Below are 55,153 nucleotides of genomic sequence, written 5' to 3'. Positions count from 1 at the left end.
GCACCGTGGGCGGCGAACTGTGGCTGAACGTCCTCGATCTTCGCCTGCGCAGTCGCGACGAGCTGGATGTTCCCGTCGCCGATATCATCGACGTTCTCTGCGAGCGTCTGGAGCTCGGTGAGCCGCTCGAAGTTCGTACCGACGAAGAGACTCACTTCGTCGAGCAGGAGCACGAGCTTCACCGGTTTGTCGCGTTCCCTTTCCCGTTCCCTCCGAAGCCTCTCTAGGCGAGCGACGGCCGTCTCCGGGTCGATATCGGATGGCTGGAGGTCCGAATAGCCGTCCCGACTTCCGACGACGTTCTCGAAAAGCTCCGGCAGTACGACGTCCGAGAGGGCCTGATACTGTTGAACTGCCCGCCAGAGGCCGTCGTCCTCGCTCCGCTGTTCCCAGGCGTACGTCGAATCTTCCGGAGTGACCGCATCGACGACTGACTTCGCCCGTCGTTGACGGTCCGGCCACGGCGCTTCGTCCTTGTACCAGTACTCGAAGTACGCGACGGCTATTTGCGGCGACAGTCCCTCCGAGAACGCGTCATCGACACCGGTGAGGAGTGGGTTCCGATGAGCGTGCCGGAGGACGATCTCGCTGAAACTCCGCTGTTTTTGCCCTTGGTACTTCAGTAAGTTCATGGAGATCGGAACGACGTGGTACTCGTCGTGAACGGCCTCCCATCGTTCTCGAAGCGCATCGAGTTCCGCGTTAGCACCGCCAGTCGGAGTGAGTTCGCTCCATACGGTCTCCCGCCGCCCCGCTACCCACGCGGTATCCATGAGGCCGTCGAGAACGGTCAGGAGGTGGCTCTTTCCGCTTCCATAGTAGCCGTAGAGCCAGTAGTTGGATCCGGTTCGCATGTCGTCGGCACGCCCGAGCGTGCGGTTGACGAAATCGGTGAGAAACCGTGCCGAATCCTCCGTCACGTGATAGGACTGGATCGCCCGAAACCGGTGGTCGTCTTCGGCGCTGTCGATCCGGACGGACTCCTCGAATCCCTCCGGGAGATCGTTGAACCAATCGCGCCTCGACATTAGACGTCACCTCCGGTCACCCAGTCGTACGTCGTCCCCTCCGGGCGGAGCTGGAGGTCACCGTGGAGTTCGACGAACGTCCACGCGTCCGTCCGAACGGCGCGATCGAAGAACTCGTTCCAGCGACCTTCGGGCTGAAAAAGGTACAGGAGGCCTCTCGGGGAGTCCACCCATCCGTCGCTGCCGACCTCATACGAGTATCCCAGTGAGACGAGGAGCGGGATAATACCCGTAGCGGGTGGCGATCCCACGACGTCCTGCCGTCCTCCGAGCACGTCGATCTCCCGCATCACCGAGCGAAACCCGTCACACCATCGGCGAGTCGTCGAGTCCGCGTAGTCGAAGGTGGATCCGTCCGTGTATTCCAACGAACGGAGGATATCCGTGAGCGTCTCATCCGAGAGATCCAGTGGCTCGTGGTTACTGCTCTGGAGGCGAGACGCGTACTCGTGGATGGCGTACCGGACCAGGGCGTCGTCCTCGACGAGATAGAGGTAGAGGACCTGTGCTTTGTCGCGCGTTGTCGCACATTCCTCCAGGACGGCGGGGAGATCTCGCGGGTTCGGGAGGCTCGTCGGGGCGTTCTTCAGTCGGGACGTCAGGACCCGGAAGATCGCCTGCGAACTGCTCCGGGTGCTCCGGTTCGAGAGCCGCTCGTCGAACCAGACCCGCTTTACGTCGTTCCAGTTGCCGTGCTCCCGGTAGAGTCGCGCGAGTTCCTCGGCACGCTCGACGAGGAGTCCACAGCGGGTCAGATCCGCGTTCACCTCCCCGGGTGAGAGCTGACGAGAGAGCGAAGAAACCCACGAACACCCGCCGTCAGATGAGATATCCATATCGCGGTGTACTGGATCGGGTCACTTTACTGTTCACGAAGGAGTCGATGTCGGCCACGGGTTCTCCCCCGTCGCGGTCGCCCCGATCCGGGACCGAACCCCGAACCGCCCACTCCCGTCGTCGATCACGCCGCGACGTGTCGAAACGATAAACTCGATCCGAATTCCTCGACGTTTGCGAACGGCTATCACACACACGGCGAAACGGTCGGGCATGGAGTTCCAGCTAACGGACGAACAGAAGCAACTCCGCGAGGAGGTCCGGCGGTTCGCGGACGACGAGATCCGGCCGGTCGCGACCGAGTACGACGTCGCGGAGGAGTACCCCCACGAGGTGATGGAGAAGGCTGGCGACATGGGGCTACTCGCACCGCACGTCCCGGTCGAGTACGGCGGGGTCGGCTACTCCTCGCTGGAGAACGCGATCCTCACCGAGGAGCTGTTCGCGGCCGACCCCGGCATCGGCCTCTGCGTCTCCAGCGCCGGCTTCGGCGCCGAGGCGCTGATGCGGTTCGGCACCGAGGCCCAGAAGGAGCGCGTGCTCCCGGAGGTGACCGCGGGCGACGCGGTGATGGGATCGGCCATCTCGGAGCCGCAGGCGGGGTCGGACGTGACCTCGGTCGCGACACGCGCGGAGAAACGCGAGGCGCGGAGCGACGGCACCGCGGAGAAACGCGAGGCGCGGAGCGACGGCACCGCGGAGAAACGCGAGGCGCAGGGTGCCTCGGAGCGGAACGGCAGCACTGCGGAGAAGGACGGCGACGAGTGGGTGATCAACGGCTCGAAGATGTGGATCACCAACGGCACCGTCGCCGACTACTTCGTCGTCGTCTGCGAGACCGACCCCGAGATAGCGGACCGTTACTCCGGCTACTCGCAGATCCTCGTCGAGGGCGACCGCGACGGGCTCACCCGCGACAAGATCACCGGGAAGCTCGGTATCCGCGCGAGCGACACCGCCGAACTCCGGTTCGACGACGTCAGGGTACCGGAGGAGAACCTGATCGGCCAGCGCGGGATGGGGTTCCTCCAGCTCATGCAGTTCTTCGACGAAACGCGCACCGCGGTCGCCGCGCAGGGCGTCGGGATCGCCCGCGGCGCGGCCGAGCGCGCGCTGGCGTACGCCGAGGAGCGCGAGCAGTTCGGCCGCCCGATCAGCGACTTCCAGGCGATCAAACACAAGCTCGCGGAGATGCACACGAACACCGAGGCTGCCCGGTGGCTCACCTACCGCTCGGCGTGGGCGGTCGACAACGAGTCCGGCGACCTGACCGCGCTCGCGTCGATGGCCAAGGAGTTCGCCTCGCGGGTCGCCGTCGACGTCGCCGACGAGGCGGTCCAGGTCCACGGCGGCGCCGGCTTCGTCAACGACCACGACGTCGAGCGACTCTACCGCGACGCGAAGATCACCCAGATCTACGAGGGGACCACGGAGATCCAGAAGAACATCATCTCCCGGGAACTGCTCGACGAAGGGATCTGAGCCGCCCCTTCCCGTCGACGCCTCCCGGCGTGTCTCCCTTGATCCCGGTCCCGACGTCCCGCCGGTCCCGACGTCCTGTCGGTCTCGCCGAGCCGGTCCACGTCCCGCCGGACTCAGTACTTCGGCTCCGCGCCGGTCGTCTCGTAGATCCGGTCCATGATCGCGTCGCGCTCGCGCGTCCAGTTGGCCATCGCGGCGGGGCTCGTCGGATACGACTCGTAGTGAGAGAGCAGTTCGTCCGCCAGCGACTTGGTCTGATAGAAGTTCCGGATGGTCCCCCAGTAGCCGAAGCTCTTGACCGCGGCCTTCAGCTTCAGGCCGAACGACATCGACGTCGACCCCTCGTACAGCGCCTCCGCGAGCTTCTCGCCCGGAAGCGACGCGAGAAGCCCCATCAGGTCGTCGACGTCGATGGCGGTCGAGAGGACGTTGTACACGTCGAGGCCGGCGTACCGCCCGCCGAAGTGGTCCATCACGCGCGTGTTGTACCGCCAGAGGTTCTCCTCGCTCACGTCGCCGTCGGAGACGGCCTTGACCGCCTGCTCGCCCGCGTACTTCCCGGCGTAGGCCGCGCCGGCGATCCCCCCGCCGGTCGTCGGGTTCACGTGCCCGGCCGCGTCGCCGACGGCCATGTAGCCGGGCGCGACCGCCGAGTCGTACGGTCGCCGCGTCGGCAGCGCGGCCCCGAGCTTGTCGCGCACCTCCGCGCCCTCGAACTCCGGCCGGTCCCGGAGGTCGCGTTTCAGCGCCTCGACCAGCTTCATCGGCTCCTCGTTCATCTGGAAGCCGAGCCCGGCGTTGATCTCCGTCGCCGTCCGGGGGAAGTACCAGAGGTAGCCCGCGGCCCGCTCGGTCGGCTTGAACACGAGCGCGTCGTCCCAGTCGACGGGCTCCGGCACCTCGACGATCTCGCGGTAGGCCGAACAGAACTGCGAGTACCTGACGTTCGTATCGAAGGTGGTCCCCTCGAAGTCGGCCTTGTCCTGAAGCAGGGAGAGCGAGCCCGCGCCGTCGATGACGAGGTCGGCCTCGTAGGTCGCCCGGTCGCCGTGGCGTCTCGCGTCGATCCCGGTCACCCGGCCGTCCTCGGCCTGGCGGACGTCGTTGACGACGGTGTCGTAGTGAAAGTCGACGCCCGCGTCGGCCGACGCGCCGATGATCCGCCGACCGTACTCCCAGCGGTCGATGACGGCCAGCTCGCCGGGAACGGGGATATCGAGGACGGTGTCCTCTTTCGGGATCTCGAAGCGCCCGTGGTCGACGCCGGTGTTCGTGAACGCCGGCTCCAGCCGATCCTTCGGTATGGCCTCCGGGAACTCGTCGGCTCCCTTCAGGGCGTCACCGCAGGCGATGTGGCCAGCCTCCTCCTCGTCCTTCCGCTCGAGGACGACGACGTCGAGCCCCTCGTTCGCGATCGTCGTGGCAGCGTAACAGCCGGCGGTGCCCGCGCCAACCACGACGACGTCGTACTCGTCGATGCTCATTACCGTGTCGTGTCCCGCCGCCGGCAAAACTCTTTGTTCCCGTTTCGGTTGCGGCGGCGGCGACGGAATCGCTGACGGCGACCGGACTGCGGCCGACTCCGCGGCCTCGCGCTACTCTTCGGTCTCGTAGTGGTCCCCGGCGGCCGCGGGGAGCCGGGTCCGCCCGACCAGCGCGAGGACGACGATCACGACCACGTACGGGATCGTCTGGACCAGCGTGTCGGGGACCGCGTAGCCGAGCTGTTGGAGCCGGATCTGGGTCGCGTCGAGCCCCGCGAACAGCACGCCGGCCCCCAGCGTCCCGAGCGGGTTGTAGTTGCCGAACAGGTACGCCACGATGGCGATGAACCCCTTCCCCTGGACCATCGTCTCGCCGGAGCCGACGAACTGGCCGATCGAGAGCGCGAGCGCCGACCCTCCCACGCCGGAGAGGACGCCCGACAGCAACACCCCGGCGTACCGGACCCGCGAGACCGAGACGCCGACCGTGTCGAGCGCCTTCGGGTTCTCGCCGGACGCCTCGAGGTGTTTCCCGAAGGCGGTGTGGTTCAGTGCCCACCACGACGCCAGCGTCGCGACGGCGACCATGACGGCGGAGTACCGCCACCCCACGCTCGCGCCGAGGTTCGGCGTGTTGACGCCGCCGAAGAAGACGGTCGACATGAACGGCGCGAGCCCCAGGGCGATGAGCCACACCGCCAGCCCGGCGATGATCTGGTCCGCCTTGAATTCGATACAGACGACGCCGAAGACGCCAGCGAGAACCGTCGAGGCGGCGATCCCGGAGAGGAAGCCGATCCAGATCGCAGGGATCCCGAGGACCGCGTTCCCGATCCCGACGACCGACGCGATGTAGACGGACATGAACGCCGAGATGATCAACAGCCCCTCCAGGCCGATGTTGATCACGCCGCTCTTCTCGGCGAAGATCCCGCCGAGCCCGGCGAGGACGATCGGCGCTGCGAGCCGCGACGTCGACGCGGCCGTGCTCGTCGAGAAGACGATGCCCGCGAGGTCGCCGGCGACCGAGCCCGGAAACAGCAGGCCGAGCACTCCCAGCAGGCCGAGGATCCCGCCGACGCCGACGACGAGCGAGCGCACGTAGTCGTCGTCGATCAGGTCGTCGAGGACCGGGACGGTGACGTCCGCGAGCGGGTTACGCATCGGTCTCACCTCCCCCGATCCCGACAGCGTCGCCTCCGACGTCGTCTCCCCCGATCCCGACAGCGTCGTCTCCCCCGTTCCCGACAGCGTCGTCTCCCCCGTTCCCGACAGCGTCGCCTCCGCCCCCGGAACCGTCGTCGGGTTCGGCCGCTTCCGGCCCTCCTGGCCCGTCCGAGCCGAGTCCGACGTACCGTCCGGCCATCCGGAAGAACTCCGGCATGGCCACGAAGAGGATGATCAGCCCGCGCAGCACCCCGACGAGCTCGGTCGGCACGTCGGTCCGGAACCCGATCTCGAGTGCGCCGCCCTTCAGGAGGCCGAACAGGAACGCGGCCGGGAGCACGCCGAGCGGGTTGTTCCCCGCCAGGATCGAGACCGTGATCCCGTCGAAACCCAGGTCGGGGACCGACTCTATCCACCGCCCCTCGGACATCAGCACCCACACCGCGCCGCCGACGCCGCCGAGCGCGCCCGAGAGCGTCATCGCGCGCACGGTCGTCAGCTTCGCGTTCACGCCGCCGTACTCCGCGGCCGCCGCCTGAACCCCGCTCGTGCGCAGGTCGTAGCCGAACGTCGTGTGTTCGAGGAGGTAGTAGAGCCCGCCGATGAACCCGACGCCGACGAGCAGCGCGAGCAGTGCGAAGTCGCTGGAGGCCGGGAACAGCCAGGGCCGGAACTGCGCGTGGTCGGGGACGTACCGCGTCGCGACGACGGAGGAGCCCTCCGCGCGGAACACCTCCAACACCAGCACGTACGCGACGTTCGCGGCGACGAAGTTGAGCATGATCGTGGTGATGACCTCGTTGGCGTCGGTGTACGCCTTCAACGCGCCGGGGATCGCGCCCCAGAGGCCGCCGCCGACCGCCCCGGCGAGGGTGCCGACGGCGACGAGGGCGACGCCGGCGATCGGTCCTGCCGGGAGCAACGGGGCGAGCGCGAGCACCGTCAACGCGGTCGCGAGCGCGCCGACGACGAGCTGTCCCTGCGTCCCGATGTTGAAGAGCCCGGCGCGGAACGCCACCGCGACCGAGAGCCCGGTGAATATCAGGAGCGTCGTCTCCGAGAGGGTGAGCCCGAACGAGAGGTTGAACGGCGTCCACGCCGGGTTGAATACGGCGGGCTCGCCGACCGCGAACGGGTACCCGAGCGCGCCGTTGAACAACACGACGTACACCTGGACGGGGTCATAACAGAACCCGAGGCCGGTCACGGGCATCGTCCAGGCAGCGGTGCTACACTGCGCGACCCGTCCCGAGACGAGCACGATGACGAAGCCGACGCCGATCGACAACAGGATCGCGGCGATGCTGATGAGGACCCGCTCGGCCACGGTGCGGTCGACGAAGGGTTCGAGCACGCGGCGGACGGTCGACGGGAGTCGTCCGCCGTCACCTTCGCTCACGCGTCCACCCCCTCGTCCGCTGTGGTCTCACGGTCAGATCCGGTTCCGCGGGTCCCGTCCGTGTCGTCGGAACTGCCCTCGCCGAGGCCGTCGCCGACCGCGTCGTGGATCGCCGCCCCCGAGACGCCCTCGCCGTCGAGCGTCTCCCCGGCCATCAGCAGGCCGATCTCCTCTTCGGTCACCGTCGCCGGATCGACGACGCCGGAGAACTCGCCCTCGTGGATCACGGCGAGCCGGTCCGAGAGCCCCTGGACCTCGTCGAGCTTCGAGGAGATGAGGAGTACCGCCTTCCCCTCGGCACGCAACTCGAGCAGGCGGTCGTGGAGGAACTCCGTTGAGCCGATGTCGACGCCGCGGGTCGGGTGGGTCGCGACGACGAGGGTCGGGTCGCGCTCGAACTCGCGGCCGACGATGAACTTCTGCTGGTTCCCCCCCGAGAAGGACTCCGCGCTCGCGTCGGGGTTCGGCGGCCGCACGTCGTACGCCTCGATCACCGACTCGGCGTGGTCCGCGGACGCCTCCCAGTCGATCCGACCGCCCGAGGCGAACGGCGGGTCGTGCTGGCTCCCGAGGATCCCGTTCTGGATGAGGTCGTAGGACATCACCAGCCCCCGTTCGTGGCGGTCCTCCGGGACGAACGCCATCCCGCGGTCGATGTGCTCGCGGCGGCTCGCGCCGGCCATCGACTCGCCGAGGTAGACGATCGACCCCGACGACGGCTCGCGCATCCCCGTGACCGCCTCGGCGAGCTGGAGCTGGCCGTTGCCGTCGACGCCCGCGATCCCGAGCACTTCGCCCTCACGGAGCTCGAAGGAGACCCCCGAGACGGCCTCGACGCCGCGGTCGTCCTCGACGTGGAGGTCGGTCACCTCGAGCACGCGATCGCCGGGCTCCCGGGGCGTCGTCGCCGGCTCCATCAACACCTCGCGGCCGACCATCATCCTCGCGAGGTCCTCGCGGGTCACGTCGGCCGACGCGACGGTGCCGACGTTGACGCCGTCGCGCAGGACGGTGATCTCGTCGGCGGCCGAGAGCGCCTCGCCGAGCTTGTGCGAGATGAAGATTATCGTCTTCCCCTGGTCGGTCAGCTCCTCGAAGACGTCGTACAGCTCCTCGACCTCCTGGGGCGTGAGCACCGCGGTCGGCTCGTCCATGATGAGGACGTCCGCGCCGCGGTACAGCGCCTTCAGGATCTCGACGCGCTGTTGGACCCCCACGGAGGCGTCCGCGATCCGGGCGTCGGGGTCGACGTCGAAGCCGTAACGCTCGCTCAACTCGACCACCGCCTCGCGGGCGGCCGCCTCGTCGACGCGGAGCCCGCCCCACGTCCGCGGCTCGTTGCCGAGGACGACGTTCTCCCACACCGTCATGGGGTCGACGAGCATGAAGTGCTGGTGGATCATGCCGATCCCGGCGTCGATCGCGTCGCGCGGGGACGCGAACGAACGGGGTTCGCCGTCGACGACGACCGTCCCCTCGGTCGGCTGGTAGAGCCCGTACAACACGTTCATCAGCGTCGTCTTGCCGGCCCCGTTCTCGCCGAGCAGGGCGTGGACGCTTCCTCTGGCTATCTCGAGGTCCACGTCGTCGTTGGCGACGACCCCGGGGAACCGCTTCGTGATACCGTCAAGGTGGACCGCCGGGTTCATTCGTCCGTATCTCCGTGTGCGGGGCAAAAAGACCGCGGGTTCGTCGTCGAACCGATCGTCGCGGAACCGACCGCCGCGGAACCGATCGCCGCGGAACCGATCGCCGGTCGTCGTCCTGCCGGCCCCGTTCCCGTACACGTCCGGCCCGGCTCGCCGCCACACGTACGGTTATCCTCCCTGACCCTGTGGAGAGCGCATGGTCTCGCGGTTCTGGCGGATCGTGACCGCCGTGACCGTCTGGCACGTCGCCGCCAGCGTCTGCTACTACACGGTGTACGCCGGGACGCCGCTCTTCCGGGACGCGTTCGACCTGACGGGACTCGAGGTCGGGATCGTGATCGCCGCGTTGACGCTCGGGTACGCCGTCTCGCTGTTGCCGTTCGGTATCGCGACCGACCGGTTCGGGGAGAAACCCACGCTGACCGTCGGGCTCGTCGGCCTCTCGGTCGGCGTCCTCGGGGTTGCGATCGCCCCGACCTACCCGCTGCTTTTGTTCGCCGCCTTCCTCCTCGGGTCGATGTACGGGAGCGCCACGCCGGGGACGAACAAGGCGATCTTCGACCGGATCGAACCCGGGAAACACCACCGCGCGATCGGGATCAAACAGGTCGGCCCGACGGTCGGGAGCGCGGTCGGCGCGCTGTTGGTCACGGGAGCCGCCGGGACGTTCTTCTGGCAGTTCGGGTTCCTCGCCGCCGGGGCGGTCGGGCTCGTGACCGCCGCCGTCTTCTTCCGGGTGTACCGTCGCTCGAGTTCGGGCGAGGCGACCTCGCCCGACTTCCGCGCGCTGTCGTCGAACCGACCGTACCTCGTCCTCCTGCTCGCCGGCGTGTGTCTGGGGTCAGCGTTCTACACGACGACCGGCTACGTCACCCTCTTCGTGGGCGAGTCCGTCGGCACCTCGGTCGCGGTCGCCGGAGTCGTCCTGGCGTCCACGCAGGTCGCGGGGAGCATCGGAAAGGTCGCCGTGGGGACGCTCGCGGACGTCCTTCCCGGTCCGGCACGGGTCAGAACGGGGGGGATCCTCGCCGTCCAGGCGGCGGGCGGCGGCGCCCTCTACTTCCTCGTCCCGGCAGCGGAGACCGCCATCGCTGCCGGCGTCGTCTTCGCCGGTATCGGCGTGCTCGTGCTCGCCTCGACCGGCCTCTACTACTCGTGTCTCTCCACGCTCGTCGAGGAGGAGAAACTGGGGGCCGCCTCCGCTGCCGGTCAGTTGGCGGTCACCGTGAGCGGACTGTTCGCGCCGCCGGCGTTCGGGTACCTCGTCGACGTCAGCGGATACGCGGCCGCCTGGTCCTTCCTTGGCGCCCTCTCTATCGCCGGCGCCGGGTTCGCGTCCCTCGTCGTCGCCGACGTCGTGTGACCGGCCTCAGTCGTCGCCGGTCTCCGTCGGCACGTCGATGTCGCCGGCGATGATCGCGTCGCGGGCGTCGGACACCGCGCTCACGATGTCGTCGGGGACCTCGCCGCCGATCTCGTCGCCGTAGACACACTCGACGCCGTCGGAATCGAGCCCGAGCGCGACCGCCTCGCCGCCTCGGTGGTCGCCGTCGATCACGTTCGAGACGGACTCGTAGACGGCGGTGTCGACGCGTTTCACCATCGACGCGAGGATCACGTCGGAGAACTCCGACTCGGTGATCGACTGGTCGAGGTCGACACCGAAGGCGAACCGCTCCTCCTCCTGGGCAGCCTGGAACACGCCGACGCCGGTCGCGCCCGAGGCGTGGTAGACGATGTCCGTCTCGCCCTGGTACATCGAGAGGGCCGCCTCCTGCCCGCCGGAGGGGTCGGAGTAGCTACCGACGTAGCTCGTGGTGACGTCGATGTCGCTGGAGACGTGCTCCACGCCGGCCTCGTATCCGGCCTGGAACCGACGGATGACCGGGCTGTCGACGCCGCCGACGAACCCGACCTCGGCCGACTCGGGATCCGTCGAACCTGCCCCGGCAGAGAACTCGGTCTGCGTCAGTTGCGCGGCGAGCACGCCCATCAGGAACGATCCCTCGTGCTCGCGAAAGACGTAGCTCGCGACGTTGTCCTCCTCGACGACGGAGTCGACGATCATGAAGTCCTGGTCGGGGAACTCCGGCGCGTTCTCCGCGAGCGCGTCCGTCTGGTTGAACCCGATACACGACACCAGGTCGTAGTCGGGGTCAGTCGAGCTGGCGTACCGTTGCTGGAAGTCGTTGAACTCGCCGGTTCCCTCCGGTTGGGACTCGTCGTACGCGATGCCGAACTCCTCTTCGGCCTGGACGAGCCCCTGCTGGGCTGCGTCGTTGAACGAGTTGTCGCCGAGCCCGCCGTCGGAGTAGACGATACCCACGGTCGCCGGTACGTCGTCGTCGGAACCGTCATCGTCCGAGCCACCGTCGTCGTCCGACCCGTCGTCGCCCGAACCGTCACCGCTCGGTCCGCCGCTACATCCCGCGAGACCGACGAGCCCTGCCGCGCTCGCTGCCTTCAAGAACCGCCGCCGTTCGATGTCGGATGCCATATCACCTACATCCCCGGGCGAACGGGGCATAAACGCGTCGCTCTCTCCCTCACGCGTCGCTCTCTCCCTCACGCGTCGCTCCCGGCGACGGCCGCCTCGACGACCGATCCGACCGACTCGACGAGGTCGTCGACCTCGTCGCTCTCGGCGTACACCCGGACGTAGGGCTCGGTCCCCGAGGGACGCACGAGCGTCCACGACGCGTCGGGGAACTCCAGGCGGACGCCGTGGTCCGTGTTCACCGTAGCCTCCGGGAACACCTCGGGGAGGCGCTCGCGCAGGCGGTCCATCGCCGCTGCCTTCCGGTCGTCGGGACAGTCGACGCTGACCTTGCGGTACGGACGCTCCGTGACCGGTTCGCGGAGCGACTCGAGCCCCTGGGCTGCGACGAGTCGAGCGATCACTGCTGCCGAACAGACGCCGTCGATCCAGCCGCCGAAGGCGACGTGGACGTGTTTCCACGGCTCCGCGGCGAAGACGACCTCGGCGTCGTCCCCGCTCCCCCGGGCCTCCCCCCGCACCGCTGCGATCCCCTCGTGGAGCGCACCCAGCCGGACGCGCTCGACGCGACCTCCGGCTGTGCGGACGCGCTCGTCGATCCGTCCGGAGGCGTTCGGCGTCGTCACGACCACGGGATCGGCTGTGTCGCTCACTGCGACGTATCGCTCGGCGAGGATCGCGAGCACGGTGTCCTCGTGGACGACCTCGCCGTCGGCGTCGACGACGACGATCCGGTCGGCGTCGCCGTCGTGGCCGATCCCGAAGGCGAAGCCCTCGCCCTCGCGGCCGGGCGCGTCGATACCCTCGTTGGCGTCGGCCACGAACGCCCGGAGGTCACGCAGGCTCTCCGGGGTGGGTTTGCTCCCGCGGCCGGGGAAGTGGCCGTCGACGTTCCCGTTGACCGTGACGACCGTCGCGCCGAGCTCGCGGAGGACGGTCGGCGTCGCCGGCCCCGACATCCCGTTGCCGCAGTCGACCGCGATCCGGAGCCCGTCGAGGCCGACCGCCGACTCCTCGGCCCCGACGTCGAACGCCGTCGCGTACTCGCGCACGTCCTCGAGGTATCCGGCGAGCGTGTCGACCCGGTCGGGTTCCGTCCACGCGTCCCACGCCGTAGGCGGTTCCTCGGCCTCGACGCGCGCTTCGATGGCCAGCTCCAGATCGCGGTCGAACTCGACGCCGTCACAGAAGAGCTTGATCCCGTTGTCCGACGGCGGGTTGTGCGAGGCGGTGAGCATGACGCCGTATCGTCCCCGCGAGGCGTGTGCGAGCGCCGGGGTCGGGAGCGTTCCCGCCCGGAGCACCTTCGCGCCGCCGGAAGCGAGTCCGGCCTCGGTCGCGGCCGCGATCGCCGGGCCGCTCACCCGACCGTCGCGGGCGAGGACGACCGCCGGCGGGTCCTCTCCTCCGCGATCCCGGACTTCAGCCGCCACCGCGCGACCGACCGCGAGCGCGAGCTCGGGCGTCACCCGCTCCTCGACCCTGCCGCGCACCCCTGCCGTCCCGAACAGTTCCATGCCGGTCGATCGGCCGCCGGTCGTTAGTACCCGTCGGTCCGTGCTCCCGCGCTATGGGTCCAACAGCTTCGATTCGGCCTTCCGGAGGTGCTCGAGCATCGTCGTCTTCGAGACGCCCAGGTCGTCGGCGAGCTCGCGCGTGGACACCCCGCGGGGCCACTCGTAATACCCCCGTTCGCGGGCGTGTTCGTACACCTCCCGCTGGGTCGTGGTGAGCGTGTCGAGGCGATGCTCGCGGGCGCTCTTTTGCCCGTTCCCCGACGACGACATCGACTCGATGCTCACCTCGGCCCCCGTCGACTCGCGGACCGCGTCGAGCGACTCCCGGATCCCCGAGTGTTCGCCGACGAAACACACCTGCCACTCCTCGCGTCCGTCCTCGATCCGGACCGGGGCGCTGTGGACGAACCCGTTCTCGAGCAGGGTCGGACACATCATGTCGGCCGGGTCGTACTCCACGAAGAACTCGCGCACGACGTTGCCCGGGGCGTCGCGGGCGCGACCGAACCGCTGTTGGAGCTCCATGACGTCCCCCGAGAAGTCGGAGGCCCGGATCGCGTCGAGCAGCGCCTCCACCTCCGCGTTCGTGTCCCCGAACGCGGTGAAGAGCCCGTTCACCGTGTTGGGCGCCTCGCTCCCCGTCTTCGGCGAGTGATATATCGCGTGTGCGAGCACGCCGCCGTCGGTCCGGCTCGTCGCCTCGATGGCCCAGCAGTTCGGATGCCACAGGTCGAGCGTCAGGCGAGTCCCCGACCACCCGTCGGCCTCGTTCGCATCGAGCACAGACATGATACTCTACTTTGGTCACCCGGGGCTAAAGAATCTCCCGACCATGGTAGGGTGGGGAATTTGGGGTCCGGAGAGAGACGATTCGACCATGTCGGACGCGTATAAACACTACATCGACGGCGAGTGGGTCGACGGCGAGGGAACGGAGACGTTCGAGAGCGAGAACCCGGCGACCGGGGAGACGCTCGGCGAGTTCCGGAAGGGGACGCCGGCGGACGTCGACCGTGCGGTCGCGGCCGCGGACGAAGCGTTCGAGGAGTGGCGCGAGCTCTCGCGGATCGACCGCGCGGAGTACCTCTGGGACGTCTACCACGAGCTCCGGGAACGAACCGACGAGCTCGGCGAGATCGTCACCAAGGAGTGCGGCAAGGAGATAGGCGAGGGGAAAGCGGACGTGGTCGAGGCCGCCCACATGGTCGAGTGGGCCGCCGGCGACGCCCGCCACCCCAAGGGCGACATCGTCCCCTCGGAGATCCCCGCGAAGGACGCCTACATGCGCCGGAAACCCCGCGGCGTCACCGGCTGTATCACGCCGTGGAACTTCCCCGTCGCCATCCCGTACTGGCACATGGCCATCGCGCTGGTGGAGGGGAACACGGTCGTGTTCAAGCCCGCGGAGCAGACCCCGTGGTGTGCGCAGGTCATCGCGGAGATGTTCGAGGACGCGGGCATCCCGGACGGCGTCTTCAACATGGTCCAGGGCTACGGCGACGCGGGCAACGCGATCGTCGAGAACGACGACGTCGACACCGTGATCTTCACGGGGTCGGCCGAGGTCGGCCACCTGATCCAGGACAAACTCGGCGGCGTCGCCGGCAAGCGCGCGGCCTGTGAGATGGGCGGAAAGAACGCCATCGTGATCACCGAGGAGGCGGACCTCGACATCGCGGTCCACTCCGCGGTCATGTCCTCGTTCAAGACCACCGGCCAGCGCTGTGTCTCCTCCGAACGACTGATCGTCCACACGGACGTGTACGACGAGTTCAAGGAGCGCTTCGTCGAGGTCGCGGAGCGCGTCTCCGTCGGCGACCCGCTCGACGAGAACACCTTCATGGGGCCGCTCATCGAGGAGGAACACCGCGAGAAGGTCACCCGGAACAACGAGCAGGCCCGCGAGGAGGGCGTGAACGTGCTCGTCGACCGGACCGAACTCGACGACGAGGAGATCCCGGACGGCCACGAGGACGGCTATTGGGTCGGCCCGTTCGTCTACGAGGCGGACCCCTACGCGGACATCGATTGCATCAAAGAGGAGGTCTTCGGTCCGCACGTCGCGCTCTTGGAGTACGACGGCGACATCGAGGAGGCCGTCGAGATCCAGAACGACACCGACTACGGGCTCGCCGGCGCGATCGTCTCCGAGGACTACCGCCAGATCAACTACTACCGCGACCGCGCCGAGATCGGCTTGGCGTACGGGAACCTCCCGTGTATCGGCGCGGAGGTCCAGCTTCCGTTCGGTGGCGTCAAGAAGTCCGGCAACGGCTACCCGTCGGCTCGCGAGGCCATCGAGGCCGTCACCGACCGGACCGCCTGGACGCTGAACAACTCCAAGGAGATCGAGATGGCACAGGGTCTCTCGGCGGACATCAAGACCGACGACTGAGTCGGCTGGACACCCCTCGTTTCCGTTCGTCGCTCACTGGAGACCCGACGCCGTGGAGGGTTCCGCCCGATCGGCGTTCGGCGATTCCCGGCGGCGATGGTAGGTTCCCGACGGCGGTCTAGATGATACTCGGCGTGTACGGGTACTCGTACACCTCGCCGTTGTTGGCTTTGACCGTCGCGATGAGCACCAACACCAGGTCGATGATCGCGAATACCGGGATCAACAGGAGTCCGATGACCACGATCGTCAGGATCCCGGAGATCATGAACGCGACGAACATCACGATCTGGAAGTTCAACGAGTTCTTCGCGTTCTCTTTCACCAACCGGTCGTCGTCGTCCGCGAGCACCAGGAACAGGACCGGCCCGAGGACCGAGGCGACGAGCGCCGACGCGTGCGACAGCGCCGCCAGCGTCGTGTCGCCCTCGACCGTTCCGGACTCGCCGTCGTTAGATTCGGTTGACATGTGATCGGCGATCAACAACGACGTTTATAAATATTGTGTTGACACCGCCCTCGAACCGTCCGTACCGGGGACCGATCGCTCGATCCCCGGCGCTCAAGCGCCCTCACGCCCGGGGCGTCACGGCCCCGACCGTCGTCTTTACCGGCCCACGGGACAAACCCGGGAGCGTATGTCGTCACGAACGCGAGCGCACGTGTACGTCTCCGGACGCGTTCAGGGCGTCTTCTACCGCGCGACGACGCGGGACGCCGCCCGCGAGCGCGGCGTCGACGGCTGGGTTCGGAACCTCGAGGACGGACGCGTCGAGGCCGTGTTCGAGGGGCCCGAACCCGCCGTCGAGGGGATGGTCGAGTGGTGTCACACGGGGAGCCCGGCAGCCGAGGTCGACGACGTCGACGCGACCTACGGGGACCCGGAGGGGATCGACGGGTTCGAGGTCCGACGATGAGGGGCTTCCGCTTGTCTCCCCCGAGACGGGTCATACCCGCTCTTTGAGCTCGATCCGGTAGCCGAACGGGTCGCGAACGTACACGGCCGCGGCCTCGCCGGTCGCGCCGAGCGGCGACTCCAGCCGCCGTTCGACCTCGATCCCGGCCTCGTCGAGTTCGGTTTCGATCGCTTCGATCGACTCCTCGACGACGACGACGGCGACGTGGTCGTAGTTCGTCGCCTCCGGCGGTTCGAACTCCGCGGTCGGCCAGAGGTGGATCACCGCGGTTGCCGAGAGCCGCACGTCGAAGAAGGGCTTCTCTCCCGCCTCGAACGGGGTGTCCTCGATGCCGAACCCGAGCCGGTCGCCGTAGAACTCGCGGGCGTCGTCGACGCCGCCCTCCGGGATCCGGAGGTTGACGTGGTCGATGTGGCGTGCTTTCATGAGCGGGGCTTCGAGCGCGGAACGCAAAACCGTGCGGGAATGGCACTCGGCGTCGGAGGGGAAACGCGGTTCGTCCGACCCGGAGGAAGTTTCAAGAAGGCTCGTATACGACGTATACGCATGAGTACGCGCAACGTCCGGCTCGACGAGGACGTGTACGAGCGCATCAAGAGCGAGAAGCGACCGGACGAGACGTTTTCGGAAGCCGTCGGGCGACTCATCGGTGGGTCCTCCCTGCTGGATCTGGCCGGGATCTTGAGCGACGAGGAGGCGGCCGAGTTCCGGCGTGCCATCGACGAGTCCGACGAAGCCGGCACGCGGGAGATCGACGAGTTGATCGACCGCTTCGACGGTGACGATGATCCTTGATTCGTCGTTTCTCATCGATCTGATGAAGGGCGACGACGCGGCGATCGAGGCCGCACGCGAGATCGAGGACGCCAACGTTCCCCAAAAGGTCCCCACACAGGTCGTCTACGAGCTGTACGTCGGCGTCGGCTACTCCGAAAACGCGTCTCGAGAAGTCGAGAAGATCCGGTCCGTGTTACGATCACGCCCAGTCATCGATCTCACCGAGGACGTCGCGAAACACGCCGGCCGGATCGACGGACAGCTCCGTGACGAGGGGAGTCGCATCGGACAGGGCGACGTCAGGATCGCGGCGACCGCGATACGTCACGACGAACCGGTCATCACCGGGAATCCGACGGATTTCGATCGGATCCCCGATGTGGAAGTTCGGGAGTACTGAGGCGGCGAGACGCCGTGTGATCGACGTGCGGCTCAGGCGAACGCCCGGAGGATCCCCGCGCCGTCGGTGCTCGTCGCCACGTCCGGTAGCGTCGCGCGCTCGGGGTGGGGCATCAACACCGCGACCGTCTCGCGCTCGCCGAGGACGCCGGCGACGTTGTCGGTCGATCCGTTCGGGTTCGCCTCGTCGGTGACGGCTCCGGCCTCGTCGCAGTACCGGAAGAGCACCCGCCCCTCGTCGACGAGCTCGTCGTGTGCGTCCGCTTCGATCTCGAAGCGTCCCTCGCCGTGAGCGATCGGGACCTCGATCACGTCGCCCTCGTCGTAGGCGGCGGTCCAGGGGGTGTCCGCGCGCTCGACGCGGAGGTGGACCGGCTCACACTGGAACCGCGCGGAGGCGTTGGTCGTGAACGCGCCGGGCGTGAGCCCGGACTCGGAGCCGATCTGTGCGCCGTTGCAGACGCCGAGGACGGGTACGCCCGCCTCGGCGGCCTCGCGGACCTCCGCCATGACCGGCGCGCGCGCGGCCATCGCGCCAGCCCGGAGGTAATCGCCGTAGGAGAACCCTCCCGGGAGGACGATCCCGTCGGGCTCGGCGGGGAGGCCGTCCTCGTGCCAGCGTCGCTCGGCGTCGATCCCGAGGTGTCGGAGCGCGCGGACCGCGTCGCGGTCGCAGTTGGACCCGCCGAACTGGACGACGGAAACCGTCATCGCTCCGCGACCGCGACGTCGTAGTCGTGGATCGTGGGGTTCGCGAGCAGCCGCTCCGCCATCTCGTCGGCCCGCGTCTCGGCCGCCTCGGCGTCCTCGGCCTCGAGGTCGAGTTCGAACCGGTCCGCCGAGCGGAGCGCGGAGAGCTCGAACCCGAGGCGTTCGAGGGCCTTCTTCGTCGTCTCGGCCTCCGGGTCGAGCACCCCCCGCTTCAGCCGGACCGTCACGGTCGCGGTGAATTCGGTCATCGCGTGAGAGTGCGGGGTCGTGTGTAAAAACCGTTTTGGAACGCCCCGTCTATACACGTGCGTGGATCTATTCCGGTCGATCGTCCGGGATCAGCCGACATCGGAACGAAAGGGGCAAACCCCTCCGAGGCCTGGTGGCGGTGTATGCCACCGTTCGAACCGGCGGAGGTGATCGGCGCATGACCCGCGAACTGACCGAGATCACGGTCGTCGGAGGAGACGAGACGGGACTCATCGCCCGGGTCACCTCCCTGCTGTTCGAGCGGGGGATCAACATCGAGGACCTCGACCAGGCGGTCCGCGAGGGGGTCTTTCGGATGACCACGCGGGTCGACACCGCGGAGATGACGACCTCCCGCGGCGAGCTCCGCCGCGCGCTCGCCGAACTCGGCCGCGAGCTCGACGTCGACATCCAGGTGCGGTTCCCGAGCGACCGGGACGCGAGGCGGGTCGCCCTGCTCGTCACGAAGGAGACGCACGTCCCCGAGGCGATGCTGGAGGCGGAGGCGAACGGCGACCTCGCTGTGGACGGCGAGGCCGAGATCCCTGTCGTGATCGGCAACCGCGGCGACCTGCGGTCGCTCGCGGAGCGCTACGGCAAGCCCTTCTACGACGTCGGCGACGGGAGCGGCAACACCGACGAGGGTCGGTTGCTCGACCTGTTGGCCGAGTACGACGTGGACCTGATCGCGTTGGCCCGCTACATGCGGATCCTCTCGCCGGAGGTCGTCTTCCGCTACGAGGGCCGGATCGTCAACGTCCATCCCTCGCTTCTGCCCGCCTTCCCCGGCGCGGAGGCGTACCGGCAGGCGAAGGACGCGGGCGTCCGGATCGCCGGGGTCACCTCCCACTACGTGACGACCGACCTCGACCAGGGACCGGTCATCGCCCAGCGCGCCTTCGACGTGCCCGACGGCGCGACCGTCGAGGAGATCAAACGCCGCGGACAACCCCTCGAGGCCGAGGTGTTGCTTGAGGCGGTCCGGCTCCACCTGGCGGACGCGATCGCGGTCCACCGCGGCACGGTTCACGTACGCGAGGAGACCGACGCGGAGCCGGAACTCGGGCTCTCCACAGCCGCGACCGAGGCGAACCCGGACGAGCCGGTCGACGGCGAGCCGCTGACCGGATCGGAGCTCCCGACGCCCGGCTCGGATTGAGGGGCCGACCCGGTGCTTCGGACCGCCGTCGTCGCGACCGACCGCCCGGTTTTTATAGATATTCGCGACCAAGACGTTCGAATGAGCCGACGTGACGACCGACCGTTCGGGGACGACGTTCGGGCTGCCGTCCGGCCCGACGACCGCGTGATCGTGGTCCTCGTACTGCTCCTGTCGGTGGTCATCCTCGCCGTCCTGGTCTACTACGCCGTGATGATCCTGGAGGGGCTTCCGGAGGTTCTCCCCGGACTCGTCCGATCCGCGTGAACAGTGTCCGCGACGGTCAGCCGTCGAACGTTCCAGTTTCGTCGAGGTCGCTCACGCGGGTGTCGACGGCGGCGTTCCCGTCGATCGCCGCCGTCACGTGGGCGTGGTACTCCCGGAGCGCCGTCGACTCGTCGTCCGCGATCACGGCGTCGGAGTCGACGAGCGTCGCCAGCCCGAACGACAGCGGCGACGGCGACTCCGTCGTGTGGTGGACGACCCGGACCCGCCCGCTCTCGATCCCCTCCAGGACCTCGCGGATCCCCGCCGCGTCGAGGTCGTCCTCGAGGAGTTCGCGATAGGTCTCCTCGAGGACGGCGAAGTCGTCGAGGCCGGTCACGAACGGGAGCAGCATCTCCGCCGACGTCTGCTGTTGGGCGGCGGTCTTCTCGCGGCCTTTGTAGCGTTTCAGGACCATGAGCGCCCGGCCGGCGACGATCCGGAAGGTCCGTTTCAGGCGGTCGGTCCCTTTGAGGGCGCGACGCAGGTCCCGTCGGACGGTGTCGGCGTCGAGCCCGCGGAGGACGCCCGCCACGTCGACCTTGCGGTTCAGCGGGACGGCGAGGCTGAAGCCGCCGTCGTCGACCGCGCGGACGACGTCGGCGTCGATCCGGTTCGAACACTCGGCGGCGACCAGCCGAGAGAGCCCCTCGTTGAACCGTCGCCCGTACAGCGTGTGGACGTAGAACCGCCGCTTGTACGCCTCCCGGTCGAGCTCCTCCTCGACGACGACCCGCGAGGGCGTCGAGACGCTCTCGACCCCGGCGTACCGCACCTGCTCGTCGTAGGTCCGCGCGATCGCTCTGACCGCGTTCCCGTCGATGGAGCGCTCGCGGAGCCACGCCCGAACCGCCGGCGGGCCGCCGTCCTCGAGCCGGTCGAGGAGCTCCGCTCGGAACGCGAGCACCTCTCGGGCGAGGTCGGACGACAGCGGGAGACGTTCGGCGTACCAGGTGGGGACCGTCGCCCGCTCGTCCGTCCGGTCGACGTACACCTTCGAGCCGCGGCGGTAGCGGAAGGCGAACCGCTCGCCGCCGAGCGCGAACACGTCGCCGGGGCCGAGCGTGTCGAGGTACGTCCCGTCGAGGGCCCCGACCCGCTCGTCGTCGCGTGTGTACACGGCGCAGCTGAACGCGTCGGGGATGGTCCCGACGTTGGTCATGTAGATGACCCGGGCGAGCCGCCCACGCTTGCCGACGAGCGTCTCGCCGACAGGGAACGCCTCGTGGTGGTGCTCGCAGTCGGGCGGGTCGTTCGCGTCCCGCCACACCTTCGGGTAGACGTTCCGCTCGAGCAGTCCCTCGTCGTCCGCGGTGAGGTAGGACAAAAGCGACTCGTAGCGTTCCGCGTCGAAGTCCCGGTACGGCCACGCCCGACGGAGGACCTCCCTGACCTCCCGATCGGGACGGACTCGGTTTATCGCCATCCCGTACACGTGTTGGGCGGCGACGTCCGCGGCGTTCTCGGGGACGGCTATCCGGTCGACGAAGCCCGCCTCCGCGCGGGCGACCGTGACCGCACACTCCACCAGCTCGTCGCGATCGAGCGCGAACACCCGCCCCTCGACGGTCTCGCCGGGGCTGTGGCCCGCCCTGCCCACCCGCTGGAGGAGCGCAGCGACCGACTTCGGCGAGCCGACCTGGACGACGAGGTCGAGGTGGGGCATGTCGATGCCGAGTTCGAGGCTGGTCGAGGTCGTGACCACGTCGAGGTCGCCGGACTTCAGCCCCTCCTCGATCCGGACCCGCTGGGCTTCCCCGATGCTCCCGTGATGACAGCCGGAGTTCGACTCGTCGTAGTCGAACCGCTCCCTGAGCTCCTTGAGGACGCGTTCCGCCCCCGAGCGGGAGTTCGTGAACACCAGCGTGTTCTCGTGGCTCTCGATGAGCTCCCGGAGGTCCCCGTAGAACCCGTCCATCACGACCGAACGCGGGGTGTTGACGAGGTCCGGGGTCGGCGTCCGGAGTTCGAGGTCGAACTCCCGGCCGAACCGTGCGTCGACGACCTCGTACTCGCGGGGCGCGAACCCGTCCGGGTCGCCGACCTCCCCGTCGGCCCGCTCGCGACCGACCAGGAACTCCGCGATCCCCTCGAGCGGGTCCACCGTCGCCGAGCAACCGATCCGGGTCGGCGAGCCGTCGGCGAGTTCCTCCAGGCGCTCGAGCGAGACCGAGAGGTGGGTCCCGCGTTTGTTCGCCGCCAGCGAGTGGATCTCGTCGACGATCACGTACTCCACGGTCCGCAGTTTCTCCCTGAACTTCGGCGCGTTGAGCAGGATGGCGAGGGTCTCCGGCGTCGTGTTGAGGACGTGCGGCGTCTCCTCGAGCATCGCCCGCCGGTCCGCGTCGTCGGTGTCGCCGTGGCGGATCGCCTGGCGGACGTTCGGACCGCCGTCGTGATCACCGGGATCCTCACGGGTGTTCTCGTCGTCGCTCGCCGGGATCCGCTCTGCCAGCTCCGCGAGCGGCGTCTCGAGGTTACGCTCGATGTCGTTCGCGAGCGATTTGAGCGGCGAGACGTACAGACAGTACACCGAGTTCCCCAGGTTGCCGGCGCGGTCGCGCGCGAAGAGGTCGTCGAGGACGGCGGTGAACGACGCCAGCGTCTTCCCGCTACCCGTCGGCGCGGCCACGAGACAGTTGCGCCCGTCGGCGACGTGCGGGATCGACCCGCGCTGTGGCGGCGTGAAGAGGCCGCCGTTCTCCGCGACGTACTCGCCGAACGTCTCGACCCACCACCTGCGGACCGTCGGCGAGAGGTGATCGAGAACCGCTGCATCGCGGATCGGGACCGTCTCGGGATCGAACGGCCAGTCACGGTCGGCCCCGACCTCCCGGAGGAGGCGCCTCGCTGTCGTCTCGTCCGCTGATTCTCCTGTCTCGTCCGCGGCTCCCGCCGTCCCGTCCGCGGTGTCCGTCACGACCCGAACGTGGGGCTACGGGGCCAAAGCGGTTGTGTCGAGTACGGCCGGATCCCCCTCGCCACCCTACTCCGAGAAGTCGGTCAACGAGCCGTCCGGGCCGGTATCGCCGTCGTCGTCTTCGTCCCCGCGGATCGCTTCGGGCTCCGCCCACGGGTCGTCGGGGTCAACCGGCGCGACGGCGTGATCCAGTTCGGCCGTCGAGTAGGCGACGTCGTCGTCGAGCGTCATCGCGAGCCGTTGCCAGCGGGCGCTCGTCCCGTCTTCGCCCTCTGGGCCGACGCGTGCGCCGTGGGTCTTGAAAAAGCGCGTCCCGCGGTCGCGTTTGGCCCCCTCGCCGGTGTGGCCGTCGAGGGCGACGTCGAACTCGCCGCCGGCCTCGAGGTCGCCGACGGGGAAGTCGTGGTCGGGTTCCTCGCCGCGTTCGTGGGCGTCGGCGCGCTCCTCGGCGACCGCGGAGAAGTAGGCGTCGGCGTTGGCCGCCTCGCGGGTCGAGCGGGCGCGGGCGGCCGCGAGCGCCGCATGGACCGCACACAGTCGGCCGCGCCACTCGCCCGGTTCCCAGCGTTCGGTGGCGAGTTCCTCGTAGCGTTCGACGAGCAGTGCGACGTCGCTTCCGGCGCGGAGGTCCTCCACGACGTAGAGGTTCAGCCGGTCCCAGAGGTTCCAGGCGTACCCCGAGCGGGCGAGCTCCCAGGCAGCCCACGCCGCGACCTCCTCGTCCGAGCGGCGGACCGCCTTCTGGAGCAGGCTGGAGACGGCGTAGCGGCTGTACCCCCCGTCGGTCTCGTTTTCGGCCTTTCGATCGCCGAAGTCGTTCTCGCCGGTCGCCTCCGGCGTGGTGTCGGTCTCGAGGCTACCGTCGGTCCCGAAGGTGGCCTGCCGCTCCGGTCCGTCGTCGCTCATACACGGCACTCCCACTGCGACCGACTTAACGGCGGCGTGCCGCGATCGATCGCCACGTGCCGGTTCCGGCGTGCGATATTCCGGACCGACCCGCCATCGAAAGGGAACCCTTAAGTCGGATCCAGCGGGTAGAATTCAGTGACCGCCCTTAGCTCAGCCTGGTAGAGCAGCCGACTGTAGATCGGCTTGTCCCCCGTTCAATTCGGGGAGGGCGGACTGAACCTCAGCAACCGTGAGCGACAGCGAACGGTTGGTGTCCGTGAGGGACAACTGACCCGAATTGAGCAGACGAGTCACAGCCCGGACCGGCGAGCGAAGCGAGCCGCACGCCCGGACTGTCTCGGTGAGTTCAATTCGGGGAGGGCGGACTCGTTTTTCAGTTGAACCGGAGTCGAGATACTCAACGGACAGCGTGGAGTTTCTCGTACAATCACTGTCACTGTCCCTGCCATGACCACGCCGGCAGCATATCCGTACCATGTCGTCACCGTTTCAAGCAGTGCCACGTACAACATCGACCGGGCCTGACCGGAGGTTGACGTCCGTAGATCCGGCCATTTTTCGATATATCGGTTTTTGAGATCAGCCGTCTCGACGCCTCTACTGCCCGCCGAGAATCTGACCCACACGCGCTGGGAGGTGAGGGGGAGGAGGGTGAGCACCTGGTAACACGCGAAACGTTTACCTATGAACGCTCTAGAATTATGAATAATGAGTAAGACAGAGAATTTAAACAATTCTGAAAAAGAGGTGGTCGCCGTCACCAAGCACGGTCAGGCGACCATTCCGAAACGTTTCCGCGAGAAGCTCGGGATCGAGGCCCCTGGAAAGGTGCTGTTCCGAGAGACTGAGGACGGAGAAGTGATCGTCGAACACGTCCGCTCGCCGAGCGAGATGCGCGGGTTCGCCGCCCGAAGCGAGGCGAGCACGGATCGGCCGGCGACCGAGATCCTCACGGAAAAGCGCGAGCAGGACCGCGAAGAGCGCGACGCGGATCCCTCGACGGAGAAGTGATGGCGTTGCCCGACCGCGTCGTTTTCGACGCCGAGCCGCTGATCGCGCACGCCGACGCCGAGCCCGGGAGCGAGGTCGTCGAGGAGTATCTCGACGCGGTCGCCGTCGAGGGGGCCATCGGCTACGCCAGTTACGTGAACCTCGCCGAAGTGCGGTACACGCTCGCTCGGAAGTACGACCGCGAGACGGTCGACGAGTATCTCGATTGGCTGGTCGACCTCGGCATCGAGACGGTGGACGTCGCCGACGCGTGGCTGGAGGCGTCGGAGTACGTCCTCGGCTACAACCCGGCTCTCGGCGACTCGTTCGCGCTGGCGACCGCCGAACACGTCGAGGGGACGCTTCTGGTCGGTGGTGACGACGACTACGACGAGATCTCCGACGTGCCGATCGATCGGTTCCGCGATGGATCCGCGTAGCCGTAGGGAGCGTTCGAATCGGTCACGAGCCACCAACCGGCTCTTCACCCGTGGTGAGGCGTTTATGGGAACCGGATGGGTGTTTTTGACTCCGTTGAATCCTCAACCGGTGATAGAATCGGTGTGCGAGAGACGGGGGATGAATCTCGCGTTCCTCCGTGTATATTCTCGCTGTCTCTGTAGTACGCTTACGGGAAAACGCAACCCTCTGTCCTGTCTTTCGTAGCGCAGTTCCGTTTGCGATGGGAGGGCACTGTGCGCCGCATTCCGAGGGTTCCGTTAGGCTTGCTGGTTCGGGAAAACCATCACCGGAACATCTGCCTCTCGTATGAGCGTACCACCTGGGTCGCCGGCGATCGTCCGCTCCCACGTGTCCATATCTCGAGGTGTGAAGGCGACGAGCGTCGCCTCCACCATCTCGATCGCATCGACGAGTGCCTCCGCGACCTCGCGCCCTTCGAGCGTCGCCCATTCGAACTGGAGATCATCACGATATAGAATGTCTACGAACCTCTCGTAAGTCGCTCCTGCGAACTGATCTCTGCCCGTTTTCATCGTCGTCTCAGCGGCCGTTCCCTGGGTTACGTGTGTTACAATAAGCGTTGTATCCGAGTCCAAGTGCGGCCGAACCGCACGCGCCGTCTCTTCAGCGTCGTCGGGACTCGCTATCGGTACTAGAATACGTTCGAATAAGGCGTCGTCCATGGATGTACCGTGTCTGACGCTAGACAAAAGCGTACGGGTTACTTACTCGCAGGCCCGATCCGAGTGGCACTTCTCAACCACTGATTAAAACCTCGAACCGCAAGAGACGTAACTGAGCGTCTTCGGCTCCTTCACCCGTGTCGCCTCGACGTCGTGCGATTCGGTCCGCGTCCGTGCGAGTGGATCTGGGTCCCTGCCTCGGATCGACGCCGTCCCTCGATCCCTGCCTCGGTTTGTCGATGGACTGCCGTCGATGTAGTGGCGGTCTGCCGGACACACGTCTGTAACTCGCCCGTTCCTCCTACGTGGAACCGTACTCCCGGATCACCGTCGAAAGCGTGTCGGTCCCGAACTCGACGGCCTCGACGGGAACTCGCTCGTTCGCGGCGTGGACGAGCGCCTCGAACTCGAACGACGGGGGGAGCTTCAGCGGGGTGTACCCGTAGGGCTGGATACCAAGCTGCTCGAAGAACCGCCCGTCGGTCGCTCCAGTGAGCAGGAACGGGACCGGGACGGCCTCGGGGTGGTTCTCGGTCAGGGCGTCGCTCAGTAGATCGAACAGCCCCATGTCGACGGGGTTGCTCTCGCCGCCATCGAACTGCACGACTTCGAACTCGACACCCTCGACGTCGCCGACGACCTCCCGGATCTCCTCGAGGAACTCCTCGGGCGTCACGTCCGGGAGCAGTCGTCCGTCGAGTTTTAGCTCGACTTCCGCCGGATGGACGTTCACCTTCCCGCCGCCGTCGACGACCGTCGGGCTCACCGTGTTGTGCAGTATCGGATCCAACCGCTCGGCGAGGGGACCGAGTTCGTCCAAGATATCGTCGGTACGGTCGGGATCGAGCAGTCCCCGCAACTGCTCGGCCCGCTCGGGTTCGGCTTCGGCGGCGAGCGCTTCGACGAACTCTCGGGCGGGCGGCGTGATGCGCACGGGCAGGCGTTGCTCGGTCAGTCGAGTGAGTAGCTCCCCGAGCGCGTGCATCGTTCCGTCACGTTGCGGACGCGACGCGTGGCCGCCGCGACCGGTTACCGTCGCCTCGAGCCAGCAGACCTGCTTTTCGGCCACCTGGATCGGATAGAACTCCGTCCCGTCGATGCGCAGTGGGAAGCCGCCGAACTCGCCGATGGCGTACTCCACGTCCGCGAAGCGCTCGGGGTGGTTTTCGACCAGATACTTCGCGCCGACATCGCCGCCCATCTCTTCGTCGGAGAGCACGACCAACAGCACGTCGCCCGCCGGTTCGACTCCCTCCTCGGCGGCCCGAAGCATCGCTGTGACCATCATCGCGACACCCCCCTTCATATCCAGGGCACCGCGGCCCCAGACGAACCCGTCCTCCCGTGTCCCCGAAAACGGCGGCTCATCCCACTCCTGTCCGTCCGTAGGGACTACGTCGACGTGCCCCTGCAGCAGCAACGGTGGCGCGTCGCCGCCCGGCAGGCGCGCGAGAAGGTTCGGTCGCTCGGGCTCGAGGGCCAACGTCTCGGTCGCTAGCCCCGCCTCGGTCAGCAGGCCGTCGATGTACTCGATACAGGCACGCTCATTCCCCGGCGGGTTCACGGTTTCAAACCGAATGAGTTCCGAAAGCAGGTCGCCAGGTCGCTCGTGAATCGGGGTGGTCATGGTTGACGATATCCGTCGGGGAATATAGCGCCATGGGTTGAGCCGATCGATGCTGACACGACTGAACAGGCGTTTCCGTACGGCCCGTCTACCGCTGATTACACACCTGAAACGGGGTTCGCTCGGTACAGGTGACGCAGGGATCGGTCAGTACAGGTGAAGGAACGAACGATTATGCGGTGGCGTGCCGGTGAGCGCCCGGAGGGCGCGAACCGACCGCGAGGGAGTCGGTGGTCCGACGCGAAGCGGAGGACCACCGACGAGGCTGGGGAGGTGTGAGGTGCGGTGCTGTGCGGTTCGGGTGGGATTCAAAGGGGTAGCCGCGAGGACGAAGCACGGCGACGTAAGGACCGCAGGAGCGAACGCAGTGAGCGACGAGGACCACAGCGAGCCGCGCGAGTCCTCGCGGCTGGGGCTTTGGACGTGTTCACCGCGCCGGCAACGATCCTGTTCTGCTCACTCTGCTCCCTACCAAAACAACCGTCGTATAAGCAATGGCGTTCTGATGGATAGTTCCGTTATACTTCACCGAAATAACCCGTCTCGGTGAGAGTTCTACGACACCCTCGACAACTTAATGACCCTACTGTGATTCGGGGTGACCATACCGGATCATGGCAGGGGAGTCTCCCTCTCGACGGACGGCCCAACTCGACAAGCCGGACCGTGAACGTCTCGAGGACGTCGTCGAGGACCTACGGGAGCGTGCGGAAGCGAACGTGGCGTACCAGCTCCGTCAGCGCGGCCTCGAGACCGAACCCGAGGACGCCGACGCGTTCGACGAGGATGACCGGAAGATAGTCGAGGCGATCGAACTGGAACGCTTGGAGGAGCACACGTGGGGGGAGGCCTACGAACGGTACGTCACCGGCGTCGGCTACACCGTCGTGAACCGCCTCGCTGGGCTGCGCTGTATGGAAGTTAGGGGGTTCCTCGACGAGGAGGTCACCGTGTTCATGGAGAGCGGACTGACGCCTGCGGGGGACACCGTCATGATGCGGGAGTTCCTCGAGGAGGACGAGGCCATCCTCGAAGCCTACCGCGAGGAGTGTGACCGGCTGGCCGACGAGATCGAGATCCTCTTCGACCGTACCTCCGCCTACAGCCTCGTCGACCCGGACGCCGACACCTACGAGGACCTCTGTCGACTTCTCGACGAGGTCCCGGACGAGGTCTGGCGGGCCGACGACGTCCTCGGGTGGGTCTACGAGTACTACAACGTCGAACTCCTCGACGATCTGCGCCGTAAGGGAGACCGCGAGGGGCTCGACCCCGAGGACGTCCCCCCAGCGAACCAGTTCTACACACCCCACTGGGTCGTCCGGATGCTCACCGACAACTCGCTCGGGAAACTCTACCTCGAACACACCGGCGAGTTACAGGAGGTCGTTGAACGGCAGGAGACGTTCTCCCCCGACGAGCGGAAGAACCGCCCGCTTTCGCCGGAGGGATCGCCCGGCATCGCCGATCTCTGTACGTATCTCGTCCCGAGCGAAGGGGAGGGCGAGCCGACCGACTTCGACCACCCCGAAGAACTTCGAGTCATCGATCCTGCCTGTGGGAGCGGACACTTCCTCCTCTACGCCTTCGACGTACTCGAACGGATCTGGCGGGTCGAAACGAACGTCGACCACGCCGAGATCCCCCGAGAGGTCCTGCGGAACAACCTCCACGGCGTCGACCTGGACATGCGGGCCTGTCAGCTAACGGCGTTCAACCTCTATTTGAAAGCGCGCACGCGGACGGAGGCCGAGGGCGCGGACGGCTTCGACATGCCGCAGGTCGGGATCGTCTGTGCGGACGCGTCGGTCGCCGATATCGACGGCGTTGAGGCGGTGTTCGAGGAGGTCGCCGGCAGCGACGAGAACGTCGAACGGGCCCTACAGCGCGTTCTCGACGCCTTCGAGGAGGTCCGCGGGATCGGGAGTCTGCTGGACGTGCGCGGGACGTTGGGTGACCTGTTCGAGGACGACGCCGACGTCGGCGGGATGCAACTCACCCTCGGCGACGACCCGCGACGGAGCCACACGCTCGGGCAGGTGTTGAGCAGTTTGCGCGAGTCGGTCGAGGATCACCGACACGGGGACTCCCTCGTAACACGGGACCTCCGGAGTTTCGTCCGACTGCTGGACGTTCTGGCACAGGAGTACGACGTGGCCCTGATGAACCCGCCGTACGGCGCCGAGGGGAGAATGCCCGACTCGGTACAGGAATACGTCGAGGAGCGGTATACGTACTCCCCCGAGTTCTACGTCAACTTCGTCGAGGTTTGTAACACCCTCTGTGCTTCGAACGGGAGGATCGGGATGCTCATCCCCCGATCGTTTATGTTCAAACGGAGTTTCGAGGACTTCAGGAAGGACTTTCAAGGGGAGATCGGCTCGTTCGACTTCCTCGCGGAGTTCGGACTGGGGATATTGGACAACGCGACCGTTCGGACGGTCGGAACCGTGCTCCGATCCGGAACACGGACACGGGAACACGGGACGTTTATTCGTCTGGCGGACCCGGACACGGGGTCGAAAGAGCGCGTCTTCACTGCCGAGGTCCTCGGTGACACCTCCGGGGGGATCCGGAGACGATACCGCGTCGAGCTCTCCGAGTTCGGTCGTCTCCCGAAATCGCCGATGAGCTACTGGACGACCGACGAAGCGAGGGCGCTGTTCGAGGGGTCGTCGTTCGTCGACGCGGACGTCGCACAGATCGAGGGCGATTCCGTCGCGGACGTGAAAACGGGCCTCCAAACGGGGAACAACCCACGGCTGGTTCGGAACCACTGGGAGGTCTCGTTCGAGAAGCCGTTTTACCCCTTCGCCAAGGGGGGAACGGACGCCTGGACGCTTCCGCGCACCGTCAAAACGGTTTGGTGGGGCGACGACGGGGCCGAAATCAAACGTCTCCCCTCGTCTCGACCACAGAACACCGACTACTACTTCCGTGAGGGACTGACGTGGACCTACATCAAGGAGACCGGGAGACGGTTCGGCTACTATCCGGCCGGTGGCATCTTCGATCAGAAGGGACCGATGGTGTTCCCCCACACCTGCTCCGCGTGGGCGATGCAAGTCGTCCTCAACTCCACGCTCTATCACGGACTGTTCCTCTCGTTGACCCCGGATCGGGAGTGGAATCCGGGGGACGTCGGACGGATCCCGTACGATCCGTCGAGCATCGAGAGCGAACGGGTAGAAGCGCAGGCGAAAGCCCAGTACGAACTGTTCGTCTCACAACGGCGGGGAGACCCGACCAGCCCGTACTACGCCGGCCCACACGTCCTCCCGGACGAGCGGAAACGGTCCTTCGTATACACGAACCATCCGCATACCGCCCACGCACCGGCCGGCCGGACGGATATCGATGGCGGATCGATCACGGCCGAGACGCCGATCCCGCGGGCTGTCGAGACCGCCAACGAGCGGACCAGCTCCCGGGAGGCAGCGATCCGATCGGTTGCCGAGCGATCCGACGAGCTCGTCTACGACCTGTTCGACGTCACCGAGGAAACGAGACGCGCGATCGAGACGGAGATCCGACTACGGGGCGCTGACCAGCCCGATAACTTGTTCGCCGAAGACGATCGTTACGGACACTGTGTCGCCCTCGTCCATCACTTCGCGATGGAGGCCGTCCGTGAGGAACCCGACGGCATCGTCCCGCTCTACGCCACCGACGACCAGCCGGCCATGCTCGATCGGATCGTCGAGCGCTTCGAGGACGCCTACGGCGAGCACGCCGAAGCCCGTCTCGCCGAGGTCGACGGGACCCTCGGCGCTGCGTCGGCAGCCGACGAAGCGTATCCCAACCTCCGGGCGTTCCTCGCCGAGGACCTGTTCGACTACCACGTCGACACGATGGAGAACGCCCCGATCGTCTGGCGGTTCACCACCGAACGCCTCGTCGCGGACTCGACCGGCGAGGGGTTCGCGTGCTTCGTCGACTACCACGGCGTCGATACCGGGCTGTTCGACCGTCTCTCGAACCGATACCTCGAACCGCGGAAGGCCGAACTGCGCGAGCGACGGAGCACGGCAGCCCGTCGGCGTGACGACGACTCGCTCTCCGCGAGCGAACGGGCCGAGGCAGTCGAGGCGTACGAACACAGCACGAGCGGACTCGATCAGATCGGCGTCTTCGAGGACGTGATTCAGGAACTCAGTAGCCCCGACGAACGCGAGTTCGACGTCGACGATCGCCGGCGAGTGGCGGAGCTGGCACCGAAGGTGACTGCCTTCCGCGAGGAGACCCGAAAACGCGTGGAGACGCTGTCGAGGCTACGCGACCGTACGGGCGAGACGTGGTTTCAGGACACGTTTTCGGACACGTTCTGGGAGCACGTCGACGAGCGGCGCGAGGAGTGGCTCGACACGCTCGGGGAACTCGAAGCGGCCTGCGAGGCCTACGCCGAACCCGCGGACGAGCCCGTCGAGGCTCACCTGGCCGACCTCTTCGACTACTTCAACTGGCGGCTCAAGGGCTCGGACCACTACGCCAGTTCGGGGGTCCTGTTCATGACGTACTACTTCGAACGCGAGGGGGCCGACCTACTCGACGACGACGGGGGCCCCCGGGACCACCTCTCGGCGGACGAGCGCCTCCTCGCCTCGCTCGCGACCGGGCTCGACGACGCGTCCGTCGTCGACGAGGCGTACCTCGAGTCAGCCACAGCGGACGTGGGGGTCGACGGTGTGGCCGACCTCCCGCCGCTCGCCGAGTACAAAGCGCTGGCCGAGGAGATCGGCGATCGTTGCGAGACGGTCGCTTCGCGGGTCCCCTCGAACTGGGCCGATCGTGCGCGCTCGGAGGTCACGGCCGCCGGCTACCGGCCGAACCGGAAACACGGCGTCGCGATCAACCTCACGCCGCTCGCGGAGGCCGAGATCGTGCCGAAGACCGTCGACGAGAAGGTGATCTGAACGCGGGCACACGTCTTCGAAGAGACACCGGGGACGACGCGGGACACCCGCCGTCTCACGCCGGGGAGGCGTCCGCGATCTCCTCGACGACCTCCCAGTGGTTTCTGGTCCCCTCCGTGGGGTAGTACACCGTTCCGTAGCCGTCGCCGGTGCGCTCGATCACGTCGTGGTCGCGCAACACGTCGAGGTGGTGGCGGACCGTCGTGTAGTCCAGATCGAGCCGTTCGGCCAGCTGGTTGGCGTTCCGCGGACGCTCCGCTATCGCTCGCAGGATCCGAACGCGATTCGGGCCGCCTCGGGTCCCGGTGAGAACGTACCAGAGGACCGCCTCCATACCGAATACCACGGGGCCTGGCCGCCTAAACCTACCGTCGGGCGACGTCCCTGCCGGCGTTCGGACGGTCGAAGACGACGCTTCAGCCCGCCTCAGGGTCGCGTCTCGGCGACCCGCCGGATCGCCGTCGAGATCACGTCGATCCCGATCCCAATGTCGTCCTCGACGACGTCGAACGTCGAGGTGTGGTGGCCGCCGGGGTGGTCGGTCCCGACGCCGACGTAGCAGGCGAGCCCCCCGCGTTCCTGCACGCGATTCATCATGAACGTCGCGTCCTCGCTCCCGCCGAGGTCGGCGCTTTCGACGACGCTCGTCACGCCCTCGATCCCGCTGGCGACCTCGGCGATGGCGTCCGAGAGCGCGTCGTCGCTCGTCGCGCTCGGCGCGGCGCCCATCGTGGTCACGTCGACCGTACAGTCGTGCATCTCCGCGGCGGAGTGGAGGACCCGGTCCGCGTGAGCGAACATGTAGTCCGCGAGGGCCGTGCTCTCGCCGCGGACCTCGCCCTCGATGTAGGACTCCTCGGGGATGATGTTCGTCGCCGTCCCGCCGCCGACGAGCCCGGCGTTCACGCGGGTCGCGCCGTCGGCGTGTCGGGGGATCGCGTAGAGGTTCTGTATCGCCGCCGCCATCGCCTGGACCGTGTTCCGACCCTGTTCGGGACGCGCCCCGGCGTGGGAGGGCTCACCGTCGAACTCCGCGAGGAAGTGTTTGACCGCGAGGAAGCCGTCGATCCCGCTCACGACCTCGCCCGAGGGGTGGTCGAGCCCGATGTGGACCGCGTAGAAGTAGTCGACGTCGTCGAGGAGGCCCGACTCCGCCATCGGCTTCCCGCCCACGATCTTCTCCTCGCCGGGCTGGAAGAACACCTTGAGCGTTCCCGAGAAGTCGGAGTCGAGGACCGCGTCGAGCACGCCGAGGCCGATGGTCGCGTGCGAGTCGTGCCCGCAGGCGTGCATGTACCCCTCGTTCTCGGAGCGGAAGCCTTCCGCAGCCGGAACGTGCTCGCCGTCCTCGGCTTCGAGGATCGGCAGGCCGTCGATGTCGACCCTGAGGCCGACGACGGGCCCCTCGCCGCGCTCCGCGACCGCGACACAGCCGGTGTATCCCCCCTCGAGCCGGTCGAGGACCTCGGGGTCCGCGCCGGCCTCGCGGGCGCGGTCGAGCCACGCCTCGAGCTCGTCGTCGTCGGGGACGTTCCGCCGGGAGTCCTCCGCGAGCGCGTCGGGGCCGACGTGGACCGCGTCGAGGTCGCGCTCGCGGAGCGCCTCGACGATCCGGGCGGTGGTGTAGAACTCACACCATGCCGGTTCGGGATGGCGGTGGAGGTCGCGTCTGAACGCTGCGTACTCCTCGTCGGTTTGGACGCTCATACGCTCCGATTACCGTCGGGTGGCTTAAAAGGTCGAGTGGCGGTCGGCGTCTCCGCCTCCGGCGGGAGGCGCGTTCGGGTCCCACCCCCGAGCCGGCGGCTCAGTCGCGCCGGTGCCCGAGCGGCTTCTTCCGGTCGACCTCGACCTCGACGTGGATCGAGTCCGGGAAGTCGCGGCCGACGACGTCGCGGGCGACGTCGTCCGCGCCGTGGATCTCCATCGACCGCTTGTAGACGTCGTACCGCCACGGGGAGAACTCGTCGCCGACACGGAGGCGTTTGTACTGGGGGACCGTGACGGTCTCGGGCGGGGAGGCGTGTGGGCCCTTACACTCCGCCCCCTTCCGCTCGAGGGTGTCTTTGAGCTCCTGGACGGTCTCGGCGAGCACGTCGCGGTCGCCGGAGGCGAAGGAGAGTTTCGTGACGAAGGTCATGGCTGGGGGTTGTGGGTGAATGGTTCCCCGAGGCGTAAAAACACGTCTACTGGGCGACGGCGCTCGCGTCGCCGAGCGACGGTTTCGACGGAACCGCACAGATCGGTCGAGAGCGCTCCAAACGGTCTCGGAACCGGCAGTTCCGACACCCTCTTTACTGGTGGTTGCTTACCCGAGGCTAATGACGGTCGAAGCGACCAGTTCCGGAGCCATCCTCTTCCGCGATACCCGCGGCGAACGGGAGTACCTGCTCCTGAAGAGCCGACCGGGGGACTGGGAGTTCCCCAAAGGCGGGATCGAAGGCGACGAGGAGCTCCAGCAGACGGCGATACGGGAGGTGTCCGAGGAGGCCGGGATCGACGATTTCCGCCTCATCGACGGCTTCCGTCGGGAGTACGACTACGTGTTCGAGGCCGGTGGGAAGACGATACACAAGACGGTCCACCTGTTCATCGCCCGCTCGTTCGAGGCGAGCGCGGAGCTCTCGAAGGAGCACCGCGACCTCCAGTGGCGCGACTACGAACAGGCGATCAACACGATCACCCAGGACGGCCCCCGAGAGATCCTCGAGGAGGCCCACGAGTACCTCGACGAGCTCCAAGAGGAGGCCGACGACGGCTACGTCTGAGGCTACGGTGACCCCGCCTCGCCCCGGACGTCCGCGCCGCCCACCGCGCCGCCGACCGCGACGTCGACGCCCGTGATCCCCGACTCGGAGTTCGGCTACGAGCTGCTCGTCTGCCGGTACGCCGAGTTGGCGTGGCACCCCGACGGGGACGCCCGTCCCGCGATCGTCTCCCGACAGCTCGGGACGCAGCGGCGCCGCTGGGACACCGTCGTGATCGAGGTCGACCCGGAGGCGTTCGCCCTACGGCGGGCCTTCGGCGATCGGAGCCTCGACTCCGACCTCCTCCACGTCGTCCGCAGCGCGCCGGAAGCGTGGGAGTGGTACCGCGACGCGCTCCCCGACCCCGGATACCCGTGGCGCTACGTCCGGCAGGCGGTCCATCGCGTTGCGGGACGGGACCTGATCGAGAAGCGACGGCGGGGAAACCGGATCGAGATCCGCCGGGTCAGGCCGTATCCCGACTGGGTCGAGCGGGTCGTCGCGATCGAGAACAAGCCCGACCTCGACCGGTCGGCGGCGGACGCGCTCGCCGACCAGCTCGCACACGACGTCGAGACCGCCCTCGCGGACGAGGTGTGGCTCGCGACGGAGGCGACCGGCGACCGGGTCGAGCCCGCGCTGTTGCGGTCGATGCCGGTCGAGGCGGGCGTCCTGACCACGGGGTTCGCCGAGGCGGATACCGGACCGGGCGGGTTCGCCGTCGACGCGGCCGCCGCGACCGTGGACTGGCTGCCGAGCGACCTCGCACCGAGCGGGCCGGCCGGCCGCGACCCGGAAACGGCCACCCGTCGGCTGGAGATCGCGGAGCGGGCCTACGGGAAGGGCTGGCGCTCCTACCGCGACACGATGCGTCCGGACTGCCGGCACTTCGAACTCCGGCGGGCCGGACGGGCGCTCGTTCCGCGCTGTGCGGCCAAGGGTCGATGCCCCACCGCCCGTGAGTGTTCGGGCTCGTGCCCGGAGTTCTCGCCGGAGCCGCCGGCGTGGCGAACGAACGGCTGGCCGATCGAGGGCGGCCCGGGGAAGGGGCTCCGGGCGCTGTTGGAGCGGCGTCGAGAACGGGTCCGCGACCGGATCGGCCCCGATCCGGACGGGTCCTGACGGCCCTGGTTCGGACACGATCCGGACGGCCCTGGTTCGGACACGATCCGGACCGGTCCCGATCGAGGTTCGAACGGGTCCCGATCCCCATCCGACCGGGTCCCGACTACGCCAGCGCCGCCGCCAGCTTCTCGACCGGATGGGGCGGCTCTTCGGCGGTGTCGTCCCGCTCCTTGAGTTGCGTGCTACAGGACGCGCCGGGCGCGACGACGGCGTCGGCGTCGCTCCCGTCGACCTGCTCGAAGAGCCCCTCGGCGATCGCCTTGCTCATGGAGTAGTGTTCCGCCTCGTAGCCGAACGAGCCGGCCATCCCACAGCAGGTGGTGTCGAGGGGGTCGACGCCGTAGCCGGCCCGCCGGAGCACGCCCACGGCGTGGTGGTCCTTCTTCGTCGCCTTCTGGTGACAGTGGCCGTGGTAGGCGAGCCGCTCTCCGGGCGCGTCGAAGGAGAGGTCCTCGTCGAGCCGGAAGGCGTCGAGGTACTCCATGACGCCGAAGGTCCCCCCGGCGACCGCGGCGACGTCGTCGTCGGACAGGTCGCTGGCGTCGCCGCCGAGCAGGTCGGCGTAGTCGGACTGGAGCATGACGGCGTCGGTCGGCTCGACGACCACCACGTCCCACCCGGCCTCGACGTCGGGCGCGAGCGTCTCGACGGTGTCGCGGGCGGTCGCCCGGGACTCGTCTATCAGCCCCTTCGAGTGGGGCGGCCGCCCGCTCCCTTTCACCTCGGGGATCCGCACGTGGCAGTTCGCCGCCTCGAGCACGCGAACCGCGGCCTTCCCCGCGCCCGGGTTCGTGTAGGTGGTGTACACGTCGGGGAAGAGCAGCACGTCGCGGTCGGCGGCTTCGCGCGGGACGCCCGCGCCGCCGCGGGCGTCGAACCAGTCCACCAGGCTCTCCGAGCGGAACGTCGGGAGGTCCCGCTCGCTCGCGATGCCGAGCGTCTTCTCCATGATGAGCCCCGCGCCGGGGAGCTTGCCGGGGAGGTTCGAGAGGGGGGCGAACCGGGAGCCCAGCGGCGCGAGGTCCTCGAACTTCCCGAGCAGCCGCGTCCGCAGGCTCGCGCCGTGTTCCCGGTGGTGGGCGTGTTCGACCTCGGCTTTCAGCTTCGCCATGTCGACGCCGCTGGGGCAGTCCACCTTACAGCCCTTACACCCGACACAGAGGTCCATCACCTCGGTGACGAACTCGTCTCCGGTGGGGTCGTCGGGGAGTTCCCCGTTCATCGCGCCGCGGAGCATGTTGGCCCGCCCCCGGGTCGACTGGATCTCCTCCTCGGCGGCGCGATAGGTCGGACACATCACCCCGCCCGTCGTCTCCTGGGGACCGCGACAGCCGCCACAGCCGTGACAGAGCTCGACCATCCCCTGCATCCCGTTCTCGATGTCCCACTGCATCGCGGGGTCGAAGCCGGCCTCGAACTCGTAGTCGGGGTCGAACCGGAGGTTCTCGCCCATGTCGAAGTCGCCACAGACGTTCCCGGGGTTGAGCAGCCAGTCGGGGTCGAAGGCGGTCTTGAGGTCGCGGAACGCCTCCCAGAGGTCGTCGCCGTACAGCTTCCGGTTCCACTGGGTCCGCGCGCGGCCGTCCCCGTGTTCGCCCGAGACGGACCCGCCGAGCCGGACGACCGCGTCGGTCACGCGGTCGGCGATCTCGACCATCGCGTCCACGTCGTCGACGTCCTTCGTGTCGATCAGCGGCCGGATGTGGAGGACGCCCGGGCCGGCGTGGGCGTAGAACGTCGCGAACGTGCCGGCGTCCTCGAGGATCTCCTGGAACTCCCGGGTGTACTCGGGGAGGTGTTCGGGCGGGATCGCACAGTCCTCGATGAAGGAGATGTGTTTGGCGTCGGAGGTCCGCGACAGCAGGATCGGGAGCCCCGATTTACGCATCTTCCAGAAACGGGCGCGGTCGTCGTCGTCGTGTGCCTCCATGGCGTGGCGGGCCCGCGTGGGCTGGGCGGTCGTCTCCGCTGCCCCCGGACGCGGGTCGGCGACGGTCTCCGCGCCGTCGACGCGGTCGGCGACGAGGTCCGCGACCTTCCGCCGTCCGGTCTCGTCGTCCTCGGCGTAGAACTCGACGAGGAGGACGGAGTCCGTTCCCTCGGGGAGCATGCCGACGACCTCCGCGAACTCGGGCGTGTCGGCCGCCAACCCCAGGAGGACGTCGTCCATCACCTCGACGGCGGCGGGGTCGTGTTCGAGGATCGGCGCGACGTCCTCCATCGCGTCGAGGAGGTCGTCGTAGGTGAGAAGCGCGACCGCCTTCGTCTCCGGGATCTCCACGAGCGAGACGGTCGCCTCCGTCACCGTCGCGAGCGTCCCCTCGCTGCCGGCGAGCAGTCGGCCGAGGTTGACGACGCCCGCCTCGCCGTACTCGCCGCGGTACTCCGCGAGCAGGCGGTCGAGGTTGTAGCCCGAGACGTTGCGTTTCATCTCCGGGAACCGCTCGTCGATCGCGTCGGCCTCCTCGTCGATGACGCGGACGATCTCGGCGTGGATCCGTGAGAGGAGGTCGTCGCCCTCGGGGTCGGCGGACTCGCGGAGCTCCTCGACGGCGACCTCCCCGAAGGTCGTGACGGTTCCGTCCGCGAGCACGACCTCCAGTTCCTCGACGTAGTGGTCCGTCTTCCCGTACTTCAGCGAGTGTGAGCCGGTGGAGTTGTTGCCGATCGCGCCGCCGACCGCGGATTTGTCCCGCCAGGCGGGGTCGGGCGCGAACTTCAGGCCGTAGGGCTCGACCGCAGTGTTGAGGTCTCCGACGTACGCGCCGGCCTCCACGCGGGCGGTCCGCGCCTCGGGGTCGACGTCGATCACCGAGTCCATCGCCTTCGAGAAGTCGAGGACGACCGCCTCGTTCACGGTCTGGCCGGCGAGCGAGGTGCCGCCGCCGCGCGGCAACACCGGGATCCCCTCCTCGAAACAGTACTCGTGGACCGCGGCCACGTCCGCGGTCGACTCCGGGAGGACGACCCCGATCGGCGTCACCTCGAAGGCGGACGCGTCGGTCGCGTACAGCCGTCGGGAGTAGTCGTCGAACCGCACGTCGCCCTCGACCCGACGGTCGAGCGCGTCGACGAGGTCGGGTCGTTCGACCTCCCCGCCGGTGTACTCGAAGTTCCCCCCCTCCCGCGGGTCGCGTTCCGACCCGCTCGCGTGTGTTGCCATGTGCGTCCCTCGCGCTCGGATCGACAAAAGTCCCCCGGGGTCGGCGAACGCCTCGACCTGACGACCGAGTGACGGGACGCCGACACCGGTGGTTTCATCCGCTCGCCCGTGGATCGCCCCGGAGACGATGGCCCTCGGAGGCGTCCTTCCCGACACCACGGCCGTGAACGTCCTCGTGGTCGTCGCTGCGAGCGGGCTGATCTGGCTCGGCAGCGGATGGCTCGAGGAGGCCGCGGAGGGGCTCTCGACGCACTACGGGCTCCCGCCGATCGTTCAGGGGACGGTCGTCGTCGCGGTCGGGTCGAGCTTCCCCGAGTTCGCGAGCGTGGTCGTCACCGCGCTCGCCGGCGTCTTCGACATGGGGGTCGGGGCGATCGTCGGATCCGCGATCTTCAACGTCCTCGTCGTCCCCGCGCTCTCGTCGCTCGCGACCGACGACGACCTCGACTCGAGCCGAGCGATCGTGTACAAGGAGGCGCAGTTCTACATGCTCGCGGTCTCCGTGCTCGTCATCACCTTCGCGCTCGCGGTCATCTACGAGCCGGTCGCAGCCGGAGCGGGCGGAACGGGCGGCGCGGACGGCGGGACCCTGACGGGGTCGATCACCCGTCCGCTCGCGGTGATCCCGCTTTCCGTCTACGGGCTCTATCTGTTCATCCAGTGGCAGGACACCGGCGACTACGAGGCCGAGGAGGGGCCGACGGACGTCCCCGTCCTCCGCGAGTGGGGGATGCTGGTTGCCGGGCTCCTCCTCATCCTCGTGAGCGTCGAGGCGATGGTGTCGGCCATCGAGTCGCTCGGACACACGTTCGGGATCCCCGAGTTCCTCGCCGGGATAACGATCGTCGCGGCGGCGACGAGCCTCCCCGACACGCTCGTCAGCGTGCGGTCCGCCCGCGACGACAACAGCGCGACGAGCCTGGGGAACGTCCTCGGGTCGAACACCTTCGACCTGCTCGTGGTCATCCCCGTCGGCGTGCTCATCGTCGGCGCGGTCCCGGTGAACTTCTCGACGGCCGTGCCGATGTTCGCCGTCCTCACGCTCGCGACGGTCCTGCTCTTCGGGACGCTCCGGACGGACCTGTCGCTGACGACCCTCGAAGCGTACTCCCTGCTCGTCACGTACGGGCTCTTCGTGGCGTGGGTCGTCGCCGAGACGGCCGGCGTGACGCACGTCCTCCCAGCGTGACGCACGTCCTCCCGGCGTGACGCACGTCCTCCCGGCGTGACACTCTCCCGCCTGAGTTGTCGCGACCCCTCCGCGTCAGACGGGCGTCGTTCGACAACGAACCCTTAATAGGCGCGCTCGCAACCGTATCGGACATGAACGCTGCTCCCGAGGAGATCACGTCGCTGGTCGGCAGAGAGGTATACTCCAACAACGGTGTCTTCGTCGGCGAAGTGGAGGACGTCCGCCTCGATCTCGACACGCAGTCGGTGACCGGACTGGCGCTGGCCGAGCTCAACGGCGAGCTGTTCGCCGGGCGCGTCGACGGGAACACCGGCGTGATCGTCCCCTACCGCTGGGTCCGCGCGGTCGGCGACGTGATCCTCATCAACGACATCATCGAACGGCTCGAGACCGGCACCGACGAGCCGGACGTCGAGACGGAGCAGCAGACGACCTAGCTCGGGTCCTCTACGACCCAGGCTCAGAAGGGAAGGGCGTTTCGGAGCCCGTCGAGGAACCCGCCGCCGCCCCGCCGTGCCTCGTCGAAGACGGGATACAGCGCGTCGAGTAGCTCCGTCTCGTTCTCGAACTCCGACTGCGGGACCTCCTCCAGCGCCGACGCCAGTTCGAGCGTTCGTCCCTTCGAGTCGTAGGGTATCTCCGGGTAGTCGAGCGCGCGGACGATCTCCCGGCTCGTCGCGGGAAAGGTGAGGTCCGACTCCCCGAGCCGAGCGTCGAGCGCGGCGATGCCGAACTCGATCGCCTCCGGTTCCGTGGACCCGCCGCCGCCTGGTGGGCGTGCTGCCATCGCCGTCCAGTAGCCGCTCGGCCGTCTTTAAACTCGGGTTCACGGGGAAGGGCGAATCGGGGAGGTCTACAACTCACTCCGGAACCGACTCCTCCGGCGGGGTCGCGTCGAGGACGACCAGCTCGAGCCCGTCGCCGGCGCGGTCGAAGGCGGCCACGCTGTCGTCGTCGTACGGCGGGACCGCGACGAGGACGACCGCGGCGAGGTCGTCGGTCTTCGACAGCTCGAGCCGGCCGGTCGGGTGCGAGAGGAACCGTGCTCCGCCCCGGCCCGCCGGCGTTCCGAGGTCGACGCCGAACACCGCGTTCACCGAACCACCGACGCCCTCGAGCGTGAAATGCGTCAACACGGGCGTCTCCGGGTCCATCCCGAGGTCTGCGTCGAACTCCCCCGCCCGGGTCGCCGACAGCCGGAGGTTCACCGCGGTCGGGTCGCGCTCGGCGGCGTGGTGGAGGAGCACCGTCAGCAGGTCGCGGGTGACGTGGATCACGGGCCGTTCAGATCCCGAGTGCGGACCGGAGCGTCTTCGCGTAGAGTCCGGGAGCCTTCCGTCGGGACCCCGCGAGCGCGTCCTCGACCGCTGAGCCGGCATTCTCGAGGACGCCCACGCCGTGGCCGACGAGGACGCGGTCGGGATCGAGACCCGAGAGGGCGGTCCGCGGCGGGGTGAACCGGAGCATTGGGTGAACGCCGAGGCGCTCGCGGTCCCCCCGGAAGTACGACGCCGATCCCAGCGATTCGGGGACGACGAGGGTCTCCCCGTCGAAGAGGCCGACCTCCTGCCAGGGCGGCACCATCGAGTCGCGGATCCGGATCGACTCGAAGCCGGAGTCGGCCAGGCGGCGGCCGAACCGGCGCACCGTGGCGTCCGTTCCCTCGACGACGCCCGTCATCCACTCGGGGACGTAGACGGGCGCGTCGTGGCGGGTCGCGATCGTCTCGGCGTCGCGCTCGTGCCGGTCCAACCCGACGACGACGCCCGCGACCGAGCCGAACTCCGCGAGCAGGTCGTCGACGCCCGGCGCGTCGACCGGGTCGATCACCCACACGTCGTCGTCGCCCTCCTCGTTCGGCACCGCGAGCGCGTGGCTCGCACGCTCCATCGCCTCGTTCGGATACGCGATCCAGCCCACGCCGCGGTCGAAGCGGTCGATCTCGTGGAGTTCCGGCTCGCCGACCTCCTTCATGTTCATGTGCTTCCTTCGGGCGGAACCCATTTCAACCCACGCCGGGACGCTCGGACTCCACCCAGAGTCCGACCCCGCTCGGGAGCCGACCGACCTCACTCGCCGGGCCACTTGATCGAACAGCCGCGCGACGGCCGGTCGGGGTGTGCGACCTCCTCGCCGGCGAGGACCGCGTCGACCGCGTCCCTGACGTAGAACTCCGTCGGCTCGTCGTCGGGGTTCAACGCGTCGTCGAGCCGGCCGTGATACCGGAGCCGCCACTCGCCGTCCTCCCGGCCGAACAGGAACGGGTCGGGGGTACACACCGCGCCGTAGGCCCGGGCGACCTCGGCGGTCTCGTCGCGGAGGTACGCGTCGTAGGCGATCGTCCCGTCCGCGACGCGTTCGCGCATGGCCTCGAAGGAGTCGTCGGGGTACTCCTCGGCGTCGTTCGGGTTGATCCCGACCACCGCGAGGTCGTCGTACTCGGCGGCCAGGTCGTTGAGCAGGTCGAACTTCGCCTTCGCGTACGGACAGTGGTTACAGGTGAACACCACGAGCAGGGCGTCCGTCCCGAAGTCGTCGAGCGCGTGCGTCTCGCCGTCGGTTCCGGGTAGCTCGAAGTCGGGAGCTGTATCGTCGCGTTCGAGTTCGGAGTCGGATTCCATCGCGACCATGTCCGGTCGTTGCCCCGCCGGATCCAAAGCCGTTCCGGGAGCCCCCGACTACCGCGTCGCGCTCGTTGCGAGACGAACGGTCGCCGACAGGACCAGCCATCCGATCGCACAGGCGACACCGATGGCGAGGAGAACGGAGAGCCCGTGGACCGTCCCCGCGACCGCCGAGAGGATCCCGGCGTCGACGCCGACCGGGACGCCGTCGAGACGCGCCGCGACCTCGGGGGCGAAGCGCCGACCGGCCGACCCGACCCGGATCCCGACGGCCGCGACCATCGCTGCCGGCGTAACCGACGAGAGGACGCGTGCCCAGCGCTCGGAGCCGTCCGTTTCCCGCCCCGACGGGACGCGGGAGTCGTTTCGGGCCGTCCCGAGCCCGACGGCGTCCGCGACGCCACCGGCATCGACCGCACCGACCGTATCAACCGGCCCCGTCACGTCGTCGGAACCCGTCGAACGACCGCCGATCCCGTCGCAGTCGGACCGTTCCGCTCCGTCCATCTCCTTTGGAGACCCCGCACCGTGTCGGTTCGATGGCATACGCTCGGTGGCCGCGATATCATATATAAACGTACGACCCCGAACGGCTGTAGCGTCGCTCGTCGCCGACGTCGAGGCTCCCGTTGTCGATGTCGAGGCTCTCGTTGTTGATGTCGAGGCTCCCGTTGTCGACGTCGAGGCTCTCGTTGCCGACGTCGAGAGTGTCGCGGCCAATATCGAGGCACACGCTGTCTGCGCCGGTGCGGGGTTTATGTCCATGTCGGCCGTTCCAGCCGATATGTCGAGCGTCGAGCCGAGTTACCGGATCTTACGGCTCCTGTGTGCCAACACAGTCGGGATGGTGAGCTTCCTCGCAGCGTACGCCATCGCCCGCGAGCCCGGCGTCGCCGTGATCGCCGGCGTCGTCCTCGGCGTCGTCGGCTACGCCGCCTCGGGTATCCTCGTCGACTACGCGTCGAGCGGGCCGAACGTGTAACGAGGAGTGCCTCCGGAAGAGTACGGACCGTTCGCTGGGGGGACGGTATCGAAAAAATTCGAGCGGGTGATCGCGGAGCGTCGAGCCTCAGAACGCGCCCGAGTGGACGTTGATCTCGGCCTGGAGGTCCGCTTTCAGCGCCGAGTGGACGTGACAGATGTCCTCCCCGCGGGCGACGATCTCCTCGGCGGTCTCGTCGTCGAGGTCGGCCTCGACGTGGAGGTCGAAGACGATCGACTCGAGGTCGTCTTCGTCGTCCAGCGTGGCGCTCGCGTCGATCTGGAGCTTGCCGAGGTCGTCCTCGCCGCGCTGGCCGCCGCCGACGCGGAACGCGGGGATGTAACAGGAGGCGTACGTCGCGACGAGCGCGGCGTTCGGGTTCGGGCCGGTCTCGTCGGTGGCGTCGATCTGGAGATCGAAGTCGCCGACCTGGCTCGTGCACGCGTAGCCCTCCTCACAGACGGTGGTGGTCTCGATGTCGGACATGTCGTCTCCGAAGTGGGCTCCCGCGGGGGTAAAGCTTCCTATACGGGTCGTTTCGAGGGCGGATTCGCCCCGTCTCAGGACTCGAGCGTGTACGTCTCGTCGCCCTCCAGGATCACGGGTTCGGCGGCCGCCCCGGCCGCTTTCACCTCGTTGACGAACTCCCGGGTGTCGATCTCGATCGGCGGGAAGGTGTCGTAGTGCATCGGGAACACCACGTCCGCACCCACCCAGTCGGCGGCGATGCCGGCCCCGGCGGGCCCCATCGTGAAGTGGTCGCCGACGGGCAACGCGGCCGCGTCGGGCTCGAGGTACGGCGCGATGACGTCGACCATCTCGGACATGAGGCCGGTGTCGCCGGCGTGGTAGAACGTGGTGCAGTCGGGGTCCGACTCCTGGGTCGGCTTCTTGTCGCCGATCACGAAGCCGGCGGGCATCCCCGCGGAGGTGCCGTAGCCCGTGTCGATCCCGTTCGAGTGGTCCGCGCGTACCATCGTCACCCACGCGTCGCCGCACTCGACGGTGCCGCCGATGTTCATCCCCATGCCGCCGACGGCCTCGTCGTGGCCGAAGGTGTCCTGGACGTACCCCGTCAGTTCCGGGGTGGCGACCACCGTCGCGCCCTCGTACCGGTCGGCGTCGGCGATGTGGTCCGTGTGCCCGTGCGTTAAGAGGAGGTAGTCCGGGTCGAGTTCCTCGGGGTCGACGTCCGTCTTCGGGTTGTCGAAGAAGGGGTCGATCAGTAGTTCGGTCTCGTCGACGACGACGTGCCACGTCGAGTGGCCGTGCCAAGTGAGGTCCATGGTCCGGTCGGTACATCTCGACGGAGGCTAATAAACTTCGACGACGCGGATCCGTCTTCCGCGGTCGACGACGCTCCGTAGCGGATCGGGAGACGCTCCGTAGCGGATCGGGGGACGCTCCGTGGCAGATCGGGAGTCGACGCTCCGTAGCGGATCGGGAGTCGACGCTCCGGTTGTTCGAGAGCGGTGAGAACGGCCGGTTCCTCCGGCGTGCCGTTCCGCCGGCAACAAGGGGGCCATTCCGGGAGGTTATAACTATCACATTCGATGGCACAGTATGCACTACGCACGGTTCCGCGACCCGGCCGGCTCGATCCGCAAAGGCCGCTACGACCCCGAGACCGAGACGGTCGCGTTCGGCGACGACGTGTACGACTTCGACGACCCCGACATCGACGTCCTCCCTCCGGTAGATCCCTCGAAGATCGTCTGTATCGGCCGCAACTACGCCGAACACGCCGCCGAACTCGGAAACGACGTGCCGGATCGGCCGTTGCTGTTCTTGAAGGGACCGAACGCGCTCGCGGGCCACGGCGACACGGTCACCGTCCCCGAGGGGAAAGACCGGATCGACTGGGAGGCGGAGTTCGTCGTCGTGATCGGCGAGTCGTGTAAGGACGTCGCTGCCGAGGACGCGATGGACGTCGTCGAGGGGTTCACCTGTATGAACGACGTCTCGAACCGTGACGACCAGAACCGCGAGCAGAACTGGGTGCGGGGGAAGGCGTTCGACAACTCGGCCCCGCTTGGACCCGTTGTCGCGACGCCCGACGAGGTTCCCGACGAGGCGAGCGTCGAGCTCCACGTGAACGGCGAGCGGAAACAGTCCGGACACCTCGGCCAGCTGATCTTCGACGTGCCGACGCTGATCGAGGAGATCACCACGTACCTGACCCTGGAGGCCGGCGACGTGATCGCCACGGGAACCCCCGACGGCGTCGGACCCCTCTCGGACGGCGACACGGTCGAGGTGACCGTCGAGGGCGTCGGGACGCTCGAACACGACGTCCATATCCCCTAAATCGGCACGGGACCGCCCCGATCCGGGGCCGTCCCGGTCCCGCTGTCGGGCGCGAGTGCGGACCGATCGCACACCTCGTTTCCGGTGAACCGACGGTCGTTCTCGGTGAATCGACGGTCGTGCCCAGTGGGTCGGCAGTCACTCCCGGGGAACCGACCGATCCGTGGCGACCCGGACGCACCGTTTCGGTCGGACGTACGGCGTGACCCCGACGCGCAGTTTCGGTCACTCTTAAGGCGGGCCGCCGCGGACTCACGGGCATGCAACCACGGGACCTCTCGGATCACTCCCCGTACGTGCCCGGCAGGGGCGTCGAGGAGGTCGCCCGCGAACTCGGGATCGATCGCTCGGAACTGATCAAACTCTCCTCGAACGAGAACCCCCACGGGCCGAGCCCCGCGGCCGTCGAGGCGATCCGCGAACACGCGGATCGGGTACACGTCTACCCGAAGTCCTCCCACACGGACCTCACCGAACGGATCGCCGAGGAGTGGGACGTGACGACCGAACAGGTGTGGGTGTCGCCGGGGGCCGACGGCTCGATCGACTACCTCTCGCGGGCTGCTCTCGAGTCCGACGACCGGGTGTTGGTCCCCGATCCCGGCTTCGCGTACTACGCGATGTCCGCCCGGTACCACCACGCGGACGTCGAGACGTATCCCCTCTCGATCGACGACGGCTTCGCTCAGACCGCGGAGCGCGTGCTGAGCGCGTACGGCGGCGAACGCATCGTCTACCTCACCTCGCCGCACAACCCCTCCGGGTCCGTGATCCCGCTCGAGGAGGTCGAAACGATCGCGGACGCGACCGCCGAGGAGACCCTCGTCGTCGTCGACGAGGCCTACGGGGAGTTCGCCGACGTCGACAGCGCGATCCCGCTCGTGAACGATCGGGACGACGTCGCCGTCCTCCGGACGTTCTCGAAGGCGTACGGCCTCGCCGGCCTCCGGATCGGCTACAGCGTCGTCCCCGAGGAGTGGGGCGGGGCGTACGCTCGCGTCAACACGCCGTTCGCAGCGAGCGAGCTGGCGTGTCGGGCCGCGTTGGCCGCGCTCGACGACCCCGAACACGTCGCGGAGTCCGTCGAGACCGCGCGCTGGTCCCGCGAGTACATCTCCCGCGAACTCGACGCCGAGACGTTCGAGTCGGCCGGCAACTTCGTGCTCGCGCGCGTCGGCGACGCGAGCGCGGTCGCCGAGACTGCCCAGGAGCGGGGCGTCATCATCAGGGACTGTACCTCGTTCGGGCTGCCGGAGTGTGTCCGGGTCTCCACCGGTACGCGCGAGGACACGAAGGAGGCGGTCGAGCGCCTGAACGGGGTGCTCACGGACCTCGACCTCGAGGCGGAAGCGTGACCGGGGACGGTCCCGACCGCGTCGCCGTCACCGGCACGCCGGGAACGGGAAAGTCGACCGCGACGGCGCTGCTCGAGGAGTACGAGGTGATCCACCTCAACGACCTGATAAAGGCGCACGAGGACCTCTGGACCGAGCGCGACGCCGAGCGCGACACCCTCGTCGCCGACCTCGACGCGGTGGCCGATCACCTCGGCGACTGGACCGGCGTGCTCGACTCACACCTGGCACACCACCTCGACGTCGACCGCGTCGTCGTCCTGCGCTGTCGCCCCGAGACGGTCGAGGAACGGTTGCTCGAGCGCGGCGAGTCGACGGCGACTACGGCGGAGAACGCCGAGTCGGAGGCGCTCGACGTGATCCTCTCTGAGGCCGTCTCGATACACGGGGTGGAGAACGTCTACGAGGTGGACACGACCGACCTGCCCCCCGAGGCCGTCGCCGAGGCGATTCGCGAGGCGATAGCGGGCACGGTCGAGCCGAGCGCCGGAACCGTCGACTTCACCGACTACGTATGAGACCGCTTATCAACCGGCCGGGAGTTACGGACGGACGAACGATGACTTCGGAGGGGATCCTCGCGTGACGCTAGACCGGTTCCGGTCGGTCGCCGACCGCCTGCTCGGCCCGTGGGTGAGCGTTGCGGATCGGCTCGGGCTCTCGCCCGATCAGGTGAGCGTCCTCGCGTTCGGCGCGGCGATCCTCGCTGCCGGCGCGTTCGCGGTCGCGGAGCCGGCGTTCTACGTCCTCGGGTCGCTTCTCGTCCTGCTCAACGGCTGGCTCGACCTCGTCGACGGCGCGCTCGCGCGCGCACAGGCGGTCGCCTCGGACGGGGGCGACCTGCTGGATCACGTCCTCGACCGCTACGCCGACATCGCCGTTATCGCGGGTTTCACTGCCGGTATCAACGCGTACGCATTGGGCTTTCTCGCCGTGACCGGCGTGTTGATGACGTCGTACATGGGTACCCAGATCCAGGCGGTCGGGATCGGCCGCGAGTACGGCGGGCTGCTCGGACGCGCCGACCGGCTCGCGCTGATGGGGGTCGTCGGCGTCGTCGCCGCGGCCTACTCGGCGCCGATCGTCGTCGGTCTGAACGTCGTCGGCCTGCTCCTCGCGCTGTTCGCCGTCGTGGGGCACCTCACCGCACTCCAGCGTTTCTTCGGCGCGTGGAGCGATCTATAGAGAGGAGACCGGCGTACGCGGGGCGTGCTTAGCAGACGAGGTTATTCGCGAACAGATTTTCGTCGCCGTCGTCGACCAGTTGCTCGCCGTCGTTCCCGCAGATGCGGTTTCTCGAGAGCCCGCTGTCGTCGGCGTTGATAACGAGACCGTCGCCCCCGTTGGTATTGATGTTGTTCTTCCGGAACGGGAACCCGCTTCCGCGAAGGACGACGCCGTCGCCGTCATTGCCCGTCGCGCGGTTGAACTTGACCTTGGCGCCTGTGGATTCGACGCGGAACCCGCCGCCGCCGTTCGAGACGGCGACGTTGCGGAGGCAGTCGCGATCGACTCCAACGTCGAATCCGACGCCGTCGTTCGACACCGCTGCGTTCTTCGTGAACGTTCCGACCGACGCGTTGACGCCGTCACCCCCGTTTCCGATAAACATGTTTCCGCTCACGCTCGCGACGCTCCCGTACGAGAAGAGCCCGTGGCTCCCGTTGCCGACGATTACGTTGCCGCTGACCACCGGTTTCAGATCGCCTGCGTCCTCCAAGTCGATTCCCGCGCCGTCGGCGTTCGCGACGTAGTTGTCCAGAATCTGAAACCGCCCGTCGAACGCGTTCGACACCTGTAGACCGATTCCCGGCCCGCGTTCGTCGCCCATAATGAAGTTGTTCGACACTCTGTGAGAGCCCATCAGGTCGTCGGCGAAGCTCATACTCGAAACGACGTTGCGTGCGAACACGTTGTTGGCCTGGTTCTCGAATAATCGGATGGATCCGGCTATCGTGTTGTCGACCGCGTGTACGCCGCCTGCGGACTCGCTACCGAAGTCCTGTATGACGTTGTTCCTGAGGACGAGCCCGCCCGGTTCGTCGACGCTGACGCCTCCGTCTGGGAGGTAAAGATTCTGGAGTGTGAGATTCACGATACTCGGTCCGTCGTAGCTCCCTCCTCCGATGCCGCCGCCCGTGATGATGTAGCCGTTGCCGTCGATCGTCACGTCCTCGACGCCGGGTCTGATCAGGACTCGCCCGTCGAAGTCGGCGGTCTGGACGAACGTCGTCCCCGAGTCGTCCGGCGTGATGGTGATCGGCTCGTCGAACTCGACCGCACCGTCGGCGGCGCTCGCCGTCCCGACCAGTCCCATCGACGCGCCGACGCTCGCCGCGCTCGCTTTTAGTACGTCTCGCCTCGACGCGTCGTCCCTGAAGGATTCAAACATAATTCTATACATCAGCTATACTATACTTTGTTAGTCTGTCCTTAGTGGATCGCTCAGCGGACAGCACAGAGTTCACAGAGACGAATCGCTGTCGTTCAACTTCGCCAAAAGGGCGCACACGCATCCGATAATCAGATATTTAGTGCGATGGTCCACTCGCGGACGGTGACGGATCGTAGCGAACGGTCGAGCACGGTCACCCGCGAAGGAACGGTTAAAAGCGTCCGGGCGGAGCTTCCCGGAGAGGAGCCTCAAGAGCTTCCCGGCCCACGCCCCCGAGGAGACCACGGGGTGGTCCGCCTGCGTACGTTCCCCGGTCGGTCCGCACGCGCACGCCGTCGCCGACGGGCTCCCAGTCGAGCACGCGTCGAGTCCCGTGTGTCCGATCGTCGATATCGGACGTCCGGCTCGCTCAGGACTCGTTGCGCGCGATGTCGCGGACGCTCGCGGCGACGACGACGGCGGCGTCGCGCAGTTGGTCGAGCGCGAGGTTCTCGTCCGGGCCGTGGACGTTCGAGTCCCGACCGCCAGGGCCGAACTTGACGGCCTTCGTTCCGCCGGCGTGGAAGTGCCCGGCGTCGGAGCCGCCGCGAGTGCCGCGCACTGGCACGTCGCCGATCACCCTGTTCGCGTTCGTCGCGACCGCACGGACGTGCGGGTCCTCGGGGTCCGACCGGAACGCCTTCGTCCGGCTCAGCGCCGTCACCGTCGCCGACGTCCCCGCCGGCAGGTCCGTTCCGGCGACGACCTCGCGGACCTCCCGCTCCGCGATCGCGGCGTCGTGGTCCGGCGGCACCCGGCGGTCGACCGTGAACGAGCAGGTCGGCGGGACGACGTTGGTCTCGACGCCCCCCTCGATCGTCGAGGGCGTACAGGTTGCGCTCCCGACGCCCGGGACCTCGCTTTCCCGGTCCGCGAGGTCGTCGCCGTGTGCGTCGAGCGCGTCGACGAGCCGTGCGGCCGCGACTACCGCGTTGGCGCCCCTCTCGGGTTCGACCCCGGCGTGTGCGGACGCGCCCTCGACGTCGACGCGGAGCGTCAGCACACCCGAGGAGGCGTACTCGACCGCGTAGGTGCTCCCCTCGACGATCGCGTACTCGGCCTCGAGCGCGCCGCTCTCGACCACGTGGCCCGCACCCGCCTCCCCGCCGGTCTCCTCGTCGGCCGTCAACGCCAGCACGAGCGTGGCGTCCTCTGGGAGCAGCCCGCTCTCCTCCAGCGCGCGCGTCGCCAGCGTGTAGGCGGCGATGCGGCCCTTCGAGTCGCGCGCGCCGCGGCCGTACAGCCGGCCGTCCTCCACCGTGCCGCCGAAGGGGTCGTACGTCCAGTTCGACTCCTCGACGGGAACCGTGTCGATGTGGGCGTTGAGCGCGATCGTCGCCCCCGGTCCCCGGGTCGCGTACGCGAGGACGTTCGGCCGCGGGTGCGGGAGGCCGAGTTCCTCCACGAGCGCCTCGGGCGCCCGCTCGATCTCGACGTCCCAGCCGTACCCCTCGTACTCGGTCGTCAGCAGGTCGACGATCGCGGCGTAGTCGCCCGGCGGGTTCACGCTCGGTGTGCGGACCATCTCCCGGAGGAACGCGACCGCGTCGTCGGCGAGGCCGTCCACCGCTGTGTCCAACCGCTCGAGTTCCGCGTCGGAGACCATCTCACACCCCCATCTCGTCCGCGAACTCGTCGAACGTCTCCACCGCGAAGTCCGGCTGGCGGAGGAAGCCCTCCCACTCGGTGCCGGCGCGGTTCATCCGGACGCCCTGCATCCCGGTGTGGAGGGCCCCTTTGACGTCGTCGTACACCTCCAACTCGCCCACGCTGTCGAGTATCTCCTCCCGTTCGGCAGGGGTGACGTCGGCGTCCGCCACCCCTAACGCGTAGTCCAACGACGCCTCGTAGCGCTCCCATGTCGGCCCGAAGTCGTCGAGCACTGTCGACGTGAGGCCGTACAGGCTCCCCCGGAGGTCCCAGATCCGTGCGATCGCCTCGGGGTTGTCCGTGTGTTCGCGGAGCGCCCGTTCCGTCGACAGCTCGTCGACGAGCGTGCTGTAGGAATCGACGAAGACGGTCTCGACGCGGTCGGTGTCCAGAGTCATCACTGTACCGTCGGGTCACAGACGGTGATAAAACCACGTCCGTCGGGGACGAACGGCGGAGCGTTGAGCGAGCACGAACGGTATCGACGAAGAGTCGAGCGAGCACGAACGGCGTCAGCGGAGCGTCGATCGATCGGCCGATAGCGCGTCGAGCCCTCACAGCCGACCTCGAACCGGAACGTCCCGATCGGGATGGCGGTCTCGTCGGTCGTCGCGAGGTCGGCGAACGTCTCGCCGCCGACGCTACAGAACTTGTCGTCCGGGAGGTCGTAGGTGGGGAACCGCTCACCGATCTCCGCGGTCGACAGCGTCTCGTCGCGACGTCGTGGCGGTCGCACGCCGCGGCCGCGTCGACGATCTCGTCGCTGCCGGCGGGGCCGATCCCGATCGTCCCGGTCTCGACGAACAGCTCTCACCCGGTCTCCGCTTCCAAATCGAGCCAGCGCTCCCGGGCCCGTCTCGCGAGCGGCACGTACTCGTGGCCCTTCGTCTGTGGCAACCGCCGGTGCCTGGACTCGCCGTGGGAGGACCTGTGGGTGTGCGGCACGTCGTATCGCTCGATCCCCAGGACGTCGACGCCGCGTTCCGCGAGGTGGTAGGTGGCCGCGCTCCCCATTCCGCCGACGCGGACGACGATCTCGTCGAACGTATCGTCCGGTCTCATCGACTCATGCTTCGGGAACCGGTCTCAAAACGCTTCGCGGGTGACCGTTCGACTCGGTGAGGGTCGGGTCGATCGGTTTTAATCACGTTCGGGCGTAATCCGGTGTATGACTTCGGCGACGGAGGGATCGTCGTATCGTCCGCACGTTGAGAACGTCCCGATCGGGATCTTCGAAGTAAACCGACACGGAGAATACGTTGAGGTGAACGAAACCGCGTGCGAGATGGTCGGCTACTCGCGGGCTGAACTCCTCGAGATGTCGACGACGGAGTTGATCCCCGAAGGCGACGATCCGGGGGACGCGGTCTCGCTCGTGGGGGTTCGAGAGACTGGCCATATGCGGGCTGAACGGCAGATACAGCACAAGGACGGACGGACGGTCGATGTACTCCTCGAGACGGTGGACCTCGAGGACGGTCGATACATCGTCTACGTGCAAGACATTACCGAACAGAAGGAGTACGAGCGGCAACTCGAGCAGCAGCGTGATAACCTCGAGGTACTGAACCAAGTCCTTCGCCACGACGTTCGCAACGACTTGCAACTCGTCACTGCGTACGCGGACCTTCTGTCCGAGAAGTGTGAGGACGACGAGGTGAGCGGATACATCACCACGATACAGGAAAGCGCCAACCACGCCGTTGAACTCACCAGTACTGCACGCGAGATGGCCGACGTGATGCTTTCGGTTACACAGGAGAGCCAGCAGATCGATCTCCGCACGGTTCTCGAAACGGAGGTGAGCGAGGTACAGTCCTCGTACCCGAACGCCGCGATAACCTTCGGGACGACCGTCCCCTCCGTCACGATCGACGCCAACGAGATGATCTCGTCGGTGTTCCGAAACCTGGTGAAGAACGCGATACAGCACAACGACAAGCCGTTGGCGGAGGTGACGGTCTCGGTAACCGTTTCGGACGAGTGCGCAACTATCCGAGTCGCGGACAACGGCCCGGGGATCCCCGACGACCGGAAAGAGGCCATCTTCGGGAAGGGGGACCGCAACTTGGAGAGCGCGGGAACGGGGCTCGGTCTCTACCTGGTCGAAACCCTTGTCGACAGTTACCGTGGTGACGTGTGGGTCGAAGACAACGACCCCGATGGCGCCGTCTTCGTCGTGGAACTGCCCAAAGCGGGATGAACCCCCCTTGTGGCGGGGACGTTTTTCGGCGTCGTGCTACCGCGACGCGATCCGCGAACGGCGGACGACACCGAGCGACCGCCTCACGAAAAACCACGGGGGCGGTCAGTACGTTCACTTCCATCCCGTACTTCCCGATGTTCGAAACGGATCGGGAGGTCGTATGGCCCTGTTCGTCCCGCTATCGACAGCGTATTTACGTGGTGAACGCGTTCGTGGCAATATGACCCTGGTCGTGGTGCCGGTTCGGTATCCGGTGACGGCCCACTCGGAGGCGACGCTCCGGGAGGGCGTCCGTGTCGCCGAGGAGCGCGACGCCGAACTCACCGTCCTCCACGTCGACCTGTATCAGAACAGCAGCGGCGTCTCGCGAAGCGACCTCAAACGCGCCGTCGAGCGTCGGGTCGGTCGGGTCGACCGCGCCCGGTACGTCGTCCGACGTGGCTTTCTCGTTGAGGAGACGATCCTCGAGGAGATCGTCGCCGAGGGCGCCGACGTCGTCGTCATCGGTTCGAAGCAGGCGGGTCGTTGGCGGCGCATGGTCCAGAAGCTCCTCTCGGACCCCGACATCGACAGCTACCTGCGCGACCAGCTCGACTGTACGGTCATCACGGTCGACGCCTCCGGCCAGGCCGTGTCGAACGTCGACGTCTGAGAGAAGTCGGTGGATCTATCGAGTTCACGTTCTTCGGATCGACGTCGTACGAGATCGCTTGTCGCCGAAGAGTGCTAGTAGTACGGTTGTTTCGATAGGGATCGGGGTGAGTAGAACGGGATCGTTGCTGGCGAGGTGAACACGTCCAAAGCCCCAGCCACTCGGCTGTACGAAGTGAGACGGACGACTGCGATGAACACGCCCAAAGCCCCAGTCGCGAGGCGGACGCACGCTCGTTGTCGTTCGAAAGGCGCGCATGCGCGCCTTTCGTGATGACGAGA

The 55,153-nt window shown here is 67.7% G+C and carries 56 protein-coding genes and 1 tRNA gene (1 of these 57 cut by a window edge); 23 read left to right on the top strand and 34 right to left on the bottom strand.

All coding sequences use genetic code 11. The annotated features are described in order from the left end of the window. Positions 1-1,028 carry the 5' portion of a hypothetical protein gene (locus DQW50_RS07315; protein WP_112078641.1) on the bottom strand. 2,728 nt of this gene lie to the left of the window's left edge, so 1,028 of the gene's 3,756 nt are visible here — the first part of the coding sequence; its start codon is at positions 1,026-1,028; its stop codon lies beyond the left edge, outside the window. Continuing rightward, the gene (locus tag DQW50_RS07310) at positions 1,028-1,864 is read right to left on the bottom strand and encodes a BrxA family protein (RefSeq protein WP_112078640.1); all 837 of its coding nucleotides are present in this window, start codon (positions 1,862-1,864) and stop codon (positions 1,028-1,030) included. Before DQW50_RS07310 ends, DQW50_RS07315 begins: the two co-directional genes overlap by 1 nt. Before the next feature lie 214 nt (positions 1,865-2,078). Here DQW50_RS07310 and DQW50_RS07305 point away from each other — a divergent pair, with 214 nt between their 5' ends. Continuing rightward, on the top strand, positions 2,079-3,347 hold the full coding sequence (locus DQW50_RS07305) for an acyl-CoA dehydrogenase family protein (RefSeq protein WP_112078639.1): 1,269 nt from the start codon (positions 2,079-2,081) through the stop codon (positions 3,345-3,347). Between the two features lie 113 nt (positions 3,348-3,460). Here DQW50_RS07305 and DQW50_RS07300 read toward each other — a convergent pair whose 3' ends face one another. The 4 genes from DQW50_RS07300 to DQW50_RS07285 all read right to left on the bottom strand — a co-directional run bounded on the left by DQW50_RS07300 (position 3,461) and on the right by DQW50_RS07285 (position 9,046). After that, the gene (locus DQW50_RS07300) at positions 3,461-4,831 is read right to left on the bottom strand and encodes a geranylgeranyl reductase family protein (RefSeq protein ID WP_112078638.1); all 1,371 of its coding nucleotides are present in this window, start codon (positions 4,829-4,831) and stop codon (positions 3,461-3,463) included. A 111-nt stretch (positions 4,832-4,942) separates the two neighbouring features. Further along, positions 4,943-5,995, bottom strand: coding sequence for an ABC transporter permease (locus DQW50_RS07295; protein ID WP_112078637.1), 1,053 nt, complete (start codon positions 5,993-5,995; stop codon positions 4,943-4,945). Beyond that, a complete protein-coding gene (locus DQW50_RS07290; protein WP_112078636.1) occupies positions 5,988-7,397 on the bottom strand; it encodes an ABC transporter permease in 1,410 nt (469 codons plus the stop codon). The genes DQW50_RS07295 and DQW50_RS07290 overlap by 8 nt, the downstream gene beginning before the upstream one ends. After that, positions 7,394-9,046, bottom strand: a complete 1,653-nt coding sequence (locus DQW50_RS07285) for an ABC transporter ATP-binding protein (protein WP_112078654.1) — start codon at positions 9,044-9,046, stop codon at positions 7,394-7,396. The genes DQW50_RS07290 and DQW50_RS07285 overlap by 4 nt, the downstream gene beginning before the upstream one ends. 196 nt (positions 9,047-9,242) lie before the next feature. Between DQW50_RS07285 and DQW50_RS07280 the strand changes: the two genes are divergently transcribed. Next, entirely contained in the window at positions 9,243-10,409 is a 1,167-nt protein-coding gene (locus tag DQW50_RS07280; RefSeq protein WP_112078635.1) for an MFS transporter, read from the top strand. Between the two features lie 6 nt (positions 10,410-10,415). Here the strand turns inward: DQW50_RS07280 and DQW50_RS07275 are convergent, their stop codons facing one another. The 3 genes from DQW50_RS07275 to DQW50_RS07265 all read right to left on the bottom strand — a co-directional run bounded on the left by DQW50_RS07275 (position 10,416) and on the right by DQW50_RS07265 (position 13,849). Further along, positions 10,416-11,543: a BMP family protein gene (locus DQW50_RS07275; protein WP_112078634.1), complete on the bottom strand. Its 1,128-nt coding sequence runs from the start codon at positions 11,541-11,543 to the stop codon at positions 10,416-10,418. A gap of 68 nt (positions 11,544-11,611) precedes the next feature. Further along, positions 11,612-13,060, bottom strand: a complete 1,449-nt coding sequence (locus DQW50_RS07270; RefSeq protein ID WP_112078633.1) for a phosphomannomutase — start codon at positions 13,058-13,060, stop codon at positions 11,612-11,614. A gap of 51 nt (positions 13,061-13,111) precedes the next feature. After that, entirely contained in the window at positions 13,112-13,849 is a 738-nt protein-coding gene (locus DQW50_RS07265) for a helix-turn-helix domain-containing protein (protein ID WP_112078632.1), read from the bottom strand. A gap of 88 nt (positions 13,850-13,937) precedes the next feature. Here DQW50_RS07265 and DQW50_RS07260 point away from each other — a divergent pair, with 88 nt between their 5' ends. Then, entirely contained in the window at positions 13,938-15,455 is a 1,518-nt protein-coding gene (locus DQW50_RS07260; RefSeq protein ID WP_112078631.1) for an aldehyde dehydrogenase family protein, read from the top strand. 118 nt (positions 15,456-15,573) lie between these two features. On the opposite strand, the gene DQW50_RS07255 is transcribed toward DQW50_RS07260, so the two are convergent. Beyond that, positions 15,574-15,924 (bottom strand): DUF4870 domain-containing protein, encoded by a 351-nt coding sequence (locus tag DQW50_RS07255; RefSeq protein ID WP_112078630.1) that lies wholly within the window; start codon positions 15,922-15,924, stop codon positions 15,574-15,576. Positions 15,925-16,093: 169 nt separating this feature from the next. Between DQW50_RS07255 and DQW50_RS07250 the strand changes: the two genes are divergently transcribed. Continuing rightward, a complete protein-coding gene (locus DQW50_RS07250) occupies positions 16,094-16,372 on the top strand; it encodes an acylphosphatase (protein ID WP_112078629.1) in 279 nt (92 codons plus the stop codon). 30 nt (positions 16,373-16,402) lie between these two features. On the opposite strand, the gene DQW50_RS07245 is transcribed toward DQW50_RS07250, so the two are convergent. Then, entirely contained in the window at positions 16,403-16,798 is a 396-nt protein-coding gene (locus DQW50_RS07245; RefSeq protein WP_112078628.1) for a VOC family protein, read from the bottom strand. 120 nt (positions 16,799-16,918) lie between these two features. Here DQW50_RS07245 and DQW50_RS07240 point away from each other — a divergent pair, with 120 nt between their 5' ends. Beyond that, positions 16,919-17,167: an antitoxin VapB family protein gene (locus DQW50_RS07240; protein WP_112078627.1), complete on the top strand. Its 249-nt coding sequence runs from the start codon at positions 16,919-16,921 to the stop codon at positions 17,165-17,167. After that, positions 17,157-17,549 (top strand): type II toxin-antitoxin system VapC family toxin, encoded by a 393-nt coding sequence (locus DQW50_RS07235; protein WP_112078626.1) that lies wholly within the window; start codon positions 17,157-17,159, stop codon positions 17,547-17,549. The genes DQW50_RS07240 and DQW50_RS07235 overlap by 11 nt, the downstream gene beginning before the upstream one ends. A 32-nt stretch (positions 17,550-17,581) precedes the next feature. On the opposite strand, the gene purQ is transcribed toward DQW50_RS07235, so the two are convergent. Together purQ and purS are read right to left on the bottom strand one after the other, a co-directional pair. Continuing rightward, positions 17,582-18,259: a phosphoribosylformylglycinamidine synthase I gene (gene purQ / locus DQW50_RS07230; RefSeq protein ID WP_112078625.1), complete on the bottom strand. Its 678-nt coding sequence runs from the start codon at positions 18,257-18,259 to the stop codon at positions 17,582-17,584. Continuing rightward, positions 18,256-18,507, bottom strand: a complete 252-nt coding sequence (gene purS / locus DQW50_RS07225) for a phosphoribosylformylglycinamidine synthase subunit PurS (protein WP_112078624.1) — start codon at positions 18,505-18,507, stop codon at positions 18,256-18,258. Before purS ends, purQ begins: the two co-directional genes overlap by 4 nt. Before the next feature lie 179 nt (positions 18,508-18,686). On the opposite strand from purS, the gene DQW50_RS07220 reads away from it, so the two are divergent. Beyond that, positions 18,687-19,667 carry a formyltransferase family protein gene (locus DQW50_RS07220; RefSeq protein WP_112078623.1) on the top strand — a complete coding sequence of 327 codons (981 nt, stop codon included), beginning with the start codon at positions 18,687-18,689 and terminating at the stop codon, positions 19,665-19,667. A gap of 81 nt (positions 19,668-19,748) precedes the next feature. After that, positions 19,749-19,934: a hypothetical protein gene (locus DQW50_RS07215; RefSeq protein WP_112078622.1), complete on the top strand. Its 186-nt coding sequence runs from the start codon at positions 19,749-19,751 to the stop codon at positions 19,932-19,934. 16 nt (positions 19,935-19,950) lie between these two features. Here DQW50_RS07215 and DQW50_RS07210 read toward each other — a convergent pair whose 3' ends face one another. Together DQW50_RS07210 and DQW50_RS07205 are read right to left on the bottom strand one after the other, a co-directional pair. After that, the gene (locus DQW50_RS07210) at positions 19,951-22,851 is read right to left on the bottom strand and encodes an ATP-dependent helicase (protein WP_112078621.1); all 2,901 of its coding nucleotides are present in this window, start codon (positions 22,849-22,851) and stop codon (positions 19,951-19,953) included. A gap of 66 nt (positions 22,852-22,917) precedes the next feature. Next, positions 22,918-23,757: a hypothetical protein gene (locus tag DQW50_RS07205; RefSeq protein ID WP_112078620.1), complete on the bottom strand. Its 840-nt coding sequence runs from the start codon at positions 23,755-23,757 to the stop codon at positions 22,918-22,920. A gap of 142 nt (positions 23,758-23,899) precedes the next feature. Between DQW50_RS07205 and DQW50_RS07200 the strand changes: the two genes are divergently transcribed. From DQW50_RS07200 to DQW50_RS07190, 3 genes are all read left to right on the top strand, one after another. Next, positions 23,900-23,973 (top strand) — tRNA-Tyr (locus tag DQW50_RS07200). A gap of 495 nt (positions 23,974-24,468) precedes the next feature. After that, entirely contained in the window at positions 24,469-24,771 is a 303-nt protein-coding gene (locus DQW50_RS07195) for an AbrB/MazE/SpoVT family DNA-binding domain-containing protein (RefSeq protein WP_112078619.1), read from the top strand. Continuing rightward, positions 24,771-25,190 carry a PIN domain-containing protein gene (locus DQW50_RS07190; protein WP_112078618.1) on the top strand — a complete coding sequence of 140 codons (420 nt, stop codon included), beginning with the start codon at positions 24,771-24,773 and terminating at the stop codon, positions 25,188-25,190. Before DQW50_RS07195 ends, DQW50_RS07190 begins: the two co-directional genes overlap by 1 nt. 279 nt (positions 25,191-25,469) lie before the next feature. On the opposite strand, the gene DQW50_RS07185 is transcribed toward DQW50_RS07190, so the two are convergent. Continuing rightward, positions 25,470-25,895: a universal stress protein gene (locus DQW50_RS07185; RefSeq protein WP_112078617.1), complete on the bottom strand. Its 426-nt coding sequence runs from the start codon at positions 25,893-25,895 to the stop codon at positions 25,470-25,472. 301 nt (positions 25,896-26,196) lie between these two features. Continuing rightward, a complete protein-coding gene (locus DQW50_RS07180; RefSeq protein ID WP_112078616.1) occupies positions 26,197-27,522 on the bottom strand; it encodes a M20/M25/M40 family metallo-hydrolase in 1,326 nt (441 codons plus the stop codon). Positions 27,523-28,136: 614 nt separating this feature from the next. Between DQW50_RS07180 and pglX the strand changes: the two genes are divergently transcribed. After that, positions 28,137-32,435, top strand: a complete 4,299-nt coding sequence (gene pglX, locus DQW50_RS07175) for a BREX-5 system adenine-specific DNA-methyltransferase PglX (RefSeq protein WP_112078615.1) — start codon at positions 28,137-28,139, stop codon at positions 32,433-32,435. Between the two features lie 55 nt (positions 32,436-32,490). Here the strand turns inward: pglX and DQW50_RS07170 are convergent, their stop codons facing one another. The 3 genes from DQW50_RS07170 to DQW50_RS07160 form a co-directional block, all read right to left on the bottom strand. Then, complete coding sequence (locus DQW50_RS07170) at positions 32,491-32,769, bottom strand: winged helix-turn-helix domain-containing protein (protein ID WP_112078614.1); 279 nt, start codon at positions 32,767-32,769, stop codon at positions 32,491-32,493. Between the two features lie 92 nt (positions 32,770-32,861). Further along, positions 32,862-34,142 (bottom strand): amidohydrolase, encoded by a 1,281-nt coding sequence (locus DQW50_RS07165; RefSeq protein WP_112078613.1) that lies wholly within the window; start codon positions 34,140-34,142, stop codon positions 32,862-32,864. A gap of 100 nt (positions 34,143-34,242) precedes the next feature. Next, entirely contained in the window at positions 34,243-34,575 is a 333-nt protein-coding gene (locus DQW50_RS07160) for an uS10/mL48 family ribosomal protein (RefSeq protein ID WP_112078612.1), read from the bottom strand. 181 nt (positions 34,576-34,756) lie between these two features. Here DQW50_RS07160 and DQW50_RS07155 point away from each other — a divergent pair, with 181 nt between their 5' ends. Further along, a complete protein-coding gene (locus tag DQW50_RS07155; RefSeq protein ID WP_112078611.1) occupies positions 34,757-35,203 on the top strand; it encodes a bis(5'-nucleosyl)-tetraphosphatase in 447 nt (148 codons plus the stop codon). Positions 35,204-35,275: 72 nt separating this feature from the next. Continuing rightward, on the top strand, positions 35,276-36,304 hold the full coding sequence (locus tag DQW50_RS07150) for a DUF5787 family protein (protein WP_112078610.1): 1,029 nt from the start codon (positions 35,276-35,278) through the stop codon (positions 36,302-36,304). 106 nt (positions 36,305-36,410) lie between these two features. On the opposite strand, the gene DQW50_RS07145 is transcribed toward DQW50_RS07150, so the two are convergent. Next, positions 36,411-39,470 carry an FAD-binding and (Fe-S)-binding domain-containing protein gene (locus DQW50_RS07145; protein WP_112078609.1) on the bottom strand — a complete coding sequence of 1,020 codons (3,060 nt, stop codon included), beginning with the start codon at positions 39,468-39,470 and terminating at the stop codon, positions 36,411-36,413. A gap of 127 nt (positions 39,471-39,597) precedes the next feature. On the opposite strand from DQW50_RS07145, the gene DQW50_RS07140 reads away from it, so the two are divergent. Both DQW50_RS07140 and DQW50_RS07135 read left to right on the top strand, forming a co-directional pair. Continuing rightward, a complete protein-coding gene (locus tag DQW50_RS07140; RefSeq protein ID WP_112078608.1) occupies positions 39,598-40,659 on the top strand; it encodes a sodium:calcium antiporter in 1,062 nt (353 codons plus the stop codon). Between the two features lie 134 nt (positions 40,660-40,793). Further along, positions 40,794-41,099: a PRC-barrel domain-containing protein gene (locus DQW50_RS07135; RefSeq protein ID WP_112078607.1), complete on the top strand. Its 306-nt coding sequence runs from the start codon at positions 40,794-40,796 to the stop codon at positions 41,097-41,099. A gap of 23 nt (positions 41,100-41,122) precedes the next feature. Here DQW50_RS07135 and DQW50_RS07130 read toward each other — a convergent pair whose 3' ends face one another. The 6 genes from DQW50_RS07130 to DQW50_RS17830 all read right to left on the bottom strand — a co-directional run bounded on the left by DQW50_RS07130 (position 41,123) and on the right by DQW50_RS17830 (position 44,019). Next, positions 41,123-41,449 carry a hypothetical protein gene (locus DQW50_RS07130; protein ID WP_112078606.1) on the bottom strand — a complete coding sequence of 109 codons (327 nt, stop codon included), beginning with the start codon at positions 41,447-41,449 and terminating at the stop codon, positions 41,123-41,125. Between the two features lie 73 nt (positions 41,450-41,522). After that, positions 41,523-41,939 carry a hypothetical protein gene (locus DQW50_RS07125; protein ID WP_112078605.1) on the bottom strand — a complete coding sequence of 139 codons (417 nt, stop codon included), beginning with the start codon at positions 41,937-41,939 and terminating at the stop codon, positions 41,523-41,525. Between the two features lie 7 nt (positions 41,940-41,946). Continuing rightward, entirely contained in the window at positions 41,947-42,636 is a 690-nt protein-coding gene (locus tag DQW50_RS07120; RefSeq protein ID WP_112078653.1) for a hypothetical protein, read from the bottom strand. Positions 42,637-42,731: 95 nt separating this feature from the next. After that, entirely contained in the window at positions 42,732-43,292 is a 561-nt protein-coding gene (locus DQW50_RS07115; protein WP_112078604.1) for a thioredoxin family protein, read from the bottom strand. Between the two features lie 48 nt (positions 43,293-43,340). Beyond that, positions 43,341-43,832 (bottom strand): hypothetical protein, encoded by a 492-nt coding sequence (locus DQW50_RS07110; protein WP_112078603.1) that lies wholly within the window; start codon positions 43,830-43,832, stop codon positions 43,341-43,343. Between the two features lie 19 nt (positions 43,833-43,851). After that, positions 43,852-44,019: a hypothetical protein gene (locus DQW50_RS17830; protein WP_157964851.1), complete on the bottom strand. Its 168-nt coding sequence runs from the start codon at positions 44,017-44,019 to the stop codon at positions 43,852-43,854. Positions 44,020-44,070: 51 nt separating this feature from the next. On the opposite strand from DQW50_RS17830, the gene DQW50_RS07105 reads away from it, so the two are divergent. After that, complete coding sequence (locus DQW50_RS07105; protein ID WP_112078602.1) at positions 44,071-44,268, top strand: hypothetical protein; 198 nt, start codon at positions 44,071-44,073, stop codon at positions 44,266-44,268. Positions 44,269-44,355: 87 nt separating this feature from the next. Here DQW50_RS07105 and DQW50_RS07100 read toward each other — a convergent pair whose 3' ends face one another. Both DQW50_RS07100 and DQW50_RS07095 read right to left on the bottom strand, forming a co-directional pair. After that, positions 44,356-44,754 carry an OsmC family protein gene (locus DQW50_RS07100; RefSeq protein WP_112078601.1) on the bottom strand — a complete coding sequence of 133 codons (399 nt, stop codon included), beginning with the start codon at positions 44,752-44,754 and terminating at the stop codon, positions 44,356-44,358. A 74-nt stretch (positions 44,755-44,828) separates the two neighbouring features. Continuing rightward, entirely contained in the window at positions 44,829-45,554 is a 726-nt protein-coding gene (locus tag DQW50_RS07095; RefSeq protein ID WP_112078600.1) for a metal-dependent hydrolase, read from the bottom strand. Positions 45,555-45,831: 277 nt separating this feature from the next. Here DQW50_RS07095 and DQW50_RS07090 point away from each other — a divergent pair, with 277 nt between their 5' ends. From DQW50_RS07090 to DQW50_RS07075, 4 genes are all read left to right on the top strand, one after another. Then, positions 45,832-46,575 carry a fumarylacetoacetate hydrolase family protein gene (locus DQW50_RS07090; protein ID WP_112078599.1) on the top strand — a complete coding sequence of 248 codons (744 nt, stop codon included), beginning with the start codon at positions 45,832-45,834 and terminating at the stop codon, positions 46,573-46,575. 260 nt (positions 46,576-46,835) lie between these two features. Further along, positions 46,836-47,930, top strand: a complete 1,095-nt coding sequence (hisC, locus tag DQW50_RS07085; protein WP_112078598.1) for a histidinol-phosphate transaminase — start codon at positions 46,836-46,838, stop codon at positions 47,928-47,930. Then, positions 47,927-48,448, top strand: a complete 522-nt coding sequence (locus tag DQW50_RS07080; protein WP_112078597.1) for an adenylate kinase family protein — start codon at positions 47,927-47,929, stop codon at positions 48,446-48,448. Before hisC ends, DQW50_RS07080 begins: the two co-directional genes overlap by 4 nt. A 64-nt stretch (positions 48,449-48,512) precedes the next feature. Then, the gene (locus DQW50_RS07075) at positions 48,513-49,115 is read left to right on the top strand and encodes a CDP-alcohol phosphatidyltransferase family protein (RefSeq protein ID WP_112078596.1); all 603 of its coding nucleotides are present in this window, start codon (positions 48,513-48,515) and stop codon (positions 49,113-49,115) included. Positions 49,116-49,143: 28 nt separating this feature from the next. Here DQW50_RS07075 and DQW50_RS07070 read toward each other — a convergent pair whose 3' ends face one another. The 5 genes from DQW50_RS07070 to DQW50_RS07050 form a co-directional block, all read right to left on the bottom strand. Then, the gene (locus DQW50_RS07070) at positions 49,144-50,322 is read right to left on the bottom strand and encodes a right-handed parallel beta-helix repeat-containing protein (protein ID WP_198664632.1); all 1,179 of its coding nucleotides are present in this window, start codon (positions 50,320-50,322) and stop codon (positions 49,144-49,146) included. 412 nt (positions 50,323-50,734) lie between these two features. After that, complete coding sequence (locus tag DQW50_RS07065) at positions 50,735-51,970, bottom strand: M20 family metallopeptidase (RefSeq protein ID WP_112078594.1); 1,236 nt, start codon at positions 51,968-51,970, stop codon at positions 50,735-50,737. Between the two features lies 1 nt (position 51,971). Further along, positions 51,972-52,412 carry a hypothetical protein gene (locus tag DQW50_RS07060; protein ID WP_112078593.1) on the bottom strand — a complete coding sequence of 147 codons (441 nt, stop codon included), beginning with the start codon at positions 52,410-52,412 and terminating at the stop codon, positions 51,972-51,974. Further along, the gene (locus tag DQW50_RS07055; RefSeq protein WP_112078592.1) at positions 52,412-52,750 is read right to left on the bottom strand and encodes a hypothetical protein; all 339 of its coding nucleotides are present in this window, start codon (positions 52,748-52,750) and stop codon (positions 52,412-52,414) included. Before DQW50_RS07055 ends, DQW50_RS07060 begins: the two co-directional genes overlap by 1 nt. A 74-nt stretch (positions 52,751-52,824) precedes the next feature. Next, entirely contained in the window at positions 52,825-53,076 is a 252-nt protein-coding gene (locus DQW50_RS07050; protein WP_112078591.1) for an FAD-dependent oxidoreductase, read from the bottom strand. 106 nt (positions 53,077-53,182) lie between these two features. Between DQW50_RS07050 and DQW50_RS07045 the strand changes: the two genes are divergently transcribed. Continuing rightward, complete coding sequence (locus DQW50_RS07045) at positions 53,183-54,217, top strand: nitrogen regulation protein NR(II) (protein ID WP_112078590.1); 1,035 nt, start codon at positions 53,183-53,185, stop codon at positions 54,215-54,217. A gap of 223 nt (positions 54,218-54,440) precedes the next feature. Further along, positions 54,441-54,872, top strand: coding sequence for a universal stress protein (locus DQW50_RS07040; protein WP_112078589.1), 432 nt, complete (start codon positions 54,441-54,443; stop codon positions 54,870-54,872). Positions 54,873-55,153 lie beyond the last annotated feature (281 nt).

Source organism: Halorubrum sp. 48-1-W (assembly GCF_003287355.1).
GTDB lineage: Archaea > Halobacteriota > Halobacteria > Halobacteriales > Haloferacaceae > Halorubrum.
The sequence above is the reverse complement of the archived record's forward strand: the minus strand, read 5'-3'. Positions and strand labels throughout refer to the sequence as shown.

Coding starts and splice junctions, on each gene's coding strand:
- DQW50_RS07310 (WP_112078640.1), bottom strand. CDS start 1,864: ATGGATATCTCATCTGACGGCGGGTGTTCGTGGGTTTCTTCGCTCTCT.
- DQW50_RS07305 (WP_112078639.1), top strand. CDS start 2,079: ATGGAGTTCCAGCTAACGGACGAACAGAAGCAACTCCGCGAGGAGGTC.
- DQW50_RS07300 (WP_112078638.1), bottom strand. CDS start 4,831: ATGAGCATCGACGAGTACGACGTCGTCGTGGTTGGCGCGGGCACCGCC.
- DQW50_RS07295 (WP_112078637.1), bottom strand. CDS start 5,995: ATGCGTAACCCGCTCGCGGACGTCACCGTCCCGGTCCTCGACGACCTG.
- DQW50_RS07285 (WP_112078654.1), bottom strand. CDS start 9,046: ATGAACCCGGCGGTCCACCTTGACGGTATCACGAAGCGGTTCCCCGGG.
- DQW50_RS07280 (WP_112078635.1), top strand. CDS start 9,243: ATGGTCTCGCGGTTCTGGCGGATCGTGACCGCCGTGACCGTCTGGCAC.
- DQW50_RS07275 (WP_112078634.1), bottom strand. CDS start 11,543: ATGGCATCCGACATCGAACGGCGGCGGTTCTTGAAGGCAGCGAGCGCG.
- DQW50_RS07270 (WP_112078633.1), bottom strand. CDS start 13,060: ATGGAACTGTTCGGGACGGCAGGGGTGCGCGGCAGGGTCGAGGAGCGG.
- DQW50_RS07265 (WP_112078632.1), bottom strand. CDS start 13,849: ATGTCTGTGCTCGATGCGAACGAGGCCGACGGGTGGTCGGGGACTCGC.
- DQW50_RS07260 (WP_112078631.1), top strand. CDS start 13,938: ATGTCGGACGCGTATAAACACTACATCGACGGCGAGTGGGTCGACGGC.
- DQW50_RS07255 (WP_112078630.1), bottom strand. CDS start 15,924: ATGTCAACCGAATCTAACGACGGCGAGTCCGGAACGGTCGAGGGCGAC.
- DQW50_RS07250 (WP_112078629.1), top strand. CDS start 16,094: ATGTCGTCACGAACGCGAGCGCACGTGTACGTCTCCGGACGCGTTCAG.
- DQW50_RS07245 (WP_112078628.1), bottom strand. CDS start 16,798: ATGAAAGCACGCCACATCGACCACGTCAACCTCCGGATCCCGGAGGGC.
- DQW50_RS07240 (WP_112078627.1), top strand. CDS start 16,919: ATGAGTACGCGCAACGTCCGGCTCGACGAGGACGTGTACGAGCGCATC.
- DQW50_RS07235 (WP_112078626.1), top strand. CDS start 17,157: ATGATCCTTGATTCGTCGTTTCTCATCGATCTGATGAAGGGCGACGAC.
- purQ (WP_112078625.1), bottom strand. CDS start 18,259: ATGACGGTTTCCGTCGTCCAGTTCGGCGGGTCCAACTGCGACCGCGAC.
- purS (WP_112078624.1), bottom strand. CDS start 18,507: ATGACCGAATTCACCGCGACCGTGACGGTCCGGCTGAAGCGGGGGGTG.
- DQW50_RS07220 (WP_112078623.1), top strand. CDS start 18,687: ATGACCCGCGAACTGACCGAGATCACGGTCGTCGGAGGAGACGAGACG.
- DQW50_RS07215 (WP_112078622.1), top strand. CDS start 19,749: ATGAGCCGACGTGACGACCGACCGTTCGGGGACGACGTTCGGGCTGCC.
- DQW50_RS07205 (WP_112078620.1), bottom strand. CDS start 23,757: ATGAGCGACGACGGACCGGAGCGGCAGGCCACCTTCGGGACCGACGGT.
- DQW50_RS07195 (WP_112078619.1), top strand. CDS start 24,469: ATGAGTAAGACAGAGAATTTAAACAATTCTGAAAAAGAGGTGGTCGCC.
- DQW50_RS07190 (WP_112078618.1), top strand. CDS start 24,771: ATGGCGTTGCCCGACCGCGTCGTTTTCGACGCCGAGCCGCTGATCGCG.
- DQW50_RS07185 (WP_112078617.1), bottom strand. CDS start 25,895: ATGGACGACGCCTTATTCGAACGTATTCTAGTACCGATAGCGAGTCCC.
- DQW50_RS07180 (WP_112078616.1), bottom strand. CDS start 27,522: ATGACCACCCCGATTCACGAGCGACCTGGCGACCTGCTTTCGGAACTC.
- pglX (WP_112078615.1), top strand. CDS start 28,137: ATGGCAGGGGAGTCTCCCTCTCGACGGACGGCCCAACTCGACAAGCCG.
- DQW50_RS07170 (WP_112078614.1), bottom strand. CDS start 32,769: ATGGAGGCGGTCCTCTGGTACGTTCTCACCGGGACCCGAGGCGGCCCG.
- DQW50_RS07165 (WP_112078613.1), bottom strand. CDS start 34,142: ATGAGCGTCCAAACCGACGAGGAGTACGCAGCGTTCAGACGCGACCTC.
- DQW50_RS07160 (WP_112078612.1), bottom strand. CDS start 34,575: ATGACCTTCGTCACGAAACTCTCCTTCGCCTCCGGCGACCGCGACGTG.
- DQW50_RS07155 (WP_112078611.1), top strand. CDS start 34,757: ATGACGGTCGAAGCGACCAGTTCCGGAGCCATCCTCTTCCGCGATACC.
- DQW50_RS07145 (WP_112078609.1), bottom strand. CDS start 39,470: ATGGCAACACACGCGAGCGGGTCGGAACGCGACCCGCGGGAGGGGGGG.
- DQW50_RS07140 (WP_112078608.1), top strand. CDS start 39,598: ATGGCCCTCGGAGGCGTCCTTCCCGACACCACGGCCGTGAACGTCCTC.
- DQW50_RS07135 (WP_112078607.1), top strand. CDS start 40,794: ATGAACGCTGCTCCCGAGGAGATCACGTCGCTGGTCGGCAGAGAGGTA.
- DQW50_RS07130 (WP_112078606.1), bottom strand. CDS start 41,449: ATGGCAGCACGCCCACCAGGCGGCGGCGGGTCCACGGAACCGGAGGCG.
- DQW50_RS07120 (WP_112078653.1), bottom strand. CDS start 42,636: ATGAAGGAGGTCGGCGAGCCGGAACTCCACGAGATCGACCGCTTCGAC.
- DQW50_RS07115 (WP_112078604.1), bottom strand. CDS start 43,292: ATGGTCGCGATGGAATCCGACTCCGAACTCGAACGCGACGATACAGCT.
- DQW50_RS07110 (WP_112078603.1), bottom strand. CDS start 43,832: ATGCCATCGAACCGACACGGTGCGGGGTCTCCAAAGGAGATGGACGGA.
- DQW50_RS07105 (WP_112078602.1), top strand. CDS start 44,071: ATGTCGAGCGTCGAGCCGAGTTACCGGATCTTACGGCTCCTGTGTGCC.
- DQW50_RS07100 (WP_112078601.1), bottom strand. CDS start 44,754: ATGTCCGACATCGAGACCACCACCGTCTGTGAGGAGGGCTACGCGTGC.
- DQW50_RS07095 (WP_112078600.1), bottom strand. CDS start 45,554: ATGGACCTCACTTGGCACGGCCACTCGACGTGGCACGTCGTCGTCGAC.
- DQW50_RS07090 (WP_112078599.1), top strand. CDS start 45,832: ATGCACTACGCACGGTTCCGCGACCCGGCCGGCTCGATCCGCAAAGGC.
- hisC (WP_112078598.1), top strand. CDS start 46,836: ATGCAACCACGGGACCTCTCGGATCACTCCCCGTACGTGCCCGGCAGG.
- DQW50_RS07070 (WP_198664632.1), bottom strand. CDS start 50,322: ATGTTTGAATCCTTCAGGGACGACGCGTCGAGGCGAGACGTACTAAAA.
- DQW50_RS07065 (WP_112078594.1), bottom strand. CDS start 51,970: ATGGTCTCCGACGCGGAACTCGAGCGGTTGGACACAGCGGTGGACGGC.
- DQW50_RS07060 (WP_112078593.1), bottom strand. CDS start 52,412: ATGACTCTGGACACCGACCGCGTCGAGACCGTCTTCGTCGATTCCTAC.
- DQW50_RS07050 (WP_112078591.1), bottom strand. CDS start 53,076: ATGAGACCGGACGATACGTTCGACGAGATCGTCGTCCGCGTCGGCGGA.
- DQW50_RS07045 (WP_112078590.1), top strand. CDS start 53,183: ATGACTTCGGCGACGGAGGGATCGTCGTATCGTCCGCACGTTGAGAAC.
- DQW50_RS07040 (WP_112078589.1), top strand. CDS start 54,441: ATGACCCTGGTCGTGGTGCCGGTTCGGTATCCGGTGACGGCCCACTCG.